Source organism: Qipengyuania pelagi, assembly GCF_009827295.1.
Classification (GTDB): domain Bacteria; phylum Pseudomonadota; class Alphaproteobacteria; order Sphingomonadales; family Sphingomonadaceae; genus Qipengyuania; species Qipengyuania pelagi.
In genome coordinates this window covers 1-54,282 of record NZ_WTYD01000005.1, presented here as the reverse complement: position 1 = coordinate 54,282, position 54,282 = coordinate 1, and the positions used below count along the sequence as shown (strand labels likewise).

The window sequence follows — 54,282 nt, the reverse complement described above, 5'->3', positions numbered from 1 at the left end:
TGGGCCGGAGCACGAACCCGCTGCGCGGGAGGGGTGCTGGCGGAGGGGGTGAAGTAGAACGACAGGCGTAGCGCGGGGACTGATCAAGGCCGAACATTCCGGCTCCTTCAACTGAGGAGTCGAGCGATGAACGATCTTGTACCGGTTATTCCAGCCACTCCGGTCAGCCCGCTGCGTCAGCGGCTGATCGACGATATGACCATGCGGCACTTCAGCCGCGAGACGCAGCGTAATTATGTCCGCGACGTGGGGCGGTTCGCCGCCTTCCTTGGGCGTCCTCCCGATACGGCGACATCGGAAGATCTGCGCCGCTTCCAGGTCGAGCAGCGTGAAGCAGGCATGCCCATACCAACCATGAACAGCGTGGTTTCGGCACTGCGCTTCTTCTTCACCCATACACTCGACCGGCCTGACCTTGCCCGGCGGCTCGTTCGCATGAAGCAGATGCGCAAGCTGCCGGTGGTGCTGAGCAGGGATGAAGTTGTCCGGCTGCTGGGCGCGACCACCTGCCTCAAGCACCAAGCCGCATTGTCGGTCGCCTATGGCGCCGGTCTGCGCGTGGGCGAAGTGGCGATGCTCAAGGTGCGCGACGTGGACAGCGAGCGGATGCTGCTCCGGGTCGAACGCGGCAAAGGCGGCCAGTATCGCAATGCCATGCTGCCTGCCGATCTGCTCACCCTGCTGCGGCAATGGTGGAAGCTGGGCCGTGAGCAAGGCGTGATGCACCATGATGGCTGGCTGTTCCCTGGCCTGCATGCCATGAAGCCGATCAGCACAAGGCAACTGCACCGCATTGTCGTCGAGGCGGCACAGGCTGCAGGGATCGCCAAGCGCGTCAGCCCGCACACGCTGCGCCACAGCTTTGCTACCCACCTGCTCGAAGACGGCATCGATATCCGCATCATCCAGGCATTGCTCGGCCATGCCAAGCTGGAGAACACCGCCTTCTACACCAGGGTCGCAACCAGAACAATGCATGCGGTGACCAGTCCGCTCGACAAGCTAGGCATGTTCCTGCCCAGTGAGGGGACACCACCGGGCTGAACTGGTGCGCACCTCGTTCGAGGTCGCTGACATCTTCTGCGCTACTGGTCCAGCATACCGGGCCACCCATGCAGGACATCTGAGCCTGCAGCAGCTCAAGGTCATGTCAGCGATCGAGCATTGCCGGACCGCTGCGCTGGGCGGCCATGTCGAGGCCTGCGCCTGTTGCGGGCACTGGCGGATCGCCTACAACTCGTGTCGTAACCGGCACTGCCCCAGGTGCCAGGGCGGTGCGGCGCGCACATGGCTGGCAGCGCGCGAAGCCGATCTGCTGCCGGTCGGATACTTCCACGTCGTGTTTACCCTGCCGGCCGAGGTTGCCGCCATTGCCTTTACCAACAAGGCGCTGGTCTATGATCTGCTGTTCAAGGCTGCGGCAGAGACCATGATGACGATTGCGTCCGACCCGAAGCACCTCGGCGCAAAGATCGGCATCACCGCCGTGCTTCACACATGGGGATCGGCCATGACGCATCATCCGCATGTCCACATGATCGTCCCGGGTGGCGGTATTACGCCCGATGGCAAGCGATGGATATCGTCACGCCCGGCCTTCCTGCTGCCGGTGCGGGTGCTGGGTGCCTTGTTCCGCCGCCTGTTCCTCACCCGACTGATGGCGCTGCATAATGCGGGCAGGCTCGCTTTCTTCGGCAAGTTGACCGGGCTGACTGATCGGCGGACGTTTCTCAAGCACCTCTCACCAGTGCGCAAGAAGCGCTGGGTGGTCTACACCAAGCCGCCCTTCGCCGGACCCGAAGCGGTGCTCGCCTATCTCTCGCGCTACACTCACCGCGTCGCCATATCGAACAGTCGCCTGATCCGGTTCGATGGCCAAGATGTCATCTTCCGCTACAAAGACTATCGTCGAGACGGCACCGACCGCCAGCAGGTCATGACGCTGCCCGCCGACGAGTTCATCCGCCGGTTCCTGCTCCATGTCCTGCCAACCGGCTTCCACCGTATCCGCCATTACGGCCTGCTCGCTGGTGCCACGCACAAGGCCAATATCGCGCTCGCCCGCAAACTGCTGGAGGTCGCGCCACCTCCAGAAGATGAGATCACCGATGAGCCAGAAGATTACCGCCCGCCGTGCCCACATTGCGGCGGGCACATGATCGTCATCGAGACCTTTGCGCGCTGGCAGCAACCACGCGCGCCGCCATCCTCCATACCGCCCATCCGGAAATTTGCGCCATGACCCGGCATGGCTCGATCTCACCGAACCGGGCACGTGATAGGCTTCCGGCAATGCCGCCGCTCGTCCTGCAGATCATCAGTCGCATGAAAACCGCCATGACACCATCGCTATTGAGCGATCTGCTGACCAAATCCGGGCCACAGACCTGCCCACCTGACCCATCCGGCACGCTTCCCAGCCAGTGTCATCAAGCCACCTGGATCGACAGAAAACCGAAATCCCCATAGCCCAACGCATGCGGCCCGCGGGTTCGTGCTTCGGGGACTTCCGTACGCCTACGGCGCCCGGAACCCTTCACGTTAGTGGACAGTCCGCTTTTGGCGCGGGACATACGGAAAGTCGCCAGCATTTCCGAGCACAGTCGATCCTGCGTGACAATCGTGCCATGCCACATTAGCGGATCGCGAGTGAGTGTTTCTCGTTCTGTGGCGGCCTCGGCAATCGTCCGCCCCGCCATGCCCGACCCTCGTCAGTTGATGCGCGACCTTCAGGTGTTCCGCGATCCACAACCGGGGCGCAGCCTGTGGGAGCTTGGCATCACGCTGATCCCCTTTCTTGGACTGTTCGCCGCGATTATCGCAGCCGCGGACGCGGGTTACCTGCTCGCTCTCGCGCTTACTCCGCTCGCCGGACTGTTCCTACTGCGCCTCTTCATTATCCAGCACGATTGCGGCCACGGATCCTTCCTGCGGGAGCGGCGGAGTAATGACTGGTTCGGGCGGATGCTGGGCGTCTTCACGCTCACGCCCTATGATTGCTGGAGCCTCAGTCACGCGCGTCATCACGCCATGACCGGCAATCTCGACAAGCGCGGCTTTGGCGATGTCGATACGCTGACGGTGCGCGAGTATTGTGAGAGATCGAGGACCCAGCGGCTCGGATATCGCCTATACCGCCACCCGTTGACCTTGCTTGGCTTCGGCCCCGCCTACCTCTTTCTGCTGCGGCACCGTCTGCCAGTGGGGTTAATGAAAGAGGGCTGGAAGTTCTGGATCAGCGCGCTGGGCACGAACCTTGCCACTCTCGCAATCCTAGCCGTGCCAATATGGTTAGTCGGCTTCGGAGTGACGCTGGCAGTATTTCTGCCGACTCTGCTCTTTGCCGCGAGCATGGGAGTGTGGCTGTTCTACATCCAGCACCAGTTCCCCCACGCATACTGGGAAAGCAAATCCGACTGGTCCTTCGCCGAAGCCGCCCTGATGGGCAGCACACATTTAGATCTGCAGCCGGTTCTGCGCTGGTTTACCGGCAATATCGGCATCCACCACGTGCACCACCTTTCGAGCACGATACCGTTCCACCGCCTGCCCGAAGTCCTGAAGGCGCATCCGGCTCTACGCGATCTCAACCGCTACACGGCATGGGAATCGCTCAGCGCGTTCCGTCTGGCTCTGTGGGATGAGGAACAGCAGCGTATGGTGACGTTTGCTGAAGCCGAGAAGATGATGGGCTAAGCTTGCGCTTTCAAATAGCTAGATCCGGCCCTGAACGCCGCTGAAGAGTGCCTCGGTAGGATTGACCCCAACCCACCAACGCCTCGCCGTAAATGTCCGGAACTGTTTGAGCGGGAATTCGCTGCGTCATCATGTCGCGGAGAAAACCTATGTCTCAAAATTCCAAAATCGGCGCCGGATTGGGCGGCGTCGTTCTAACTGCCGGAGCGATCGCATTCGGAGCGTTCCTGTCCAACAGGCACCAAAATCGTGGATATGACGATGCCGCCAACCATACCAAACGCCAGCCTGAAGGCGACAACGCGCAGGTCGGACGATCGGTAACCATCCGCAAGCCGCGAGCCGAATTGTTCGCATTCTGGTCGGACTTCTCCAACCTGCCGCAATTCATGGAGAATGTGGAAGCGATCGAAGCCGGCGCAGACGGAGCATCGACCTGGCGGATCAAGGCCCCCGCGGGCCAGACGGTAGCGGTGAAAACCGAAATCGCCAGCAAGAAGCAGAACGAGTTGATCGCCTGGCGATCGGTCGAGGATTCCGAGATCGAGACCAGCGGCGAAGTTCGCTTCGAGGATGCACCGGGCGAGCGCGGAACCAGGGTCAGCCTGGTGATGGCCTACGACCCGCCTGCAGGCGCGCTCGGCCGAGCGGTGGCGAAGCTGTTTTTGCGCGAGCCGCAGGTCCAGGCCCGGCATGATCTGAAGCGTTTCAAGATGCTCATGGAAACCGGGGAAATAGCGACATCGGCGCGAACGCGGGACGAAACCCGTGCAGCCAAGCAGGAGAACGGATGATGCGAGCACTTACCTGGCATGGAACCAACGACGTTCGCGTGGACACGGTCAGCGATCCGGAAATCATCAATCCCCGCGATGCGATCATCAAGATCACCAGCACGGCCATCTGCGGGTCCGACCTTCACCTTTATGATGGCGTCATTCCCGGCGTGGCGCCGGGCGATGTGCTGGGCCATGAATTCATGGGCGAAGTCGTCGAGACGGGGTCTGCGAGCGATCTGAAGAAAGGGCAGCGCGTCGTCGTGCCTTTCACGATCAGCTGCGGCGGCTGTTTCCATTGCAAGCAGCAGCAATATTCCGCCTGCGACAATTCCAACCCGGCTGAAAAGCAGGATATGTCGGCGACGCTCTACGGCCAGCCGATGGCCGCGCTGTTCGGCTATTCGCACCTGACCGGCGGCTATTCCGGCGGACAGGCGGAATACGCCCGAGTGCCCTTTTCCGATGTCGGCCCGATCGTCGTTCCCGACCATTTGGAGGACGACAAGGTACTGTTCCTCTCGGACATCCTCCCGACCGGCTGGATGGCGGCGGAAAATGCCGACATCCAGCCTGACGATACCGTCGCGGTGTGGGGCTGCGGCCCGGTCGGATTGTTCGCGATCCAGTCGGCCATCGTGATGGGCGCATCCAGGGTAATCGCGATCGACCACTATCCGAACCGCCTGGCGCTGGCGAAGCAGCTGGGCGCGGAGATCATCGACTTCCGCGAGACCGATGTGCGCGAGGCCCTGATGGAAATGTCCGGCGGGATCGGCGTGGATGCGGTGATCGACGCGGTCGGCATGGAATCGCACGGCTTCGCGATCGACAACATGTTCGACGTCGTGAAGCAGAAGGTCGGCATGGGCGCCGACCGCGCGAGCGCGCTGAAGCAAGCAATTCTCGCGGTCCGGTTCGGCGGCAAGGTCTCGATCCCGGGCGTCTATGGCGGGATGACCGACAAGTGGCCGCTCGGGGCGATGATGGAGAAGGGCCTGCAGGTCCGCGGCGGCCAGACCCATGTCCAGAAATATACCAAGCAGCTGCTCGAGAAGATCGAGGATGGCACGCTCGATACCACGTTCCTGATCAGCCACCGCTTGCCGCTCGAACAGGCAGCCGAGGGCTACAAGAATTTCAAGGAGCAGCAGAATGAATGGACCAAGGTCATTCTGAAGCCCGGGATGGAGAACTGATCATGGCCGGGAAAATCGACAAGCTGTCTGGGCTATGCGTGATCACCGGTGCTTCGAGCGGCATCGGGCTCGAGCTCACGAAGCTGGCGGCCCGCGATGGCTGCGACCTGATCCTCGCCGCCGACCGCGATCTTGGCGCGGCCGAAGCCGGCGCGCGGCAGTGCGGTGCCGCAGGTGTCGAGACGGTCGAAGCCGATCTCGCCACCCGCGATGGCCTCCAGGCCCTCGTGACGGCGCTCGGCGACCGTACGCCCGATGTCCTGCTCGCCAATGCCGGCCACGGACTGGGCGAAGCGTTCCTCGATCAGGAGTGGAAGGACATCGCCCATGTCATCCACACCAATGTCACCGGCACGACCTGGCTGCTGCACCATGTCGGGCAGAAGATGCGGGCGAAGAATGCCGGCCGCATCCTCGTGACCGGTTCGATCGCGGGGCACATCCCGGGCGCTTTCCAGCTCGTCTACAACAGCACCAAGAGCTACATCGATTACTTCTGCTTCGGGCTGCGCAACGAGCTCAAGGATACCGACGTCGTCGTCTCGTGCCTGATGCCGGGGCCAACGGACACCCAGTTCTTCGACCGCGCCGGGCTCCAGAACACCGATGTCGGGAAATCGGACAGCAAGGACGATCCCGCCATGGTCGCCGAGGCGGGCTACAAGGCCCTTCTCGAAGGCGACGCGCACACGGTCAGCGGCTTCATGAACAAGATCCAGGATATGTTCGCCGGCGTGATCCCCGACACGGTGCTGGCACAGATGCACCGCCGCATGGCCGAACCCGACGATAGCTAAGGCCGCACGCCTTCGCCAATCGCAACAACCGAGGAGAACACCTATGCCTCTCACCGCCATCGCCCTGAACTGCTCGCTCAAGAAATCCTCGGGCGAAGCAAGCTCGACCGACGCCATGATCGCCGTGCTGAAAGAGCATCTGGCCGAGCAGGATGTCGAACTGGCCGAAACCATCCGCATCGCCGATTACAATGTCCCCCCGGGCGTGACGTCGGACGAGGGCGAGGGCGACGACTGGCCGGGTATCCGCGCGAAAATCTTGAGCCACGACATCCTCGTTTTCGGCGGGCCGATCTGGATGGGACAGATCGGGTCGGTCGCCAAACGCGTGCTCGAACGCATGGATGCCTTCACCAGCGAAACCGACGTTCAGGGCCGGATGCCGAGCTTCGGCAAGGTGGCGATTGCCGCGATCGTCGGCAATGAGGATGGCGCGCACTGGAGCTCGGCGCAGCTGTTCCAGTCGCTCAACGACACCGGCTGGACGATCCCGGCGGGCGCGGCCTGCTATTGGGTCGGCGAGGCGATGGGCAGCACCGACTTCAAGGAGTTGGCCGAAACCCCCGATGCGGTGACCGAGACCGCACAGATGTGCGCGATCAATGCCGCGCATCTCGCCAAACTTCTCGCAGGCGACACCTACCCCGGGACGAAGTCCTGACGGCCCGGAACGCTCACATTCCGTAATCTCTTGGGAGACCATCATGGGACAAGGAACCACCAACCGGATCGAGCCGCCCCTGCCTGAGCAGCAACAGCGTGTTCCGGGCGCGACCGAGGCAATGCACCCCAAGCCCGATCACGGCGAAGACAGCTACGAGGGCTCCGGCCGTCTCGAAGGAAAAAGGGTCGTCATCACCGGCGGCGACAGCGGGATCGGTCGCGCGGTCGCAATCGCCTTCGCGCGCGAAGGCGCGGATGTGCTGATAGCCTATCTGTGCGAGGATCGCGACGCGCAGGAAACGAAGGAATGGGTCGAAAAAGCCGGGCGCAAATGCGCCTTGATGCGCGGCGATATAAGCGATGCGGCGCATTGCCGGGCGATAATCGACGAGGCTGCCCGCACCTTCGGCGGTATCGATGTGCTGGTGAACAACGCTGCCCACCAGATGACTTTCGAGACATTGGAGGACATTCCCTACGAGGAGTGGGAGCGGACCTTCGCCACCAACATCCACGCGATGTTCTATCTCGCCAAAGCCGCTTTGCCCCACATGGCTGAGGGCAGTTCGATCATCAATTCGGCATCGATCAATTCCGACCAGCCCAATCCTACACTGCTGCCCTATGCGACGACGAAGGGGGCGATCCAGAATTACACGGCAGGCCTCGCGCAACTACTGGCAGACCGGAAAATCCGGGTGAACTGCGTCGCGCCCGGGCCGGTTTGGACACCGCTTATCCCCTCTACGATGCCGGAAGAGGACGTCGCCGAATTCGGGAAGGATTATCCGCTCGGCCGCCCCGCGCAGCCCGCCGAACTCGCGCCGCCATACGTCATGCTGGCGAGCGACGAAGCGAGCTATATCTCGGGAGCCACAATCGCCGTTACCGGCGGCAAACCGATGATATGATCTGTCGGCCCGAGTGACGGGCGACACAGCGCGGCTGACCGCTGCTCCGACGGATACGTGGATATGACGCGGACGCCTATTCGTCGGGCGACCTTCCGATCGAGCGCGCGATGTTGCGGTCCTCCTTGCCGAACTTGTCCTCCGCAACCCGCAAGACCGTGATCATGATCAGGCTGACTACGGTCAGAATTGCCACCAGGGGCCATTGCGCAGCACCGCAGGCAATACCCACCATGGTCGCTAGCCATAGATGGGCCGCCGTCGTCAGATTGTGGAGTTGGCCCTTGCTGAAGACGATCAGGCCGGCCCCGATTATCCCGATGAACGCTCCGGCTGCCTCGAACAGTCGCAAGGGGTCCATCCGCGGACCGTCGAGCTGATGGTACAGGGCCATGATCGACACGACCATGGCCGCAGCCGAGACACAGATCAGGCCATGCGTTCGCATGCCAGCGGCATGGCCGCGCCACTCGCGATCGAGCCCCAGCACCAGACCGAGAATTGCAGCCACGCCAAGCCGGCTGATGATATCCCAATCTAGCCATTCGATGGATGTGACGGGGTTGAGTTCCATGGTTCGCTATTCCGCTTTCTGCCCGGGTCCCCGGGATGAGGTCTTCGCGCTCGTCGCAAGCTGATAGGATAACCAACCCGAGTGCTGCAATTGCCGGGTGGGATGCTCTCTCCTGTAGACAGCCGAGCAGCGCCCCTACGATAACCCGTTGCAAACGTAAGACAATCTCTTCGTGGAACCCTTGCCCCATACGGGGTTGCTCATATATTTTCTTAGCGCGGACGGGTTCTCGACACGACACGAGGAGAAACGTTATGGCGAAGGGAGACAAGGACAAATACACCGACAAGCAGAAGCGCAAGGCCGAGCACATCGAAGTGAGCTACGAGGACCGCAGCGTCTCGCAGGAAGAAGCCGAACGTCGCGCCTGGGCGACCGTCAACAAGGAAAGCGGCGGCGGCAACAAGTCCGGCTCCGGCCGGGGCGGCCAAGGCGGCAAAAAGAGTTCCAGCGAATACGGAGCGGAAAGCAAGTGATGCATAGCTACAAGCTCCGCGCCCGCGATGATCACAATTCCGTGATTGAAGAGATCGACTTCGAATGTCTCTCGATTGCCGGAGCTTTGGACAAGGCCAAGGCCATGGTCGAAGCCGGACACGCCGATCTCTACGAAGATGGCGCTCCGATCTGTTCGATGGAACTGGTGGCGGAAACGGGCGTGTGGCTGGTTGGTAAGCCTCGGCGAGCTGAACGCTTAACGAAATTATAGCCGAGCGACCCTTAAATCGCGGGCAGTTTCCAGCTCTACGTCTGCTTTCGAATTCGCCGCATCGGCAGCTAAAAGGGGATCCGAAAGCAGCCGTGAACGTCCAAAATCAGGACGCCTTATCGACGGCGGCTGCTGGGCCGACTGCGGACATACCGCTTAATTCCCGCTACCGTGGAAAGCGGAAGTTGTGGGCTAAGCGATAAGTGCGCGCGAAAAAAGTTCTAGCCAACGCGAAAAGCAAGCGTGGAAAGATATTTCGGGATCGGCTCTCGGACCAGTTTCCCAACCGTTGGCTACGCAGCGCCCATGAGACTAGCCCGCTAAGACGCGGCTTTCCAGGCCCCCATCGAACCCAGATACACATCGAGATGGTCGAACCCATGCGCATCAAGCCAGCCGGCGGCGACGGTCGCGCGCATGCCGCTCGCGCACATGAGCGTGTAACGCTGGCGGGGGTCGAGGTCTTTCCACTTCTCGTTCAGTTCGCCGACATAGATGTGACGAGACCCTTCAATCGCTTGCGCCTGCCGCTCGTCAGCATCTCGCACGTCGAGCAAGGTCCAGTCGCCGGGCTTTTCCTGCAAGCGGCGTTCGACTTCTTTCGTCCCGATCATCGGGATCGAGCGCATGGTTTTCCCCGAGGCTGCGGCTGGAACCACACCGACATATCCCCCGACGATGTTGTCGAGTGCAATCCTCACCAGATGCTCCATTGCGGTTGATAGCTGGTCCTGCGACGAAGCCACCAGCGCGAGCTTTTCGCCTTCGCTAACGAACCATCCGGCAAAGGCCGGGATCATGCCGACCGGTAGGTTGATGCTGCCCGGAAGATGCCCCGCCGCATAGGCAAGTGGCTCGCGGACATCGATTACCCTGCCGGCATCGCAGGACGATAGTTCGCCAAGGCTCATCGGTTGGGGTCGGAGCACGCGCGGTGCGGCCTCGCCGCCCACCAGGTTGAGATGTTCCATCAGCCGGAAATAGGGTGGTTGGTAATGGTTCTCGTTCACCTTGCGATCGATGAACGCGTCGCGATCCTCGATCTGGAGCATTGGGTTGTTGCGGCGCTCGTGACCGACCGTAGAAAACTCCCTGTCCGCCATACCCGATCCGCACACCGAACCGGCACCGTGTGCGGGATAAATAATTGCCTGGTCGCCAAGATCGCAGATCTTGTGAAGCGAGTCGAAGAGTAAGCTCGCGACCTCGCGCTTGCGATCGGGGTAGAAATCGGTTCGGCCAACATCGCCGACAAACAGCGCGTCGCCGGTGAAAACGCCGACTGCCTTGTCGGGATACTCGCTATCGAAGATGGCATAGGCGACGTGGTCGAAGGTATGGCCCGGAGTTTCGAGGACGCGGATCTCGAGTTGACCGATCGCGTGGCAGTCGCCTTCTCTCGTGGTCTTTGCGTATACCACCTCGCCGTCCGCGTTGGGGCCGTGGAACACTTCCGCCCCGGTCAGCTCTGCGAGTATGGGCGCACCGGAAACCAGGTCTTCGTTGCGATGGGTCTCGAAGATATGGGTGATCCGCAGGCCTTCGTTTCGTGCCTTCTCGACATAGATTTCGCAGTCCCTACGAGGGTCGATAACGGCAGCCTTACCTCCCGCCCCGAGCAAGTAAGAAAGATGGGAAAGTCCGGGGGTTTTGATTTTTTCGAGTAACATGTTAGCCTCCTAATCGATCAATGTCACGATGATCGCCCAAGTTCCGAGGCAATCCGTGCGAATTTCCCGGAGGTGCTGCAACGCCGGGTTAAAGGCCTTGTTATGAAGCTATGAAGGTCATGAATGCTACGAAGCCAAAACAAGCTTCGATGGAACGCTGAACCGGGAGGTCAATCCTTCCGGTCGGTAATCGATCTGAACTTTGCAGCCAAATTGCTGGGCCAGACTGCGCTCTATCAGCATCGATCCAAAACCCTGACGGTCGGGAGCGGTCACTTCTAGGCCACCGAGCTCTTCCCAACGCAAATCAAGAACTCTCTCGCCCTCCTTGTTGACCGTCAGCTCCCAGGAGATGGTTACCGTCCCCGACTCGTTAGCGAGAGCACCATATTTGGCTGCGTTGGTTGCGAGCTCGTGCAAAGTCATTCCGAAAGACTGCGCTGCGCTTGGGAGCATTGTCAAAGCTGGCCCATCAAGATTGATACGATCGCCAATCAAACTTTCGAAATGGCCCAATTGCGAACGCACGAGCTCTTCCAATGGAACTTCTTGCCATGCGTGGTTTACAAGTACGTCGTGGCTGGCTGCTAGAGCGGCAATCCGCACCTCTAGCCGGTTTAAGAAATCCTCCGGCTCGTGTTTGGCAGATTGTCGAGCGAGCACCTGCACGACCGCAAGGATATTCTTCGCGCGATGGTTGACTTCGCGTAGGAGCAACTGTTCGCGCTCTTCCTGTTTCTTTCGTTCGGTCTCATCTGAAATAGAAGCAAAAAATACTGAACCAGCATCGGGGAAGTACTGAAGCTCGACAGCGACAGGATAAGTCGTTCCGTCTTTTCTCAGATGGTTGGTTTCGAAGCGCAATACTGGAACCTGTCCGGTCTTGAGCGGATCGACATAATCGAGAAACTCTCTTTTCGAAAACTCGGGCTTCAGATCCCATGGAGTCAATTTGCGCAGTTCGGGCATTGAGTAACCCAAATTTTCGCGCGCACCTCTATTCACGAGTTCGAATCGATAGGTGCTCCCATCGAAAACGTAAGCTTCGCTGATTGAAGCTTCAATAATTCGACCTAACCGTTCATTCAGTGAAGCCGTCACGATACGTTCGAGTTCGGCAGCGGCCCGGCCCGAACACAATTCTAGAACCTGAATGATCGTGTCAGAGCAGGCGAACGGCTCTGTATCGAGCATGGCGATCAGCCCCAACACACGTCCATCCGCTGCGCGCAAAGGCGCGCCCGCATAGCTTCGCGCACCCATCTCGGCGAGCATGTGGTCCTGCGGAAACAACTGCTGAATGTTATCGGGAAAGCAACAAGCGCGGTTGTCTCTAACATCTGCGCAAGGAGTGTTGGCCAAGTGGTAGGAGAAGTTGACAGCGGGGCCGTCGTCCCAGAATGCGAGCGTCGATGCAGTATCCCATTCTGATGGCTCGAACTGTCCAACGAAGACCCACCGAACACCAAATTCCTGAGCCAGGGCTTGACTGAGGGCGGGGAAGAAACTTCGGCCAATCGCGCTGGAGGTCTTTGCCACAATGTTCGCCGCACGAAGTGTCACGGCTGGCGGCAATTCGGCTATGGGACCCACTTCTCTCATACGACCCCCAATTCCAGCGCAGGTTACAATTAGGTGACAGGCTTGGCAACTGATAGCCGAGATCCCTCAAGTTCGCTCGCGGCCATGCCTCGTCTCTAACTCAAATTCCTAAGTGACACTGAAGTGACGGTCTCTCGAGTCCGTTCGTTTCCCTCTCTGGGTCGAGATGCTCCCGAATCTGGGATAAATCGAACTAAGAAATGCGGCCGCTTTCAATCTGTTCGGGACTGATCATGAACGTCTGGATTTGGGGCGCTGAGCCGACCGACAGGTCCCACGGAGAGCAGCCTGGCGTCTTTGGGCCGGTAGCGGACGGTCGGCTTCAGACGCGATTGTAGCCAAAGCCGACCTTCACCTGGCTCACGGGTATGATCAGAGCGAATGCGGTTCACCGATTATGGCCTACCTACATGCTCTCGGGACCCTAAATTCTGTCCGAGCGTCTTTCATCCTAGGTTGCGATCGCTATCTGCTCATTGCGTCGGTTTGCAGGACACCAAAGACTGTTGTGAGCTTTATTGCTGATCTAACCACACGCTCACGGGAGACGGATGCTGCACGATTGGTTGCCCTATTGCGGAAAAGCTCCAGATCCTGGGGGCTGGTTAACCAATTGGAATTTCGCACCCGAATTGGTCGCCTGCCTTCTGGTCGTGGTAGGGGGCGCATATTGGCAACGCGAAAGTCTGAGAGCCACGCCGACATACGCACTCCTGATCGTCTTCTGCCTTCTCTACATCAGCCCCTTCTGCGCGCTCGGATCCGCATTGTTCACAGTTCGCATCATCCACGATGTCATACTCGCAGCGGTCTTCGCCCCATTGCTCATTGCGGCCTTTCGGCTCGAGGACAAGAGCTTGCCCGGGACGTTGACCGTATGGACTGCGGTACATGCCATCACCTTCTGGGCCTGGCATGCTCCTCAATTGTACGAACTGGCGATGAGTAGCGACGCGGTTTTCTGGCTCATGCAAATCAGCATTGTCGCCACGGCAGCAGCCTGGTGGGTCAAGGTCATTCGATCGCCGGCTCCAGCTGCCGCGACAGGGCTGTTGGCGACGATGGTCGCAATGGGGGCACTTGGCGCGCTACTTACCTTTGCGCACCGTGCGTATTATGCGCCACATTGGCTAACGACCCGCTTGTGGGGTCTCTCGCCGATCGAGGATCAGCAGATTGCGGGTATCGTTATGTGGGCCCCCGCGAGCCTGGTCTATCTAATCGCTGCATTGACGATACTCTATCGATCGCTTGGTAACAGAGCGGCTGCATGAGGCTTCATGACCTAATCCGAAGATGGGCGGTCAGTTATACCGAGCATGGGAAGTATTCTCCGGTCGGTGTCTGGTTTCACTGGATAATGGCAGGGTTGGTTCTCTTTCAGCTCGGCTCAGGTTGGATGATGTCGCGCTATCCCGTCGGGGCAAGCAAGCTTGCCACCTACGAATTGCATAGCGAGCTGGGGCTGACCATTCTGTTCCTCGCCATCTTGAGGTTTGGCTGGCGGCTTTTTGTCCCCGATCCGGTCAACGACGCCGATGCGCCAAGCTGGCAGAGCACGGCAGCACATATCACACAGTACCTTTTCTATGGCCTGTTCGCGCTACTTCCGCTGAGCGGATGGGCGATGTGGTCGGCGATACAGCCGGTGCAGCCTCTGCGGCTTGCCGGATTGGTCGCTATACCCCCGATGCCCTTTCATACACTCTCCCCAGCGTGGCAGTATCAAGTACTCGACTGGGCGGAGAGCCTTCATGTCCTAGGCGTTATCGGCCTCGCATTGCTGGTGCCGCTGCATGTCATTGCGGCACTGAAACACCATTTCTGGGATCGCGATGATACAGTCAGGGGCATTCTTCCGGAAATCCGAGACGACGAGACGGCTCCGGACCATACGCAATATACGCCGCGAGTGGGCTGATTTCGCTCTCTTGCAGCTTGCTGGCCGCATCGTGCATGACGTTTAGTGCATCGCCGTATCGCTCACCGTTGCGCCAGCGTCGCAATTGTTCGGCGTGGTACTCAGCGCTTTGACCGATCAGGGGTGGGTTGCCGCCACCCGAGCCCAGACCGGTTTCCCCATGGCAAGATGCGCAGGACGATAGAGCGCGTTCGGGTAAGCCTGCATGGTAGATCTCGTATCCTTTTGCGATTTCGCACGAGGGTCCAGTCAAAGTCGTGCTTCCCTCCATGCCCTCCGGAAAGTCCATGGCCGCGTAATAGGCTGACACAGCCAACCGCTCCTCGGAATTTAGACGGCCTGCAAGCCAAGTCATTTGGGGATGGCTACGTTGGCCGTCCGCGTAAAAGCCCAGCTGCCGCACAAGATATCCCGTATCCATGCTCGCTATTCTCGGCACCAACGCTCCGTCGCCGCCGCCGTCCAGCCCATGACAAGTGTGGCAAGCGGCCTGCGGACCCGCGTCCCCGCCTGATAAGGCAATCAATTCGCCGGTGTCGTCGAATGGATCGTCGATCGGGGCAGGAGTGCATGACGCCAGCGCCATAGCAAAGGCGGCGACGGACAGGTTAGAGCGGAAAAGCATCGCCTGGCGGGAACGAAGCGTGCAATTGTCCGGTTCCCATGGGAATGGGGAGTGTGGAGCATCGGAATTGGAAAGCCATCGTGACCGGCGTAGCCTTAGCCGCTTGTGCACCGCTTGCCGCATGCAAGGACCCGGTCGAGACGCGGCGAGAGCCGGCTACCGGACCGAAGGATCGCGGCTTAATAGCAATCAAGCGCGCAGGCTGTGGATCTTGCCACGAAATCCCCGGGCTGGACTGGCCATCCGGGCGCTTGGGACCATCGCTTGATGGCTTCGACGATGTCGGCTTGATAGCTGGCCAATTGCCGAACCGGCCGGACGTATTGGCGGCCTTCATCCGCAACGCACCTTCCGTGAAGGAGGGCTCTTCCATGCCGCCAATGCCAATTAGCGAGACTGAGGCGGCAGATATCGCAGCCTATTTGTATGGTCTCGACCATGATTGACGCACTCTGGGGTTGGCCACCTCCGGTACTCGACCCGGCAGGTCCGTATTCAGGCAAAGTTACAACCCTGGCCTGGTCGCTTTTCGGTTTGGGCGCTTTCGTCACATTGGTCGTGGTGCTTGCTCTTTGGGTCGCCATCAAGGGACCAGACAAGTGGAAGGCGAAGCTAGGAGGCGAACGCGCGATCTGGCTCGGCGGGGTGGCCTTTCCGGGCGTCGTATTGACCGCGCTACTGGTGTGGGGACTCACACTTACGGCCAGCCTGACAGAGCCGATCCACGGGGACGAGATGCGTATTCGCGTTACCGGTGAAATGTGGTGGTTCCGTGTGCAATATCTGGACCCATCGGGCGCGGTTGTGATGGAAGATGCGAATGAGATTCACATTCCCGTCGGACGTCCGGTGGTGCTCGAACTGGAATCCGCCGATGTGATTCACAGCTTTTGGGTGCCGCATCTCTCGGGAAAGAAGGACATGATCCCCGGGCGACGCACACTGCTGCGGATCGAAGCAGATCGCCCAGGAGAATTCGGCGGGGTGTGCGCAGAGTATTGCGGGCGGCAACATGCGCTGATGGGCTTCGTTGCTGTAGCGCATGAGGACGACGATTTTCGAGAATGGTATGCCGAGCGGAATGAGCGCCTCGTTTCAGCGGGGCGCGGCATAGCCACGCCAGAAGAACCACTATCCGCCTCAATGACGGTCGCTTCCGAGCAGTCAGCGGATTCGCGTCCGGATGCAGGCGCTGACGCAAATTCTGATCAGCTGTCCGGGCAGCAACTATTCATGCAGTCTGGGTGTGGTGCGTGCCATCGTGTTGCCGGAACAGAGGCGAACGGTCTCGCTGGACCGGATCTCACCCATATCGGATCGCGCCGGACATTGGGTGCGGGTATCTTGCCCAACAATCGCGGTACGCTCATCGGCTGGATCGGCGACAGCCAATCGCTCAAGCCGGGAAATCGTATGCCGAGCTATGACATGCTCAATGCCGACGAGCTCGAAGCTATCGCCATCTGGCTCGAGCAGCAGAGATGAGATCCGAGACGGGTTTCGATTATTCGCTCTATGAGCGCTTCCCCACCGAGAAGCGTCCCGATAGCGAAGTCGAAGAATTGAACCGCATCTGGCGCGCGCCCAAGGGGTGGGCACGTCTTACCGCGGTCAATAACAACTACGTCGGCTTCTGGTACGTCGTCACTGCTTTCGGCTTCTTCTTAGCAGCAGGAATTCTGGCGCTGGGCATGCGTGTGCAACTCGCCGCTCCGATGCAGGATTTCCTCGGCGTCGATACCTACAACCAGTTCTTCACCATGCACGGAACGGTGATGATGTTCCTGTTTGCCGTGCCAATGGTGGAGGCGATCGGGATCATGCTTTTACCGCAGATGCTGGCGGCACGCGATCTACCGTTTCCCAGGCTGTCAGCATTCGCCTTCTGGGCCTATTTCGTAGGCGGAACGATGTTTTTTCTCTCGCTGTTCGTGGGGCTGGCGCCCGACGGCGGCTGGTTCATGTATCCCCCGCTGACGAGCATCGCCTTCAGTCCCGGTATCAATACAGACTTCTGGTTGCTCGGCATCGGCTTCATCGAGATCTCGGCCATTGCCGGAGCGATCGAGATCATCGTGGGTGTGCTGCGCACCCGCGCGCCGGGAATGACCCTCGACAAGATGCCGATGTTTGCGTGGGCCATGCTGGTGTTCGCGGTAATGATCGTGGTCGCTTTCCCGAGTGTGATCCTGTGCACGATGCTGCTGGAGATCGAACGAGCTTTCAATTGGCCTTTCTTCGATGCGCTACGCGGCGGCGATCCCATGCTGTGGCAACACCTCTTCTGGTTTTTCGGCCATCCAGAAGTCTACATTATCTTCATCCCAGCCGCAGGTCTCATGAGCATGATGGTGACCGCAGTCGCAAAGGTGCCGCTCGTCGGATACCGTCTCAACGTACTGGCACTGGTGGCTACCGGCTTCATCAGCTTCGGCGTCTGGGCGCATCACATGTTCACGACCGATATGCCGCGCGTCTCCGCTGGCTATTTTTCTGCCGCGAGCATGGCCGTCAGCCTACCCGCCGGCATTCAGGTATTTTGCTGGATCGCCACGTTAGCCAGCGGCAAAATCAAATGGGCCACGCCCGCGCTTTTCGTGGTCGGAAGCGTGGTGATTTTCACGATGGGTGGGTTGACCGGCGTGATGGTGGGTATGGTGCCCTTCGACTGGCAAGCGCACGACACCTATTTCATCGTCGCCCACCTCCACTACGTGCTCATGGGCGGCATGGTTTTCCCGATGTTTGCCGCATTCTACCACTGGCACGGCATGACCAGCAGCAGGGCTTTGTCCGAACGGGTGGGCAAATGGGTCTTCGGGCTGATGTTCGCTGGTTTGCACATCACTTTCTTCCCGATGCACCTGACCGGCCTCATGGGCATGCCACGCAGAGTCTATACCTATTTGCCCGGACGTGATCTCGATCTGCTCAATCTGGTGTCCACCATCGGCGCTTTCGTGATGGCCGCTGGGATACTCCTTTTTCTGTTCGATCTCGCGCGCCGCTTTCGTTTCACGGTTCATGACGATGCAGGCAATATCTACGGCGGCGGTACGCTCGAATGGCTTCCAACCGGTTTGTACTCCACTCGCTCGATTCCGCTGGTTACGACTCGCGAGCCTTTATGGGATCGCCCCCAAATCTCGAAGGAAGTCGAGGAAGGGCGCTATTTCCTCCCGAACTCTGCCACTGGTCAGCGCGAGACGTTGATCACCTCGACCGTGATGGCTGAACCACAGTACGTTCAACTCATGCCCGGCCCGTCGCCATGGCCATTGTCAGCAGCTGTGTTCACCGCTCTCTTTTTCCTCTCGCTGACGGTGCAGGGCTACGCCTTTGCAGTGTTTTGCGGGATTGTAGCAGTGCTAAGTACGCTTCGATGGCTTTGGGAAACTGACCGTCCCATCAAACAGGAAAGCGCCGACATCGGCGGCGGTATCGAAGTTCCGATCGCAATCACCGGGCCGAAAAGCCACGGCTGGTGGGCGTTGAACACTTTGATGGTCGTAATCGGCATGATCGGCTTCATGGCCGTGTTCGCCTACCTCTACCTCTATGGCATCAATCCCGAAGTCTGGAGTGCGCCTCCGCCGCTCGGCGAAACTGCAATCATTGTCGGGATAGAAGCGGCGGCGCTTCTTGCGGCCTGGGGCGGGCGTCGGTTTCTCGCATCGAAAGAAGGGCGGCTTGCCGAAGACCTGCCCTGGATGCTGGAGGCACTTGCTGCGACCCTGCTGGTCGGAGCCTTATACCTCGATGTGACTGGATGGCTCGCGACGGGTCTTGAACCCACCGCGAATGGGATGGGTGCGACTGTCTTCATGCTTTCGGTGCTTCAGGGACAGGTGGTCGTAGTTGCTGTCATCATGGCCACCTATCTGGCTTTTCGCGAGGCGCGGGGAATCATGACCACTCCGACAAACGTCACCATGGACATCGTCGCACGTTTCATAATGTTCTGCGCGCTGCAGGGCATGGTCTTTACTTTCCTGCCGAGGGTGTTCCCCGGTGTCTGAAGCAAAGAACAGCGAGATTGGCGAGCCCATCGACCGTCCTTCGATCTATCGCACGCTTCTGATCGCCTTTGTGATCTGGTCGGCGCATTTCGCTATCAGCTACGCCGGAGTGCTGGTTTTCCCCGATGCCGGGATCGCGCGGATCATCGCGATAGGTGCTGGTCTCATCGCAATCGCCGCATTGCTGGGACAAGTCCTGAGGCTACGGGCTCCACGCTCGCCGCTCGCTCTCGGTTCCCTCGGTCTGGCTGGGGCGGGTGTAATCTTCGGCACCTTCCCCGCGATTGTTGGTTAGTCAGAGTGGCAAAGCCGGAAGAGGAGATTGCCCGCATGGATCGCACAGTCACTAATTCCCGTTCTTTTGCAAATCCCTTGCACGCGATACTGCTTGCCTTTCCCGTGGCGCTTTATCCTGCCGCTTTACTTACCGATATAACCTATCTGAATACGGCGGAGATCCAGTGGACCAACTTCTCGTCCTGGCTCATTGCCGGGGCAGACCTGTTCGCGGGCCTGGTCCTCGCCTCGGCACTGCTCGCCATCTTCTTCGGACGAGCTCGCCACGCGAAAGGTCGCGGTACGCTCTATCTGATTGTCATCGCCGCAATGTTCGGTCTCGGTGTGCTGAATGCATTCCAGCACGCTCGTGACGGCTGGCATTCCGTTGGCACTCTGGGACTTATGCTTTCGATTCTGTGCTCGATCCTTGCCCTGATCGCAGCGTTTATCGCTTACGGCACCCAGACGGTGGAGAAACGCGCATGAACCGCTTAGCCCATCTCGTCTTGCCGCTGACAATCGCGCTTGCCGCCTGCCAGGTCGGCAGCGATCCCGATCTCGATCAGACCGGTGACCAGCCCGAGCTTCCCGAACAGAACGATGCTCTCGTGCCGGAGATGGAAATTCCAACGCCGGAAGGATGGGGGGGCGAACTACCCATCGTACCCGAGGGGTACACTGTTTCCGCCATTGCACAGGATCTGAAGATTCCACGGCAGACGCTCGTGCTGCCCAATGGGGACATTCTGGTCGCCGAGGGTTCTGGCGGCAAGGCGCCAAAGTTGAGGCCCAAGGATGTTATCGCTGGCTGGATAAAGAAGCGCGGCAAAAGCCCGGTCGAAGGCGGGGACCGGCTAACCCTGCTGCGTGATGAGGACGGCGATGGGCAAACCGATCTCCAGACCACTTTTATCGAAGGTCTTGACGCTCCCTATGGCTTGGCCTTGGTCGATGGCACGCTCTACGTAGCCAATCAGGGTAATCTGGTAAGCTTCGAATATACCGAAGGAGCCACCAGAATCGCGGGGTCTGGTACCGAAGTCACAAAGCTTCCCGCGAAAATCAATCACCACTGGACCAAGGCGATGACCGCCAGCCCCGATGGCTCGAAGCTTTATGTGGGCATCGGCTCGAACAGCAATGTCGGCGAACGCGGCATGGATGTCGAAGAGGACCGTGCGGTCATATGGGAGATAGACCGCGAAACGGGTGCCAGTCGGATATTCGCTTCCGGCATCCGCAACCCGACCGCACTCGCCTTCGACCCGTGGAACGAGCAGCTTTGGGCGGTCGTCAACGAGCGCGACGAACTCGGGCCGCAACTCGTCCCCGATTATCTGACTTCCGTACGCGACGGTGCCTTTTATGGCTGGCCCTACAGTTACTACGGCCAGAACGTCGATCCGAGGATCAAGCCGGCGAGGCCCGACCTGGTGAACAAGGCCGTTGTGCCCGACTACGCGCTAGGCTCGCATGTAGCTGCACTAGGTGTCGATTTCACCACCGACGGGGGTTTGGGTGGCCGGTTCGCCGAAGGCGCGTTCGTCGGGATGCACGGAAGCTGGAATCGAGCCGATCCGTCGGGCTATAAAGTCGTCTTCGTCCCTTTCCGCGGCGGGCGCCCGAGCGGCGAACCCATCGATCTGCTCACAGGTTTTTTGAAAGACGGGCACGCGAGGGGGCGCCCCGTGGGCGTGACGTACGATGAGGCGCGTGGTGTACTATATGTCGCGGATGATGTGTCGAACACCGTTTGGCGTATCGCCCCACGCGGTGCAGCACGCCGTAACTCCTCGGGAGACACAACCCAGTTGCCTGGCGACCCACGGCCGCCGTCCACAGCGCCCACCACCAGGAAACTCCGTTTGGTAGCGCCGCCCGAAACCGGGATGGCGCTTGCGTGCATTGGATGCGCGCCCTTGGTTCAAATATCAAATCGTACGCTCAACAGCCTTTTCGGGATTGAGTAGATCGGAACATCCGCGCAGGCAGCCCAGTTAGTCAACCATGCCTGGATTTCTTCTTATTGACCGTATCTTGGTGGTGTTGATCGCCACCGCGCTTCTCTGTGTTCCCTCGGTATCGCCGGCCCAGTCAACAACCGATGCCGAAGCGGGTATCGAGACGACACAAAGCGAAAGTCTTGATCTGAAAATCCCACCCTCGGTGCCGGAAACGGCATTTTCTGGCGCTCGTTCGCGCGTAGTGCTTGCCGCGCAGGTTATGCTCGATCGGAGCCGCCATTCGCCCGGCGTGATCGATGGTCTCATGGGCGGCAACACGATGCGGGCGATCCAGCATTTCCGACGAGCCCGCGGGCTTCCTGCCGAGGGAAGCATCGATCCGCAGCTTATGCGATCACTGATAAACTCGCAGGGCGGTGAGATTTTCCAGACCTACACGATCACGCGCGACGACGTGGACGGACCGTTCTTTCGTGTGCCCGACGCTATGTCGGCAATGGCAGCGCTGGAGCGTGTTGGCTGGACCTCGCCGCAGGAGCTGATCGCAGACCGGTTCCATATGGATCAGGACCTGCTTCGGGCGCTCAATCCCGAGGCCGATTTCAGCCGCGTGGGGACGCGGATCACTATTGTTGCGCATCGAGAGGAAACACTTCCTTCGCAGGTCGCCCGGATTGAGGTCCGCAAGTCGGACAATTCGGTCGTCGCTTTCGACGAGCGGGGCAATATCCTTGCCAGTTATCCCGCGACGGTGGGCAGCGCGCAATTTCCCAGCCCCTCCGGTTCGATGGAGGTGGTCGCGGTAGCGCCCGATGCAAACTATACCTTCGATCCGAGCGGGCGCGAATGGGGTCCCGACGAAACGCTGATCGTCCCGCCCGGGCCGAACAATCCGGTGGGCGGCATTTGGATCGATCTGAGCAAACCCGGATATGGCATCCACGGATCGCCCGACCCGCAACTGATCGGCAAGACCGCCAGCCATGGATGCGTAAGACTTACCAACTGGGATGCGAAGGAACTGGCGGATGCGGTGCGCCAGGGGACGCGCGTGGTGTTCGCTAACCAAGCTGGAGGTGCATCGTGAGCGGCACCGACTATGCTGACCGGCGCCAGTTGATCAACCGCAACCAGATTGCCGCGCGCGGCTTTCGCGACGAGGCGTTTCTGTCCGCCTTTGCCAAAGCCCCGCGCGAAACCTACGTCGATCACCGGATGGATGGGGGGGAAGTCGGGGCAGACGACCGATTGCTCGAGGTCGGGGCGGTAACGGGTTATGCCGCAGCCGTCCTCTCCCGCCCTGCTGGGCAGGTCCATGCGATCAAGTGGCACGAGGCGCTGGCAAGGCAGGCGGCGGCGCGGATTAGGGAGTTGGCCTACGACGATTGCGAGATCATTACGGGAGATGGTCTGAAGGGTCTGCCGAACGAGGCGTCCTTCGACGCGATTTTGGTGGCGGTGCGGTTCGATAGCGTGCCGGACGCGCTCAAGCGGTGATCCGCTGACAGTATGGAGTCTTCTGGCCTTCTTGCGGTACTCGCTCTCGCGCTGCTGCCTTCGCTGGGTAATCTTCTTGGCGTTGCGCTGGCCGAGTGGCGCAAGCCGCCCGAATGGCTGGTCGGCGGCGCGCTCCATGCCGCTGCTGGGATCGCCACCGCGGTTGCCGCAATTGAGCTCATCCCGCGTTCGCAGGAGCGGATCGAGACCTGGCTGTTGGTCGTGGCGCTGATCGTCGGGGCAATCTGCTCCGCAAGTATCGCCAAAGCCACACGAAAGATCCGCGACCGAATGGGTAGCGCCGCAGGCCGTGCGACCACTTGGGGGGCCTATGCCGCAGTGGGCGTTGACTTGCTGACCGATGGACTGATGACCGGCGGCGGGGGAGCGGTGGCGCGCGAACTGGGGCTGCTGCTGGCCCTGTCTCAAGTGGCGGGCAACTTGCCGGGTGGCTTCGCCATCGCTGCGAATTTCCGCTCGGCAAAGATTACGCGCAGGCACCGGCTAAGCGCGCTGGCGATCTATCCGCTGCTTCCGGTGATCGGTGCGTTCGCGGGGTATACCGTGTTGGCCGGAGCGGGGGATGTGCTGACGGGCTTCGTGCTCGCTGTGTTCGCGGGCCTGCTACTGACCGCGACGATCGAGGATATCGTGCCCGAAGCCGACCAGCCCAAGGCTAAGCGCCGTATATCGAGCCCGTCCTTCGCACTGGGCTTCGGAGCACTCCTGTTGACTTCGGCTTATCTTGGACAGTGACATGAGCCTTGCTGGCTTGTCTCTGTTCGCGCTCGTCCCGCTGTTCCTGACCGGAGCCGTGCTCGTCTGGTTCGCCGGAGCACGGCTGGCGGGCTATGCCGACACGATATCGCAGCGGAGTGGCATCGGACAGGCGACTATCGGCGTCATCTTGCTGGGCGCGGTGACTTCGTTGCCCGAAATCACCACCACCAGCGTCGCGGTAATCTCCGACAATCCGCGCATGGCGGTCAATAATCTCGTCGGCGGGGTCGCCTTTCAGGTGGTCGTCATCGCGCTGGCTGATCTGTTCGTGGGCAAAAATGCGCTGACCAGTATGGTGCCGGGGCCGCGCGTTATGCTCAACGCGGCAGTCAGCATCGTGCTTCTGGTGCTCGTGGCGCTGGGCGTGATGGTGGGCGACTGGGAATTATGGGGCATCGGGGTCGGCTTCTTCCCGGTGCTGACCGCCACAACCTATCTTTTGTGCCTCTGGCGGTTAGGGAGGAGCGTCTCTTCGAGAGGCTGGACGCCGGAAGCCTTGCCGGAGGTGGATCGACAAGAAGAAGCCCCTTCTGAGCTTTCCAATGCCCGACTTGTCGGCGTCACCGTAACAGCAGCCGTGCTGATCTGTGCAGGCGGCACACTCGTGACATTGGCGGCGGAGGGGATGGCCGAACAAACGGGTACCGATACCGGAGTGATGGGCCTGACCCTGCTCGCCTTCGCCACGTCACTGCCCGAACTCAGCACGGCAATTGCCGCGGTTCGCATCCGCCGTGTGGAATTGGCTATTGGCGATATACTGGGCGGCAACATGTTCGATGTGACACTGGTCCTGCTGATCGATATCTTGGCGGCGGGGCCGCTCGTACTCAATCAGGTCGATCGCAGCGCGATGGTGGCCGCGCTCCTCGGCATATTACTGACCATGCTGGTCCTGATCGGCCTGCTCGAACGGCGGAACAAGGCCATGCTCCGCATGGGCTACGATTCAATCGCCGTGCTTGTCGCCTATAGTGCGGGATTGGCGGCGATCCTGGGCGGCGCCTTTGCCGAATGACTTTCCGACGATTGTAGAGCCCAGCTGTCCAATCCCGTGGCGGAGAAGGCGATGCCAAAGATGTCGATCGACAGTCACGAGGCCGCTACGGGTGAACTGCATCGCGTCCGGGCCGGTTTTGGAGACCGCTTTTTCCCTCGACGCGATGCCGGAAGAGGATGTTGCTGAATTCGGCAAGGATTATCCGCTTGACCGCCCCGCGCAGCCCGCCGAACTTGCGCCGCCATACGTCATGCTGGCGAGCGATGAAACAAGCTACATTTCGGGAGCTACAATCGCCGTCACCGGCGGAAAACCGATGATGTGATCATTCGTCTCTCTGATATTCGGAATGGGGGCAAGAACTGAGCCCCCGCAACAGGACTGTACCGGCGGTCGCATCTTGGGGAGACAGTTGCAAGGGGGCCCGACAGTCAAGCCGGGCCCCCAATGCTCATAGCGCTAAGCTACCTGCGCTGTTTCATAGTATTTGTGAACGCCAGACCGGAAATTATCGTCGTAGGTCTTGTGTCGTTCCTCGGAAGTGAAGCGCGGCCCTTCGCGAAGGGCATCTTCGTCGATGTTAAGGTGGTAGCCACCAAGGTCGGTATCATAATCGAGCTTCGACCAAGGGACGCAGTGCTTCTCATCACCCATTCCCAGGAAACCGCCGACCGACAAAACTGCTTCTGTTGCCTGTCCACCGCGCTTCTCGATCAATACGTGATCTACGTGGCCGATGTTTTTCCCGCCGCGATCAAAGACGGCTGTACCTTCGACGCGATCACTCGAAATAACAGCGGAATTCTTTTCTGCTTCAGTATGCATTGTGCCACTCCTTTGCTGAAACACACCAGACTACCCGAAAGCACATCGAGAACGGGCCGGTGCTACGGCAAGAAATGCCTTTGATTGAATGTTGATCCGGAACTCGTGGCCCCTGTCAGACAGGACGTTCAACAAGTGGGCTAAGAGGGCCATTGTGCGTTTACTTGCGGCTCGCTCTTGATCGTGTGCGACCAATGGTTCCCGTCATGCGACCGTTTAACAGCCATTGCCTTTGCCGTAGTGAGTGCAAATGATATTTTAAGCTCGGCCGTTGAGGCGGGGAAACGGTGCGCCAAGAGCGTGGATTACGTTTCGTCGCCGGAAAGCGGATATTTAAAAGGCAAGGACGGGGGCCGGAAATCAATTTCAGAAGTGAGGTTGCTGATGAGTCACTACGTTCTGCATTCTTGGGACCAACGTTCTGCGGCGCGCGAAGAGATCGCTTTCGATAGCGTTTCAATTGCTGGAGCGCTGGACAAGGCGAAGAAGGTCGCGAGCGGGACCAAGGCCGACCTTTACGAAAACGGAAGACCTGTCTGCTCTATGGAACTGGTCGGCAAAACGGGGGTCTGGCTGATAGGTAAGCCAAACGAAAGCACGGAAGACTAATCAGGAAGCACTGAGCGCATCGCTGTGATCGGGCTAATATGCGCGTATTTTTCGCCTAGCCGATAAGCGTCGAAAGCGTGCACCCGTAAATTATCTCTTGGCGTCTGTCGGGGCAGGATTCCTTAGACGCTTTGTCGTCATGCGATATCTGCATTTCGATCGGACGCTACGATTGAAGAACGGAAGATAACTCCCGAGTTCACTAAGTTATCCTCCTGACGATCTTGGGCCGCAACGGCAATCCGCCATCATATCGATTTGATTGCCTGGCTTACTTTGTGGTTGCCCGCTCCCATATGTACCTCGAAGGCAATGCGGGGTTAGGGTGTCCTCTGTCCTGATCCGGCGGTGGCGGAGCCAGTAGGAACCCCTATAGCATGGGTCCGTTGGGCACGCATGGAGCAGACATCACTCACCTCGTCGAAGACAACTGCCCCATGGGACGTCGTCACGCAGCCCGGGCCGGTGCTCGTCGCGGCCATTCATGCAGGGCATACAATTCGCGGATCGCTCGCGCCATGGCTTGAGATCGGGGAAACCGATCGACTTAGAGAAGAAGACCCCCTTACCGATTTTTTCCTTACCGCTGGCGACACTATAATCCGCGCCAATAGGTCGCGGTTCGAATTCGACCTGAACCGCCCGTCCGAGACTGCGGTCACTACGAACCCCGAAGACACTTGGGGGCTGCGTATCTGGAAGCCCGACATGCCTGAGAGGGAGAAGGAACTTTCCCTAAGGCTTCACCGGCAATTCTACGATCAGGTCGCTCGGTGCGTGGATGAGATGATCGAGGCTCATGGGCGGATCCTCGTGCTCGACGTGCACAGCTACAACCATCGGCGAGCAGGTCGCGATGCGGAGCCAGATGATCCGCAACTCAGCCCCGATATCGATCTGGGGGCTACTACGTTAGACAAGGATATCTTCGGGGGGCTTCTCGAGAGGTTCGGCGATGCCCTGCGCTCGCATCCGCTAAATGGCCGGACGCTCGAGGTGGGCACGAATATTCGCTGGAAGGATGGCGGGCATTTCCCTGAATGGCTTCACGCCAAATACGGCGATGCCGCTTGTGTGATCACGCTCGAATATAAGAAAGTGTTCATGGATGAATGGGGCCGCTCGGCGGACATACTCGCGCTACAGGATTTGCGTGAAGGCTTCCTCGCGGCGGTGGACGAGGCGCGCGATTGGCTCGCCGAATATCCTGCCCCCGGCCAGGCCCAAAGCAAAGCTCGAATGCCAGCATGACACGCATGGCAAAGGAAAGAAAACACCATAACGGCGCGGACGAACTGCTCTGCGAGGCGGCGATCGCCGTTGATCGCGCTCTCGAGGAGATGGACCGGAAAATCGACTGGCTGGAGCGTCTGACGCCGGTTAATATCGACGAAATCTGGGACGGCTTCCAGGCATCGTCCTTCCGGTCGATGCCCGACAGCCGATATGGCGAGGGGCTCGATCAAGATGCGCCCGTACTTCGTAGCGAACTATTCAGTTTGCCTGTTCGCGAGATCAAGAACCCGATCGTCGAGGCGCTTATGCTTGAGAAGCAGCGTGAGCTCGACCGCCAAATCGAACTGGTTCGTATGCGCGACAAGGATGGCTTCATCCTGGCGAGCATCGACCTTTTTGGACATGTCAGCGAGCGGTTTCTCCAGACGGCAAAAGACTTGCTGGCAACTGTTCCGGTCCTCACGCCGAAACAGGAGGACGTCGGGGCTGCCGAAGTGTGCGAAGCAGCGGAAGCTGCCATTGCCGGTTATCGCAAACGGGCGCCGACCTTTCGGTGCGGTATTGTGGTCGATCCTACGCCGGGGACCTCGATGTACGTGTCCGCAGGTGATTTCCACGTCGCACACGATTACCGTACTTCGCGCCATAGGGTGAAGCCTCTCATCGCCCACGAGATCGGCACCCACGTCTTAACCCGCCATAACGGTCGGCGGCAGCCTTTGCACACCCTAGCAGGCGGGCTGTGCGACTACGATGTTCTGCAGGAGGGCCTCGCGGTGCTCGGAGAGTACCTCACGGGGTATCTCCCGGCCGATCGCTTACGTGTCCTTGCCGCGAGGGTCGTTGCAGCACATATGGCCGCCGAGAAAGAGACGGGCGCCGAAATCTATGCCTGTTTGACAGAGCAACACGCAATTCCCTCGAAAGACGCTTTTGATACCGCTGTGCGTGCCAAGCGGGGGGGCGGGCTGACCAAGGACGCTCTTTATCTTAAGGGATTGGAAGAGCTCCTCGCCTATCTAAGTCGTGGAGACAAATTCGAGATTCTTTTCCTCGGGAAGTTTGCTCTGAAGCAATTGCCAAGCTTGGAAAAGCTGATCGAACTGGGAATTCTACACCCGCCCGAACTCCTGCCCACCTATTGTGATGACGCGGCCGCCCGCCAGCGGCTTGCGCAGGTGCGCAAGCTTCCGCTCTCAGCGCTTTACCAGGAAACACCTCAGTGACGGCTGATAAGATCAAGCTTGCCTTCGTAGTCAACGACGTAGCCACCGAGCAGGACAACTATTCGACCATTCGCCTCGCCCGTCGGGCAGTGGCGCGAGGACATCAGGTCGCGCTTATCGGCCTTGGTGATTTCATCTACGACTGGGAGGAGGGCATCTGTGCCATGGCCACCCTCAGCAAGATCAGCGAGTTCGAGGACGATACCGACTATCTTGCGCACTTGCAGAATACTGGGATGGACCGGACCAGAATTGCGCTTAGCGACTGGGACATCCTCATGCTTCGTAGCGACCCGGCCGAAGAACTCGTCGCGCGCAGTTGGGCCCCGTCATCCAGCTTGCTGTTCGCGCAACTGGCTTCCCTACAGCGAACCATCGTGCTTAACGATCCCCGCCATCTGACCGATGCAGTGAACAAGACCTATTTCCAGGGTTTTCCTGCCAGCGTGCGTCCCGAAACCATGATAACCCGCGAACCGAAAGAGGTCAGGCGTTTCCTAGATGCCCATGGTGGCAAGGGCGTGATTAAGCCCTTGCAGGGATCTGGCGGACAAGGCGTTTTCCTCCTCGACAAGAAAAATCGACAGAATCTCAACCAGATAACCGAAGCGGTCATTCGCGATGGCTATGCTATCGTGCAAGAATACCTTCCCGCAGCCGCGGATGGCGACCTGCGCATCATCACTCTGAACGGGCGCCCGCTCAAGGTAGATGACACCTATGCTAGCCTACGCCGGTTTAGCCAGACCGAGGATCACCGATCGAACATTTCAGCCGGTGGGGGATACGAGATGATGGCTCCCGACGAAAACGCGCTGGCGATCGCTGAAATCGTGGGGCCCAAGTTGATCGACGACGGCATGTATCTAACTGGCCTCGATATCGTGGGGGACAAGATGATCGAGCTGAACGTCGATACGCCTGGCGGGATCAGCTTCATGGAGGATCTCAGTGGGGTGAATTTCAGCGGCGCAATCATAGACGATCTGGAGCGCAAGATACGCCTGCAGCGTCAATATGACGGTACGCTGACCAATCGTCAGCTCGCCGTCATATAGGAATATAAGTGTCTATTGGTTCACTCCCGAGTGGTGCCCCACCGCTCCATACGTACTCAGGGGCATTTGACTCGGCTTTGGTTGCTCGGTCAAACGCGACCTACCCAAGCGCGTAAGGATTGGGACACCTAGTGACGCGTATTCTCCGCATTCTCGGTCGTATCCTCGTCGAGGCATCTGCAGTACCTCACAGGCTGGCAAACGCATTTATCAAATGCCAGAATGACAATCTGAGTGGAAACAACTGTTTTACGAAGTTCTGCCATTTCGAGTATTACTCTGAACCATCCAAATGCCCGAGCGATCGCGCTCAACCAAGGCAACACGCTGTTCCCCTGTCCAAATTTCCACCAGACGCGATGCGGCTTCGTGTTCTAGGACGGAGAAAACACAGGCGACATTCTGGCCTTCAAGCTCAACACGCTTTTCAACGCCGTGACCGTCTTCACGAAATATCAGATTGTAGGTTGGCATAGCCGGACCTCAGACAGGGTCCGGGCTCAGGGAACCAGAGACACTCGCAACAAGGAGCTACCAATCAAGGCGAGTCGCGTTCTACCAGCTACAAGGTATCATTCACGGCGGCATTTGGCTACTTGCGGCTTAGTCGGATGACAAGGCCGCGAGGTCGATATCATTAAGCTTCAAATCCAATTCAAAGCGGCCGCTCTCCACACCGGATTGGACATTGTCGGTGCTCACTACCGGAGCAAAGCTGCCGGTCCGCTTCCGGGCATTTTCCGGGCGAGTCCGAACGACTGAAATTAGGGCGCGAAGCTGCTGTTGCGTGAAATGCAATTGGCGGCTGTGCCATTTTGAGCAGGTTGGATACAGCTACACCGGTCGTGTGGAAGCCTGTGGATAGGCCGATCAAATGGCAGAGATTGGGCCGCTTGCTGCCTGTCCGCTTTAGCGCAAACTTGCGGACATAGCGGACATAGCAATAGGCGATCCGGGTCTACCTCGTTATCGCGCACAGCATGCTCAAGGATATGAACTTCAAAGGGAACTGGCGCGACTATCAGGCGCGGGTCCTTGAAGAGATGGACGAGCATTTTGCTACGCGCTATGTCATCGCCTTTCCCGGCAATGGCGTACTTGAGCGACTCGTGATTGAGGCAAAATCACGCCGGGTCAGCGTAGTTGACCGTCGTGGACCTCTTGGGACAAATCCTCGCGAGAGGTGAAACTCTCTGTCAGCAAATCCATGTACCGGCCACTCCAAACCAAGCGAGTAAATGAGCAATCTTCTCATTCATCTGCAGAAGTCTTGGTCGCTCCGTAGATCGATATCAAGCCAGTGATGGTTTGATATCTCTTGCATTCTGTGATGCTGAGAAATCCAGCTTGTTCCATAAGCGGTACAAGCGCGCCGTCCGCGTTTGGCTGCGTGTCCGAAACACCGTCGAGCTGCTGTATCGTTGCTCTGAACAGGACACGCATGAGGCGTGATTGCTGCTCGCCGTAGTCTGCTATGAACAGGCGTCCACCTGGCTTAAGTGCTTCGTAAATCTCGCAAAGCAAGCGGAGCTTCTCATCATAAGGAACTTGATGGAGAACGAGGCAGAGTGTGGCGATGTTCGGCGCTGGCCATTTGGCAACAGTGGCCACCGAGAATAATCCATGTTTGAATTCAGCATCTATTCCAGCTCGCCCCGCTTTCTTTCGTGCGATCTGGATCGCATCTTCGTCTGGATCGATCCCGAAGTACGTCGTGGCTGGGTTTTTCGTGGCCAGTAGTGGCGCCAGGCTGCCGGTACCCGCCCCAATGTCGAGCAGGACCTCGTTACACTTGGGCTCAATCAGGTCCACAAGGTCTCTACGCCACCTTTTTTCGCGGGTCGAAAGTCGGACCCCGATATCGTAGAGTGGCGTGAGAATAGGATAACCGGCTGGCGGCGTATAGACTGCATGTTGATCGGTCATGCCTGTCTCTCGCTTTGTGGGCCGAGCTCCGGCAGAGACTGTGCCTGCTTTCTAAATGGTTCGGCCAACTGTGCTAGATAGGCATCCGGATAATCTTCGATGCCAGCGAGGCCAATCGCCCCCGCTCTGATATGCTGGCTCGACCCAAAGCGCGCTGTACCAAGCAGAACATCCCAGAGCGTCAAGAAGAGACCGAAATTGACGTCGCCGTCCGTTTCGGATGCGAGGTGGTGGTGCCGATGGACTGGAGCGACGGCCCAGATATATGCCAACGGCCCGACCCGCATGTCGACGTTCGAGTGCTGTAACTGGAGCTGTATCAGCACCGCAAAGGAAGCCACGGCGGCGACATCGAGAGGGATTCCCAGAAGAAGCCAGGGCAACGCACCGGCGGTAACCTCGATGAACTGGTGGACTGGATGCTTCAGTAGCCCGTTGAAGCCGTACATGCGGCGTACCGAATGATGCACGGCGTGAAAACGCCAGAGAAACGAAACCCTGTGACTGGCGAAATGGGCAAGGGTAATCCCCACGTCGAGGAGTACAATAGCCATTGCTACATCGGCCCATAAGGGCAGCGTCTTTGGCCAGGCTGATTCCCAAGGGACAAGGCTTGTGATGAGCGGAAGAAGCAGCACCATAGCCACAAGAGATCCTTCATTCACGAGGGCATGCAAAATGTCTCTACGGCCATCGCCATGGCTCGAGTTCCACTGGTTTTCGAAAGGCGCGATACGCTCGGCGGCGAGCGAGGACCCAATCGCGGCGATGATCAGAACGAACAACCAGGCCGGCGAACTACCCGAGGACACGATCGCCGTAGCGCCCCCGACAAAGCCGAAAAAATAGAGCGGGCCATAGAGATAACGAAAAACGGCCATTGCAGCCTCCCTCAAACGATGGTTCCGTCTACGCTCCCTTAGGGCCCCGGTATTGAACGTTTCGCTGGCGTCTTAACGCACGATGGTAATCTCGATTTTTGCGAGACCCTGTGATGGCGTCACGCCGAACCATTCGACCAAACGACGGGTAAAATGCGCTTGATCGGAAAACCCACCTGCGGCCGCGGCGGCAGCTAGACTATGAGACTGGTGGAAACCTTCGATGGCACGCTGAACTTGCAACCATTGCAGGAGCTTGGTCGTCGGCACTCCAAAATCTCGAATCGCAATTTCCCGCATCCGCGTGGTCGAAACACCGACGGCTTTGGCCAATTCCGAAGGTGACGCCCCGGGTTCGATCCGTTGCAGCGTAGAGCGGAGGCGCGGGTCGATTTGGTTCGAACCCTTCCGGTTCAAAAAGCCTTCCATCCATTTGCGTGCCTCGTTCCCAGATCCAACCAGAGCCAATGCATTCGCTTCAGCGGTCGAAAGCCGTTCCAGTCCAACACTCTTGTTGAGGTCACGGGTTCCCATGAAAAACGGATCGACATACAGATTTCGCAGGATGGCACCGGATGGCGTCAAGCGGTGAACCGTGGTGGCAGGGATGAGAACAGCTTCACCGGGCGACAAGCGAAGATCTCGGTCAGCGTTAATGCTGCAAGAGTCGACCAGCGAAAGACTGATCTGGTGTGCCAGATGACTGTGCGGACGGTTCTCTCCTGTTTGGGCGTCGAGAAGTGCCCAGCCAAATCCGAGCATCATGTTGCCCTCCCATGAGGCGTCGGTGCTTCTCAAAGAGCGATTTCGTCTTAGCTGCTGTGCAATCGGACGTTCCTTTCTGAGAGATCTCAACGCGTTCCCGGCTCTCCTCAAGTCTCTTTCAAAGACCGCTCACTGCGCCGGATATCCTCGAGAATGATCTTGCTGCCTGGCAGCGCCGGCATCCGGGAACGATCGATGCGCAGATCCTGCGGGGGAAGCCGATATTCCATTTCGCAAAGAAGCATTCGCAACGCGCGCTCCATCACTTCGAGCACGACCGTCTCGCCGGGGCAGCGATGATTTTTCGGGACATCGCCGCCGCCCTGAGGGATCAATGCGAACGCGGAAATGCCTTCCTCGCGAAAGCGCTCCGGATTGAAGGTTTCCGGCTCGTTCCAGAGATGAGGATCAGTGTTGGTTGCGTGCAAGTCGAGCAGGAAACGTCGCCCGGCGGGAAAACGGACATTTCGCCACCGGAAGTCCTTTCGGCTTCTGGCAGCGACCGCAGGAAAGAAGGGATAGAACCGGCGCACTTCCTGGACGAAATAGCCCATCTCAGAGCGATCGGATGCAGGGGTCGGAGCCAAATCGGGAAACGAATGGAGAGCATGCGCCAGGAGAGTGATATAGACAGACGCTGCGACGGTTGGGCGCAGAACGTTCAGCAGTTCGACGGCGGCGATCTTGGGACTTAGCAGCGCGCCATTCTCATCCCGGTGCCCAGCGATCACAGCCAGCGCGGATTCAGCGTGTGGGACCAGACGGCTATCGCGCACATCCTTGATGATGCGAGCGAGCCACGCTTCGGACCGGCTGCGAGCGCGCCGGGCTTGAAAATGGCCCAAGCCGAGCGCGGCCGCGCGGTCGAAGAGTAGAACAAGGTCGCGAGTTCGCTTGATGCGCTCTTCAGCCGGTAGTGGCACTCCGGCCCAGTCGCACACTGCTTCGGCCAATATGGGATGCAGCGCTTCGTAGAAGATTACCTGCGTTTCCCGGGTCCATGCCGGGAGCTGGGCCAACCACATTTTTTCGAATTTCTCTCCCAGAGCCTCGACACGCTCTTGCGTCAGCAACGACACGAACATTTCCTTGCGCCGCAGATGCCGCTCGCCATCCAGACCCTGGACTCCGCCCTTGCCAGTCAAAGTCGCCCGAACCGGTTCCGGCATCGCGCCGTCGCGCGACATTCGCGTTTTATCGTAGAACATCTCGGCCGCAGCTTCGCCGCGCAGGCACACAGTCCGCCGGAGCAACAGGCGGGTTTCGAACATATCGCCACCGGTTCGCGAGCAGACCGTGCTTACGAAGTCATAGGGCCGTCTCAGGAAATGGAGTGTGCTGTCGACGGGCCCTTGCGGTATGAGTTCTTCGCTCTGTTTTATGGAATGATTCATAGACCAATACCGTCCTTTCGATTTGGCATATCGGTGCCGAGCCAGCCACAGCGAAACCAACCGGCTCGCTTTTGACTATGCTCCCGCCGATAAGTCTCGCATTGCCCCTTATGCTGCGATCAATCCTGCGGTTGCGGTGTGACGCGCAGATAAGGTTTTACCGTCTCCCAGCCTTTGGGGAATTTCTCACGCGCTTCTTCATCGCTGAGCGAGGGCACGATGATGACGTCCTCGCCATGCTGCCAGTTAACAGGCGTGGCCACGCTGTGGTCGGCTGTCAGTTGCAGCGAATCGATGACCCGCAGGATCTCTTCGAAATTTCGACCCGTGCTCGCGGGATAGGTCAGCGTAAGTTTCACCTTTTTATCGGATCCGATTACGAAGACCGAGCGTACGGTAAGAGTGTCGTCGGCCTGTGGATGGATCATTCCATAGAGATCGGCGATTTCACGATCCGGGTCCGCGATCAGCGGAAAGTTGAGAGCATGACCCTGGGTTTCGGCTATGTCGCCTGCCCAGGATCGGTGGTCTTCGAGTGGATCAACGCTGAGACCGATCACTTTAACGCCGCGTTTGTCGAATTCCGGTTTCAGGCGGGCAACCTCACCAAGTTCCGTTGTGCAAACAGGAGTGAAATCCGCAGGGTGCGAGAACAGCACCGCCCAGTCGTCACTCATCCATTCATGGAACTTGAGCGTGCCATCGGTTGTGTCGGCCTCGAAATCGGGTGCGGTGTCGCCAAGTTGAAGTGTCATTGAAAATCTCCTGTGGTGAGCGCTAACATAGCGTGTTCCATCAGCAGATGGGTGCTACAGTTACTGTAGGTGCAAGCGAGATCGCGACGGAGCGGCGTTCTGGCGCGACGGACGGCATCAGGAGCGCGCTGGTGTTTCGCTCGCCCGCGCTATGCGGAACCCTAGGCCCTTCCCTGCCTTACGCTATTTTTAACTCAGTTCATGTCGGGGCGGTTTTCAGGCTGCTCTTCGCCCACCAGGACCAAAAGCCCCAGTCCCACTACGATCGCGACGTCGGCCAGATTGAATGATGGCCAATGAAGAGTATCCCAGTATAAATCGATGAAGTCTCTGACAGCACCGAACATCAGCCTGTCCGCAACGTTGCCGAGCGCTCCGCCAATCGCGAGGCTCAAGCCGAGCGCATGGATGGCCGATCTGGTTCTCATCAGCCAAATCCCGAGTAGTCCCGAAAGCAAAACGCCGATCGCGATAAGGATAACCGGTGCTGCTTCACCAGCCAATCCGAATGCCACGCCGCTATTGGTGATGGCGACTAGATTGAAGCCCGGGAACACTGCGATCACGTTACCCGAACCAACGAAAGAATGCGCCCAGGTTTTCGACAATTGGTCGAGGCCGAAGCTGGCCAGAATCAAAACGGGCGCAAGCCGTTTCGCCGCGCTCAAGGTCATCGGACGCTGGATGGTGAATTCACGACCACCATCTTTTCTTCGCTCATATCGGCCATCGTGTAACCGATACCGCCTGTTCCGAGACCCGACTGACGGCGTCCTGCGAACGGCATCCAGTCGACGCGAAATGCGGTATGATCGTTGACCATTACGGCTGACGCGGCCAGCGCTTCGACGCAGTAATCGGCCCAGGACATTCGGTCGGTAAACACAGCCGCCTGGAAGGCGTAGGGAAGCGCGTTCGCCTGCGTGATCGCAGCATCGACGTCGTCGTATCCGTAAATGCAGACCACAGGGCCGAACACTTCCTTCCGCGATACATCGGCGTCGTCGGGCGGATCGACAAGGACCGTGGGCTGGTAAAGGGTGGAACCCGTGCGCTTACCCCCTGCGGCGAGCCTGCCGCCGCCCTGAACGGCTGCATCGACCCAGGATTCGACGCGGTCGACTTCGGCAGGACGAATGAGCGGACCGCATTGGGTTTCCGCATTGGTCGGATCGCCCACCGTCAGCGCTTCTGCTCCCGCAGCGAGCTCGGCAGCGAAGTCCGGCAATTCGGCGCGCGGAACGAACACGCGCTGCACCGAGACGCAGACCTGACCAGAATGATAAAAGCCCCCTTTCAGGAGCGGAGGAATTACCTTGGCGTGCGCAACGCTGTCATCGACGATGACCGGGGCCGCGCCCCCATGTTCCAGCGCCAAGCGGGTGCCAGGGGCCAGTTTGGAGCGGAGCATCCAGCCAACTCTGGCCGAACCGATGAAGGAGAAGAACGCAGTTCGTGGATCGGTGACCATTTTTTCGGCGACCTCGTCCGAGCACGGCACGAAACGGCACCAATTTTCATTGAGTCCGGCTTCATAAAGGATTTCGACGAAGCTCTTGCAGGAAAGGGGCGTGTCCTTGGCCGGTTTCACCAGTACGGGGCATCCGCTTGCAACCGCCGGTCCCACCTGATGGGCGATCAGGTTCAGAGGATGATTGAAAGCGGAGATCGCCACGACCGGCCCGATCGGCTCACGGAAAGTATAGGCTTTGCGTCCTGCCCCCGCCTGCGTCAGGTCCATCGGGATTTCGCGCCCGCCGCTGGCGAATAATTCGTGTATGCACAGTTCGACGCTCTGAATGGCGCGACTGGTTTCCACGCGCGCGTCGATGATGGGTTTGCCGCCCTCGCGCGCAATCTGCATTGCCAGCGTCTCCGCGCGCTCGCGCATCAGCACGCTGGCGCGCTGCAGGATGGCGATGCGTTCATGGGCGGGGAGCCGCGCTTGCCGGTCTTCGTGCAGCGCGCGCGCCTCGTCGAGCCAACGATCGATTTGTGGCCAGTCGACCAGCTCCACGCTGCCAATGCATTCCTGGTCGTAGGGATTGAGGACCTGCCACGTCATTGAGGACACTCCATCGCCTTCAGTTCATCGATCAGAACCTTGCGGTTCTCGGAATAATCCACCGGTAAGTCGATGAGGTGAACGCCGCCGCTTTCGAACGCTTCATTCAACGTCGGTACCAGTGCTTCGCTGCTCTCGATCCGGTGGCCCGTCGCACCATAACTCTTCGCATAGGCAACGAAGTCGGGGTTGGCGAAGCTCAGACCGTATTCGGGAAAGCCAAGTTCTTCCTGCTTCCATCGGATCATACCGTAAGCGGAATCATTGAGAATGAGTACGACAAGGTTGAGGCCGAGCCTGACCGCGGTTTCCACCTCCTGCGAATTCATCATGAACCCGCCATCGCCGCATACGGCGAGCACGCGGCGCTCGGGCGACAGCATCGCTGCCATCATCGCCGAGGGGAGACCCGCTCCCATCGTCGCCAGCGCGTTGTCGAGCAGAATCGTGTTCGGCTCATGCGCGATATAGTTGCGGGCGAACCAGATCTTGTAGATGCCGTTGTCGAGTGCGACGATGTCGTCCCGGCCCATGACCGCCCGTACATCTGCAACGATGCGCTGGGGCACCATCGGAAAGCGGCCATCGTCGCTGCCTTGGCGGATGTGCGCCGCGATGTCCTCATGGACATTGGCGTAGGCTGCCGGGTCACTAGGGTGTTTGCCGCGCAGCCGGTTTCCTAGTCGCTCGACAGATCCGGCAATATCGCCAATGACTTCCAGCGGCGGAAAATAGACCTGGTCGACCTCTGCGGCCTTGTAATTCACATGGATAACGGTGCGTCCGTCAGGCTCCATGTAAAAGGGCGGTTTCTCGACCACGTCATGGCCGATATTGACGATCAGGTCTGCGCGATCGATGGCACAATGAACATAGTCATCCGACGATAGAGCCGCCGTTCCCAGATACAGGGGGCTTGCCTCATCGAGCACTCCCTTGCCCATTTGCGTATTAAAAAACGGAAATTGGGTATCGTCGACGAACTTTCGGAGCGCCTTGCAGGCGCTACGTCGGTTGGCCCCGGCACCAACCAAAAGCAGCGGGCGATCGGCGGCGAGAATCCGCTCGGCAGCTTCGTCTAGCGCGGCATCTCCGGCCACCGCATATTGGCGGGGGTGGGGCGCAACGACCGGTTCGGAGGTTTCTTCCTCGGCAATATCTTCAGGCAGTTCCAGCAGAACTGCACCGGGTCGCTCTTCCTGAGCTCTTCTGAAACCTTCGCGCACGAGCGAAGGAATGCGCTCCCCATTCACGATCTGCTTCGCCATCTTACATAGTGGGGTGAAAAGCGAGACGACATCGACGATCTGGAACTGCGCCTGCTTCGAGACCTTGATAGGTTTTTGGCCGGTTATCATGACCAGAGGGAAAGCGCCCAGAGCGGCATAAGCTGCGGGCGTCGTGAGGTTTGTCGCCCCTGGTCCCAGCGTGGCAAGGCATACGCCGGCTTTACCGGTAAGACGTCCATAGGTTGCCGCCATGAACCCTGCCCCTTGCTCGTGCCGGGTAACGATCAGACGGATCGACGAGGTCCGCAGTGACTCCAGAAGATCGAGGTTTTCCTCGCCCGGAACCGCGAAGATATACTCGACGCCTTCGGCTTCCAACGCGGCGACAAGAAGATCGGATGCTTTCATGGAATGGTTCTCGCATTGGTGAGGGCCTGGAGGCTGTCGGTGGCAGGTCTTCTGCTCGGCTACTGATTCAGGCTGTGACGGTGAATTGCCCCATCATGCCGGCATCTTCGTGCTCGAGGATGTGGCAGTGGTACATGTAAGGCAAATCCGGGTCGGTGTAGTCCTCGAACCGCAAAAGGAGCCGCACGGCTTCGCCCGGATAGACGACAACCGTGTCCTTTAGCCCCTGTTCCGTCGCATCAGGGGCCCTGCCGTTCCGGTCGAGGATACGGAACTGCACATCGTGGATGTGGAACGGATGCGCCATCATCGAGGCATTCTCGACCTGCCAGATTTCGGTGGTATCGACCCGCACTGTCTCGTCGATACGCTGCATGTCCATCGATTTGCCGTTGATGGTAAAACCGCCTCCACGCATCATGCGCATTCCCATGCCCATATCGAGAACGAAACGGCGCGTCCGGACCGCGTCGCCTGGATCGATCTGAGGCAAGGTAGCGAGCTGGCGCGGCATAGCGATCGCCCGCCTGCGGCTCGCGGCCGGCCGGATGTCCAGCACGGTAAAGCGACGCCTTTCATCCATCATACCGCCCATCATCCCATCGCGACGCTCCCGTTCGCCCATCATCCAATTGTCCGTCGGCCGGTCGGAATCGCGCGTGGGTCCGGGCCCTCTCATTCCCCGGCCCCTATTTCCCATGCCCATGATTTCGAGCCCGTCCGCAAGCAGCGAAACCGGCCTTCCATCGCTGACATCGACGATTACCTGCGCGCGTTCGCCGGGAGCGAGAACAACATTGTCGGTTGGCAGCGGCGCGGCGAGCAAACCGCCGTCGGTTCCGATCTGATGGAAGCTGCGGCCATCGTCGAACCCGAAACGGTAAAAGCGTGCGTTCGAGCCATTGACTAGTCGCAGCCTCAAACGATCGGACTTTGCCTCGAAGACGGGCTCGACGACGCCGTTGACCAGCATCGTGTCACCCATCATTCCCATCATGATATTATGCATGCGTGTGGAATAAACGAGGCTTCCATCGCGCGCGAAAGCGCGATCCTGTACGACCAGCGGTATATCATCGATGCCATAGTCGTTTGGAAGGTCGAGCGCCTCGCTCGCGCTGTCGCGGACGTAGATCATTCCGGCCAGACCCTGATAGACCTGTGGCCCCGAGCGGCGGTGCGCATGCGAATGATACCAGAACATCGCTGCGCGCTGTCGGACATCGAAACGCGCGGTCCAGCTCCCTCCTGGCTCGATCGGCTGATGCGGTCCGCCATCGGCTCGCGCCGGAAGATGAAAACCGTGCCAGTGGACGGTCGCCGTTTCGGACAGATCGCTCGTGACATTCATCCGCACCGTATCGCCGGCGTGCATCTCAAGTGTGGGGCCTAGATAGGACTGGTTGATACCGATGGCCTCCGTGCTCGATTTGCTCATTTCGGCGAGAGCTCGCTGGATATCGAGATCTGGTCCTACATCATGGTTGCCGATTACGCGGAAAGCCGACTGATCCGGCAGGAACTGCTGCTGGCCATTTTCGAGAGGTTGAAGGCAGCCGGTCTCGCTATCGCCTACCCGACGCGGACGGTCCATTTGGTGACCCAGGAGAATGACGTCGGCGCGTAGGTCGCCGCGCCCAGATGGTATTCACAGCAGCCAATCGATCGGCGTTTTGCTGAGAAGGCGAGTGAGCACTCGCGACCACCATGTGGTTCCAGGCTCGGCCAGTTCACATTGACGGACATCGTCGCGCATGTCCATCCAGTTCAGTCGGCCTTTGTCATCCACGACGATTTTGTAGGAGCCGGACGCGATCATGGTATCGAAGGCGTGGTGCATCTGTGCCGCCAGATTCTCACTCTGGATGACGATCCCGAGCTCAGTATTGAGAGCGAAAGAGCGCGGATCGAAATTGAAAGAACCGACAAAGACCCGACGGCCGTCTACAGCGAACATCTTGGCATGCAGGGTGGCATTCTCGTTTGTGTTGCGCGGCGAAGGTCGACGCAGAGATTTGCGGGTGGTCTTGGGCCGGTCTCCAGGGGCAGGCATCTCATACAGACGCACCCCCGACTTCACGAGAAAATGCCGATGCTTTGCATATCCGGCATGAACCATAGCGACATCGGTCGAAGCAAAGGAATTGGTCAGGACGCGCACATCGACCCCGTTGCGTGCCATTTGCGCAAAGGCCCTGGCACCTGATGAGGTCGGCACGAAATAGCCCGAAACGACGAGCAATTCCCTTTCCGGTTGACCGATGAGACCCCTGAGGACGCTAGCCATGAGATCGCCTTGACGCGATTGTCCGAGAACCTTGGCGGGCCGATCGCTGACCAGCTCGACGGGCACCCATTCGAATTCAATCCGTCCGGCCCGCGCACGCTCAAGCAAAACAGATCCGGCGGCACGGCTTAGATAATCGGTCGCGGAGGGGCCGGAAACTGACCGCGTGAAATCAGTTGCCCCGCTTGCCGCGTACTGCTTCGGATCTTCCTTCACGATGCAGTCGATTTCGACTGCAGCGGGAAAATTCCAGAACGCATCGAAACATTCGGAGACTTCTTGCACCACCGCGCCTACGCAAAGCGCATCCACATCGGCAAAAATCCCCTGCTCTCGGTTGGCGAAGTACTCGTCTCCGACATTACGCCCGCCGACACAGGTTATCTGATTGTCGACTGTAAAGCTTTTCGAATGCATCCTGCGATTGACGCGGTGGAAATCCAGCAGGAAATCGAGCGGCTTGAAGTGTCGGTTTCGAAACGGATTGAAAATGCGGATTTCGAAATTGCGGTGGCTGGCCAGCCAGCGCAATTTGCGGTCGAGGCCGGGAATGCCGTTATCGTCAACCAGCAGACGGACCCGTACACCCCGCGCTGCCGCTCTGCGCAAGTCTTCCAGCAGGAGATTACCGGTCAGATCGTCGCGCCAGATGTAATATTGCAGGTCGATCGATCTTTCGGCCGCGGCGATGAGTCGAGAGCGGATGGCAAACGCGTCTATGCCGTCCTCGACAAGTGCAACGCCCGTCAGGCCGGGATGGCCCACCGCGTGCTTAGCGACACTCAAGCCGATTGCGGAAAGTGCCGTATTTCCGAACGCATGAGAAGCTGCGCGCTGTATCATGAACGGAGGGTGCCGGTCGCGCATCCGCGTTACGGTGCGCTGTCGGGAGGCGTTGTCTGCGACGGAACAGCAGGGCCAATGTCCGGTTCTGTTCCGGTTAGTGCAACCGACCTGTTGCACAGCTTTCTCGTCATCTCTCGGTCGCGAGTCGGGTCTGTCACGACCGCGCGACCCGAAGTCTGGCCACGCATCCCCATGAGACCGCAAGGACCGGGATGGTCGCCGCCTTCCGCTTGCGGATCGGTCACGGCCTGTAAGACACGCAAAGTGCCGTGCTCGGCGATGCGGAACGCCAGCAGCACGCGCACGCCTTTCATCGCCAGGTGCGGGGCGATCTCGTAGCCGGTGCCGCTATTGGCGCCGTTAACGACGGCCGGCCGTCCGGATTGATGGGGAATATCGGAAAAGGCGAAGCTCATGCGGTATGTTCGTCCCGGTGCCATGACGGCCGCTAATCCTCGGAACTCGTCGTTTCGGGCACGGCTGATGCGACAGTGTCCGGATCCGACGATGGCGGACTATCCTGCCATGCCTGTGCCCGACCGCGCTCCACGCCATAGTCGAACAGCGTGCGCATATAATCCTGCTCGAAAAGATCGTGCTCGTCCGCGTCGAAGTCCTGCTCGATAAAGGTCAAGTGATATCCGGCGCCGGTCGATCTCGCCCAGACATAGGCCGAGGCCACACGGTCCTGGAGGCTGGAGAAGAGCATCACCTCAAGCGTCCGCTTGGCGATGCTGGAGAGACCTGCTTCGATCAGCTCGAACTCGCCTGCCATCTTGCCGTTGACCAGCAGATACAGCTCCGTTGGGGACTGGCTGTCCCGCAGGATCTGGTCGTTCGCGACCGGCGGAGCGGCCATCAGGGTCGCAATGGTGCCGCCATCGACATGGAGTTCGCTGATTCGCTCTCCCTGCGCTTCCATCTCGATCAGCACCGGGGGGAACTGCACCGGGACGGAGCTGCTGGCGAGCAGGATGCGCCGGAAAAGGGCATAGCGACCGGGCGCATCACCGGCCGCGATCGCTCCCATGTCCCAGATCGCATTGCCGGGGCGGTCGAGGCTGACGGTGCCGACGAACAGGCGCCGGCCCTTGCGGTGCTCTTCGCCGATGGCATCGATCACCGCATCAGTGGCGAAGCGGGCGATTAGAGCCTCGAGCGGCCCGGTCGTCGCGACGCTGGTCGAGAACGGGATCGCCAACGCGAAGCGGTCCTTGTAAATGTCGTCGGGCGTGATCTCGGTATAGGCGCGTTTCAGCTCGTCGTCGTAGTCCGGCCCGAGCAGCGCGAAGGGGGCGATGAGAGCCCCGGTGCTGACTCCAGTGACCACGGCAAATTCAGGTCGCTTGCCGGTTTGCGACCATCCGTTGAGAAAACCCGCACCATAGGCCCCGTCATCCCCACCGCCCGACAGCGCGAGCACGCGCAGTGGCTCGCCCGGCGGTGGCGGGGCGATCGAGATCTGTGTCAACAGGTCGGGGGAATTGGCCCAATGGCGGATTTTCGGCGAATCCGGCGCGTGCGCGGCTTCGATCTGCGCGGCCTCGAACGGTTGCCGGTCGAAGCTGGCACAACCGCCAAGCAGCAATGCGGGGCCGAGCACTCCCAGGACGAGCGTTCGCACCAGGTCGATGGCCTGTCCCGGCATCATGGTCAGGCGGAGTTCTTTACGGGTTCGCATCGCCATCCTTCTCGGAAATCTCTGGGGGATCAGCCTCCGGCGCGTTCCAGCTTCCGCCGAGCGCCAGATTGAGCGTGACGAACTGCTCGCGTTCCATGCGCTCGATCGTCGCCAGATCGCTGCGCGCAGTGATCGCCTGCTGCCGGATCTGCAACACGTCAAGCAGGCTGCTTTCGCCGACCCTGTACCGCAGATCCTCGATCCTGAGCGCTTCCTCTATCTCGCGCACGCGGATGACGGCCGCGTCCCGGCGGCGGCGAAGCACCACGCCGCTGTCGAGCGCGGTTTCCACCTCCTCGAAAGCGGCCAGCGCGGCGCCGGCATATTGCGCGATCGCCGCGCGCAGTTCGGCATCGGCAATGTTTTCGCCGGCAGCCAGCGCGCCGCCCTGGTAGATCGGCGCCGCGACATTGCCGCCAATGCTGAACAGGGTCGCGGTAGGATCGAAGATATTTTCAAGGGCGTCCGACACCGCGCCCGCCAGCCCCGTGAGCGACAGGCGCGGCAGGCGCGCCTTGCTGGCCTGGTCCTCGGCATGCAGTGCGGCGGCGACGCGCCGCTCGGCCGCGACCAGATCGGGCCGCCGCTCGAGCAGCGTCGAAGGCAGCCCGGCAGGCGGCGGCGTTGGCATGGGCGGCAAGTCAATTCCCGAGGCGAACTCGGCCGCGGGATAGCGCCCGACCAGTAGTTCGAGAGCACGGATCGCCTCGCGCCGCGCGCCCTGTGCCCGTGCGAGAGCCTCGCGCGCCTGTTCGAGATTGGCGCGGATCAGTGCCAGATCGCCATCCATCGCGACGCCCTCGCGGACCTGCAGACCCACCAGGCGATGCAGATGTTCGAGCGTATCAACCGCTTCCTCGGCCAGCCCCACCTGCCGCGAAGCCTCGATCGAGACCAGATAGGCGCGCGCCACGCCCGCGGCAATCGATTGCCGGGCCGCGAAATAGTCGGCGCGGGCAGCCGCCTCGTTCTCGAGCGCGGCATACCAGCCATCGCTGATCCTGCCCCACAGGTCGATTTCCCAACTCGCCTGCGCCAGTCCCAGAAAGCTGGTGCTGTCATATTCGATGCTGGACGGCACCGGCAGTCCGGCCTGCCCGCCGATTTCGATATCATCGATCTCGATATGGCTGCGCGAACCCAGGCCGACCGCCTGAACGGCCGGACGCAGCCCGGAACGCGCCTGACGGGCAAGTGCTGCGGCGCGCTGGACCTGCGCCGCGGCGGCCTGAAGATCACTGTTCTTCTCCTGCGCTTCGGCCACGAGCGCGGCGAGGCGCGGGTCGCCGAAGGCGGCGACCCATCCGTCCGCGACCGGCCCTGCGGCATCGGCGACTGCCCGCCAGCGTTCCGGCAAAGGCGGCAGGGCCGCGCGGGCGGGTGCGACCGGACCATCGCCGACCCTGTCGGGATGCGAGCAGCCTGACACCAGCATCAGGCCGAGCAACATGGCGGTGAGAGGGACGATGCGCATGGTTCAACTTGCCCCCTGTGGCTCGGCTGCGGTCTCGTCAGGGCCGATCTTGAAGAAGATTGCATAGAGGACCGGCACCACGAACAGGGTCAGTACCGTCCCGAAGGCCAGCCCGAAGGCCAGGACCACGGCCATCGCCTTGAAGAAGGCGTCGAACAGCAGTGGGATGACGCCGAGTACCGTCGTCAGCGAACTCAGGATGACCGGGCGGGCGCGATCATAGGCTGCCTCAATGATGGCATCGAAACGCGGTTTGCCCTCGCCGATCTCGATATCCATCTGATCGACCAGCACGATCGCGTTCTTGATCAGCAGGCCCGAGAGCGAGAGCACACCGAGAATGGCGATGAACTCCATCGCTATGCCGGTGATGAGCAGGCCGATGGTTACGCCGATGATCGCCAGCGGCACGATCATGAAAATGATCACCGGCTGGCGCACTGCGTTGAACAGCACGATTACCACCAGCACCATGCCGATGACACCGAGCGGGACCACGCCAATCAGCGAATCGATCGCCTCGGTGCTCGTTCCTTCCTGGCCGTCCCATTCGAAATGGTAGCTGGAAGGCAGTTCGATCGCCTCGATGTCTCCGCGCACGCGATCGAGCAGACGGTTGGCGGTTTCGCCCGGCGCGGGATCGGCCTGGGCGTTGATTGCCCAGCGCTGATCGATCCGCTGAATCTGCGAATGACGCCAGCGGGTCTCGAAACCGTCGATCACTTCCTGCAGCGGAAGCGAGGCGCCGCTGGCGCTGAACACCTGGATTGCTTCCATGTTCTGCGCGTCGCGCGTTTCGCTTTCGGGCGAGCGGGCGATGATCGGGATCAGGTCGTCGCCCTCGCGGAAGACGCCTATCGGACGGCCCGCGAACGTGCCCTGCAAGGCCTCGGCCACGTCCTCGCGGCTGACGCCAAGGCGACGCGCGCGCGTTTCGGAATAGAGCGGGTGGATGACCGGCACCTGCTCGCGCCAGTCATCCTTCACGAGGATGGCCGCTTCGTCCTCGGCGAAGACATCCTTGGCCTGCTGCGCCAGGCTCTGCAGAACCGCCGGATCGGGCCCCGAAAACTGCGCCTCGATCTTCGAGCCGCCACCCGGCCCCAGTTCGAACAGCCAGACCTTGGCGCGCGCTTCGGGGGCGTTCTTTTGCAAATAGGCATGCACATCTGCCTGCAGCCGCTCGAGCGTCGAGGCGTCCTCAACCCGCAGGATCATCTGGCCGAAGGAGGATGTCGGCGCCTCGGGCTGATAGACCAGCTTGTAACGCAAGGTACCCATGCCGACCACGGTCTGAACGTCAGTAACGCCGTCCATCGTCGCCAGATCCTCCTCAATCTCCTCCAGGTCGGCATTGGTCCGCTCGATATCGGTGCCCGCAGGCAGCCAGTAATCGACCATCAAATGCGGCGTGGTGGAGGCGGGAAAGAAACCCTGTTCCACGAACGCGAAGCCCACAAGGGAGACGGCGAACAACCCCCCGGTCAGGCCCATGGTACGCCAGCGATGGCGCAGCGCGCGCGCGAGCCATTCGCGATAGGCGGTGCCGATCCGGCCGGCTTCGCGCTGCGGGGCGGCCTCGTCCTCGAGACCGTCGTGGCCTGCATCGAATCCTGTCTCCCGATCAGTGCCGGAAGCGGCAGCATCCTCCTCCTTCTCGAACAGCCAGTTGGCGAGAAAAGGCGCTACGGTGACCGCGAAGAACCACGAGAACAAGAGCGAGATCATCATCACCCAGAACAGGTGATTGGTGTATTCGGCGACCTGCCCGGGGGCGAGGCCGATCGGGGCGAAGGCGATGATGCCGACCAGCGTGCCTCCTAGTAGCGGCCACAGCATCTGGCCCACGATCGCGCGCGCCGCCTCCAGCCTGTTTTTTCCCTGCTTGAGGCCGACGAGCATCCCCTCGACCACGACGATGGCGTTGTCCACCATCATTCCCAGCGCGATGATCAGCGCGCCCAGCGAGATGCGGTGCATCGGTATCCCGCCGGCATTCATCCCAGCCAGCGTCGCCGCGACGGTGAGCATGAGCACGGCGCCGATGACCACGGCCGAGCGCCAGCCCATGAAGATCAGCAGCGTGACCACCACGATGACGAGCGCCGTCGCGACATTGATCACGAAATCGCCGATCGCGTCCGACACCACCTTGCCCTGGTGGTAGAATTCGTGGATCTCGATGCCGATCGGGCGGTCGCTCTCGCTCGCGCGCAGCTTGGCTTCGATCGCCTCGCCGACCTCGACCACATTTGTGCCGGTCGCATTCGAGATGCCCATGCCCACCGCCGGCCTGCCATTGTAGCGCAGGATCTGCATCGGCGGATCGACATAGCCGCGCGTCACGCGGGCCAGATCGCCCAGTCTCACGACCGCGCCTTCCTGGCCGGTCATCACCGGCAGATCGCGCAATTCCTCGACCGAATCGATCTCGCCGGTGGGAACGATCTCCAGACGCTGGTCGCCGACGCGCACGCTGCCCGCTGCGACGACGGAATTCTGCTGTGCTAGATCCTGATAGACGCTCTGCACCGACAGCCCCAGCGCCGCGACCCGCTCGCGCATGATCTCGACATAGAAGGCCTCGCGTTGCTCGCCCGACAGCACCACCTTGCCCACACCCTCCACACCGCTCAGGTCGGTGCGCAGCTTTTCGGCATAGTCGTACAGCTCGGCCGGCGAATAACCATCGGCGGTTAGCATGTAGAAGATGCCGAAGACGTCGCCGAAATCGTCGTTGACGATCGAGGGACCTGCCCCGGGCGGAAGCAGCCGGGCGGCATCGGCCACGCGGTTGCGCAGCTTGGTCCAGACGATCTGGAGCTGTTCCTTGTTGCGCCCGAACTCGTACTTGATCTCCACCTCGATGCGCGACTGGCCCGCCTCGGAGGTCGAAACAATCTCCTTCACCTCCTGCATCTGCCCGATCTCCCGCTCGAGACGCTGGGTGACCTCGGTGGCGACCTCCATCGGCGATCCGCCAGGATAGGGTGTTACCACGACAGCGCGGCGGATGGTGAACTCGGGATCCTCGAAGCGCGGCAGCGACCCATAGGCCGCCATCCCGGCAACGATCGTCCCGATGATGACGAGCAGGATGAGCAGGCGATTCCTGATCGAGAAGACGGCGGGATTAAACGACATGGCTCAGTCCCGCTCGTAGGGGCGGACTTTCATCCCCTCTTCGAGATTGGCGAGCCCGGCGGCTACGATCAGGTCTCCGCGGCCGATGCCGGCAGTTACAGGCAGCATTCCGCCTGCTCCCTTGCCTACGGTGACGCGGCGCAGCGCGATGGCTCCGGTCCTGCGGTCCACGCGCCAGACGAATGTCTTTTCGTCACGCCCAACGATCGCTTCCAGTGGCACAGCCGGCATCTCGGCATCATCGGTATCGAGCTCGACATGCAGTGTTCCCGTCATGCCCGGCAGGATCAGCGCGCCGGAAGGCGGATCGAACAGGAACGTCGCCTCGTAGGTGAGCGACTGACGCGTGGCGTCGGTGGCGAACGAGCCGAACCGGGCCGCGAACCGCCTGTCGGGGAGACTGTCGAGCGCGATCGCCGCGTTGATCGGGGCCCGCTGCTCGGCATTGGCAACGATGGACGAGGGAACCTGGACCACCGCCTTGGCGGAACCGGCGGTCTGTAAGGTCACGACCGGCTGCTGCGGCGAAACATATTCGAACGGCTCGGTCAGTCGCCTGGCCACGCGGCCCGAAAAGGGCGCCCGCAAGACGGTCTTCTCCAACTGCTCGCGCGCATTGTCAAGTTCGGCTCGCGCAGTGTCGCGCTGCGTTTCGCGCTGAACGTGCACTGCCCGCGGAATCGCGCCTTCGCCGACCAGCGCGTCGGCGCGGCGGAATGCATCCTGTGCCGCCTCGTACTGTTCGCGTGCCTGGACGAGCTGGTTGCGCGCGATGGTCTGGTCGAGCTGCGCGATCACCGTGCCGGCCCTGACGAAATCGCCCTGATCCACCGTTAGCCGGACGATCTTGCCCGGAACATCGAAGGTTAGATCCGAAGATGTGCTTGCCTCGATAATCGCGGGAAATTCATAAGTCCTGGCTTGGCCGCCTGTCACCACGGTGTAGAGTTTGACGGGACGCCGATCGGCCTCCTCCGGAACGGGGGCGTTGTCACAACCTGCGATCAGACATGTGAAAATGAGCGAAACGAATATGCGCAGCATGAAGGGTTTGGGCCCAAAAACGGTTCGGCGCGAATCAGACTTTGGCATGCGCCCAAAATGAAACGAATAAGTTTACATATCATCGCTCGTCGCAATAGGAAGACCCAATTGCAAGGCCAAACGCTTTCGCTGAACCTGTCTCATCCCGAATCGACGAACCGCCCCCGGGTCGTCATCGTCGGCGCCGGTTTCGGCGGCATGGCTGCGGCGCGCGCTCTTCGCGGCAATGCCGCGGAAGTGACGCTGATCGACCAAACCAATCATCACCTGTTTCAACCGCTGCTATACCAGGTCGCGACTGCGGCGCTTTCCCCGTCCGATATCGCTACGGCCACCCGTGTGCTGATGCGCGGCGGGTCAAACCTAAGTGTGTTGATGGCGGAGGTTACAGGCGTCGATATCAGGGCGCGCTCGGTGCTGCTGCGCGATGGGCATCGGTTGCCATACGATTATCTCGTACTCGCCACGGGATCGGCCTCGAGCTTTTTTGGACAGGACAACTGGCGCGAACACACGCTGGTTCTCAAGACGATTGAGGATGCGCTTGCCATCCGCGCGCGGTTGCTGGAAGCGTTCGAGCGGGCCGAGCAGTCGACCGACGACGCAGAGATACGACGCCTCCTGACCTTTGCTATTGTTGGGGGCGGCCCAACTGGCGTGGAACTGGCTGGGACCATCTCCGAACTCGCACGCGCGACTTTGGCGCGCGATTTCTCTCGCATCGATCCGCGCGACACGCGTGTGGTCCTATGCGAGGCGGGCGGCCGTTTGCTGTCGGGTTTCGATCCCGCGCTTTCGACCTATGCGACCGAAGCTCTAACCTCGATGGGGGTGGAGGTGCGGATTGGCACGGCCGTCGAGGCAATCGATCCCACCGGCGTGGTGCTCGGTAGCGAGCGGATAGATACCGGAGCCGTGCTGTGGTGTGCCGGCACTGAGGCCCGTCCGGCTGCTGAATGGCTTGGAATCGATGGGGTCCGCAACGGGGCTGTAACGGTCCGGTCCGATTGTTCGGTGCCGGGTCATCCAAACATCTTTGCGATCGGGGACGTCGCAAGTTTCGAAGCAGGCGGCGACGAGCGCTTGCCGGCTCTTGCACCAGTTGCCAAGCAGCAGGGCACATATGTCGGGAAGCTGCTCGCGGCCCGTATCGCCGGTCGGCGCGAGCCCGGCGCCTTCCGCTACCGCGACTATGGTACCATGGCGGTGATCGAGCGCTCGCGTGCGGCGGCGCAATTCGGCAGGCTCCGGCTCACGGGATTTCTCGCCTGGCTGGTCTGGTCACTTATACATTTGATGCTGCTTGTGGACTTTCGCAGCCGCCTGGTCGTCTATGTCAACTGGGCTTGGGCATGGTTTACTTACGGACGCGGGGCGCGGTTGTTGACGGGATCAACCACAAGCGATGCCCGGCAGCCGCCGCTCAGCGACCCAGAAAGCGGGCGGCCCGATGACAAGTAGCGGTCTCAGCCAATATTCAAATAGTTGACCATGATGAAAGCATGCTCCCGCACCGCCATCTAGGACCATTCGAAGGCTCGCCTGGCCTCGCTATCCATCACCTGCAAGTTGTCGCGACCTAGCTTGCACTTGATCGCAGGAAGCGCTCGAAGCCAAACCGCATCTAAGATCAGCGTATCTGTCTTTGGCGTCGATCTACCTCAGTTGACTAAGAAGCGGTAGGCATGGCGGTCGCATGAAGACCGAACGGCTTCGGCGACACTACGTCATAGCTCTCATCTTCCCTGGAAACCCGGCTAGCGGCGAAGATATCGCGTTTCAGCTCACCATGCCGGGTTTGGAGGAGGAGCTCTTCTATCGTGGCATCCTGCTGTTCGCGCTGGATCAGGCTTTCACCGGAAGGAGACGGTTCCTCGGGTCGATTGGGGATGGGGCGCGGTCCTGTCGTGCTTCCTGTTCGGATTGGCACATGCCTGTGGCTTCTCGGACGACAGCTTTGCCTTCGATCCCATCACGATGGCGCTGACGGCAATCCCAGCCTTTATCGCGGTCTGGCTGCGTTTGCGCACCGGATGCCTGCTCCTGCCGGTTCTGCTTCACAATTTCGGCAATTCGCTCTCGTTCATCGTGTGAAGATGTCTTCCCGGAATGCCCGCTTCCGGGATCAGCATTCTGCCCGTAAAATGACCGAATTTAGGGCGCTTTGCGGACCGGCAGCTGTCGCTGGTAGCGGTCTAGCCGCTTGTGGGCCGGAGCACGAACCCGCTGCGCGGGAGGGGTGCTGGCGGAGGGGGTGAAGTAGAACGACAGGCGTAGCGCGGGGACTGATCAAGGCCGAACATTCCGGCTCCTTCAACTGAGGAGTCGAGCGATGAACGATCTTGTACCGGTTATTCCAGCCACTCCGGTCAGCCCGCTGCGTCAGCGGCTGATCGACGATATGACCATGCGGCACTTCAGCCGCGAGACGCAGCGTAATTATGTCCGCGACGTGGGGCGGTTCGCCGCCTTCCTTGGGCGTCCTCCCGATACGGCGACATCGGAAGATCTGCGCCGCTTCCAGGTCGAGCAGCGTGAAGCAGGCATGCCCATACCAACCATGAACAGCGTGGTTTCGGCACTGCGCTTCTTCTTCACCCATACACTCGACCGGCCTGACCTTGCCCGGCGGCTCGTTCGCATGAAGCAGATGCGCAAGCTGCCGGTGGTGCTGAGCAGGGATGAAGTTGTCCGGCTGCTGGGCGCGACCACCTGCCTCAAGCACCAAGCCGCATTGTCGGTCGCCTATGGCGCCGGTCTGCGCGTGGGCGAAGTGGCGATGCTCAAGGTGCGCGACGTGGACAGCGAGCGGATGCTGCTCCGGGTCGAACGCGGCAAAGGCGGCCAGTATCGCAATGCCATGCTGCCTGCCGATCTGCTCACCCTGCTGCGGCAATGGTGGAAGCTGGGCCGTGAGCAAGGCGTGATGCACCATGATGGCTGGCTGTTCCCTGGCCTGCATGCCATGAAGCCGATCAGCACAAGGCAACTGCACCGCATTGTCGTCGAGGCGGCACAGGCTGCAGGGATCGCCAAGCGCGTCAGCCCGCACACGCTGCGCCACAGCTTTGCTACCCACCTGCTCGAAGACGGCATCGATATCCGCATCATCCAGGCATTGCTCGGCCATGCCAAGCTGGAGAACACCGCCTTCTACACCAGGGTCGCAACCAGAACAATGCATGCGGTGACCAGTCCGCTCGACAAGCTAGGCATGTTCCTGCCCAGTGAGGGGACACCACCGGGCTGAACTGGTGCGCACCTCGTTCGAGGTCGCTGACATCTTCTGCGCTACTGGTCCAGCATACCGGGCCACCCATGCAGGACATCTGAGCCTGCAGCAGCTCAAGGTCATGTCAGCGATCGAGCATTGCCGGACCGCTGCGCTGGGCGGCCATGTCGAGGCCTGCGCCTGTTGCGGGCACTGGCGGATCGCCTACAACTCGTGTCGTAACCGGCACTGCCCCAGGTGCCAGGGCGGTGCGGCGCGCACATGGCTGGCAGCGCGCGAAGCCGATCTGCTGCCGGTCGGATACTTCCACGTCGTGTTTACCCTGCCGGCCGAGGTTGCCGCCATTGCCTTTACCAACAAGGCGCTGGTCTATGATCTGCTGTTCAAGGCTGCGGCAGAGACCATGATGACGATTGCGTCCGACCCGAAGCACCTCGGCGCAAAGATCGGCATCACCGCCGTGCTTCACACATGGGGATCGGCCATGACGCATCATCCGCATGTCCACATGATCGTCCCGGGTGGCGGTATTACGCCCGATGGCAAGCGATGGATATCGTCACGCCCGGCCTTCCTGCTGCCGGTGCGGGTGCTGGGTGCCTTGTTCCGCCGCCTGTTCCTCACCCGACTGATGGCGCTGCATAATGCGGGCAGGCTCGCTTTCTTCGGCAAGTTGACCGGGCTGACTGATCGGCGGACGTTTCTCAAGCACCTCTCACCAGTGCGCAAGAAGCGCTGGGTGGTCTACACCAAGCCGCCCTTCGCCGGACCCGAAGCGGTGCTCGCCTATCTCTCGCGCTACACTCACCGCGTCGCCATATCGAACAGTCGCCTGATCCGGTTCGATGGCCAAGATGTCATCTTCCGCTACAAAGACTATCGTCGAGACGGCACCGACCGCCAGCAGGTCATGACGCTGCCCGCCGACGAGTTCATCCGCCGGTTCCTGCTCCATGTCCTGCCAACCGGCTTCCACCGTATCCGCCATTACGGCCTGCTCGCTGGTGCCACGCACAAGGCCAATATCGCGCTCGCCCGCAAACTGCTGGAGGTCGCGCCACCTCCAGAAGATGAGATCACCGATGAGCCAGAAGATTACCGCCCGCCGTGCCCACATTGCGGCGGGCACATGATCGTCATCGAGACCTTTGCGCGCTGGCAGCAACCACGCGCGCCGCCATCCTCCATACCGCCCATCCGGAAATTTGCGCCATGACCCGGCATGGCTCGATCTCACCGAACCGGGCACGTGATAGGCTTCCGGCAATGCCGCCGCTCGTCCTGCAGATCATCAGTCGCATGAAAACCGCCATGACACCATCGCTATTGAGCGATCTGCTGACCAAATCCGGGCCACAGACCTGCCCACCTGACCCATCCGGCACGCTTCCCAGCCAGTGTCATCAAGCCACCTGGATCGACAGAAAACCGAAATCCCCATAGCCCAACGCATGCGGCCCGCGGGTTCGTGCTTCGGGGACTTCCGTACGCCTACGGCGCCCGGAACCCTTCACG

Annotated in this window: 51 protein-coding genes and 2 pseudogenes; 32 read left to right on the top strand and 21 right to left on the bottom strand. The window is 60.2% G+C overall.

What is annotated here, in order from left to right:
* The first annotated feature begins 126 nt into the window (after nucleotides 1-126).
* From GRI47_RS14555 to GRI47_RS14520, 8 genes are all read left to right on the top strand, one after another.
* On the top strand, nucleotides 127-1,044 hold the full coding sequence (locus GRI47_RS14555) for a tyrosine-type recombinase/integrase (protein ID WP_160661972.1): 918 nt from the start codon (nucleotides 127-129) through the stop codon (nucleotides 1,042-1,044).
* A gap of 1 nt (nucleotide 1,045) precedes the next feature.
* The gene (locus GRI47_RS14550; RefSeq protein ID WP_160661981.1) at nucleotides 1,046-2,242 is read left to right on the top strand and encodes an IS91 family transposase; all 1,197 of its coding nucleotides are present in this window, start codon (nucleotides 1,046-1,048) and stop codon (nucleotides 2,240-2,242) included.
* Between the two features lie 407 nt (nucleotides 2,243-2,649).
* Nucleotides 2,650-3,696: a fatty acid desaturase gene (locus GRI47_RS14545; RefSeq protein WP_337190715.1), complete on the top strand. Its 1,047-nt coding sequence runs from the start codon at nucleotides 2,650-2,652 to the stop codon at nucleotides 3,694-3,696.
* Between the two features lie 149 nt (nucleotides 3,697-3,845).
* Nucleotides 3,846-4,490 carry an SRPBCC family protein gene (locus GRI47_RS14540; RefSeq protein ID WP_082835782.1) on the top strand — a complete coding sequence of 215 codons (645 nt, stop codon included), beginning with the start codon at nucleotides 3,846-3,848 and terminating at the stop codon, nucleotides 4,488-4,490.
* Nucleotides 4,490-5,671, top strand: coding sequence for a zinc-dependent alcohol dehydrogenase (locus GRI47_RS14535; RefSeq protein ID WP_151886458.1), 1,182 nt, complete (start codon nucleotides 4,490-4,492; stop codon nucleotides 5,669-5,671). Before GRI47_RS14540 ends, GRI47_RS14535 begins: the two co-directional genes overlap by 1 nt.
* 2 nt (nucleotides 5,672-5,673) lie before the next feature.
* Complete coding sequence (locus tag GRI47_RS14530) at nucleotides 5,674-6,468, top strand: SDR family NAD(P)-dependent oxidoreductase (RefSeq protein WP_151885159.1); 795 nt, start codon at nucleotides 5,674-5,676, stop codon at nucleotides 6,466-6,468.
* A 43-nt stretch (nucleotides 6,469-6,511) separates the two neighbouring features.
* On the top strand, nucleotides 6,512-7,129 hold the full coding sequence (locus GRI47_RS14525) for a flavodoxin family protein (protein WP_151885158.1): 618 nt from the start codon (nucleotides 6,512-6,514) through the stop codon (nucleotides 7,127-7,129).
* A 43-nt stretch (nucleotides 7,130-7,172) separates the two neighbouring features.
* Nucleotides 7,173-8,042 carry an SDR family oxidoreductase gene (locus GRI47_RS14520; protein WP_160662064.1) on the top strand — a complete coding sequence of 290 codons (870 nt, stop codon included), beginning with the start codon at nucleotides 7,173-7,175 and terminating at the stop codon, nucleotides 8,040-8,042.
* Nucleotides 8,043-8,118: 76 nt separating this feature from the next.
* On the opposite strand, the gene GRI47_RS14515 is transcribed toward GRI47_RS14520, so the two are convergent.
* On the bottom strand, nucleotides 8,119-8,616 hold the full coding sequence (locus GRI47_RS14515; RefSeq protein ID WP_151885156.1) for an MgtC/SapB family protein: 498 nt from the start codon (nucleotides 8,614-8,616) through the stop codon (nucleotides 8,119-8,121).
* A 254-nt stretch (nucleotides 8,617-8,870) separates the two neighbouring features.
* On the opposite strand from GRI47_RS14515, the gene GRI47_RS14510 reads away from it, so the two are divergent.
* Nucleotides 8,871-9,092: a plasmid stabilization protein gene (locus GRI47_RS14510; protein WP_160662063.1), complete on the top strand. Its 222-nt coding sequence runs from the start codon at nucleotides 8,871-8,873 to the stop codon at nucleotides 9,090-9,092.
* The gene (locus GRI47_RS14505; protein WP_151885154.1) at nucleotides 9,092-9,325 is read left to right on the top strand and encodes a hypothetical protein; all 234 of its coding nucleotides are present in this window, start codon (nucleotides 9,092-9,094) and stop codon (nucleotides 9,323-9,325) included. The genes GRI47_RS14510 and GRI47_RS14505 overlap by 1 nt, the downstream gene beginning before the upstream one ends.
* 320 nt (nucleotides 9,326-9,645) lie before the next feature.
* Here the strand turns inward: GRI47_RS14505 and GRI47_RS14500 are convergent, their stop codons facing one another.
* Both GRI47_RS14500 and GRI47_RS14495 read right to left on the bottom strand, forming a co-directional pair.
* The gene (locus GRI47_RS14500) at nucleotides 9,646-10,995 is read right to left on the bottom strand and encodes an MBL fold metallo-hydrolase (RefSeq protein ID WP_160662062.1); all 1,350 of its coding nucleotides are present in this window, start codon (nucleotides 10,993-10,995) and stop codon (nucleotides 9,646-9,648) included.
* Nucleotides 10,996-11,121: 126 nt separating this feature from the next.
* Nucleotides 11,122-12,534: an HWE histidine kinase domain-containing protein gene (locus GRI47_RS14495; protein ID WP_160662061.1), complete on the bottom strand. Its 1,413-nt coding sequence runs from the start codon at nucleotides 12,532-12,534 to the stop codon at nucleotides 11,122-11,124.
* Between the two features lie 614 nt (nucleotides 12,535-13,148).
* Here GRI47_RS14495 and GRI47_RS14490 point away from each other — a divergent pair.
* The gene (locus GRI47_RS14490; RefSeq protein ID WP_063512715.1) at nucleotides 13,149-13,871 is read left to right on the top strand and encodes a cytochrome c oxidase assembly protein; all 723 of its coding nucleotides are present in this window, start codon (nucleotides 13,149-13,151) and stop codon (nucleotides 13,869-13,871) included.
* Nucleotides 13,868-14,518, top strand: coding sequence for a cytochrome b (locus GRI47_RS14485; protein ID WP_063513120.1), 651 nt, complete (start codon nucleotides 13,868-13,870; stop codon nucleotides 14,516-14,518). The genes GRI47_RS14490 and GRI47_RS14485 overlap by 4 nt, the downstream gene beginning before the upstream one ends.
* Here GRI47_RS14485 and GRI47_RS15365 read toward each other — a convergent pair.
* Nucleotides 14,442-14,789 carry a c-type cytochrome gene (locus GRI47_RS15365; RefSeq protein ID WP_225982287.1) on the bottom strand — a complete coding sequence of 116 codons (348 nt, stop codon included), beginning with the start codon at nucleotides 14,787-14,789 and terminating at the stop codon, nucleotides 14,442-14,444. The genes GRI47_RS14485 and GRI47_RS15365 overlap by 77 nt on opposite strands.
* Nucleotides 14,790-15,581: 792 nt before the next feature.
* Between GRI47_RS15365 and GRI47_RS14475 the strand changes: the two genes are divergently transcribed.
* From GRI47_RS14475 to GRI47_RS15220, 10 genes are all read left to right on the top strand, one after another.
* The gene (locus tag GRI47_RS14475; RefSeq protein WP_234001032.1) at nucleotides 15,582-16,628 is read left to right on the top strand and encodes a cytochrome c oxidase subunit II; all 1,047 of its coding nucleotides are present in this window, start codon (nucleotides 15,582-15,584) and stop codon (nucleotides 16,626-16,628) included.
* On the top strand, nucleotides 16,625-19,162 hold the full coding sequence (locus GRI47_RS14470; protein ID WP_151885152.1) for a cbb3-type cytochrome c oxidase subunit I: 2,538 nt from the start codon (nucleotides 16,625-16,627) through the stop codon (nucleotides 19,160-19,162). Before GRI47_RS14475 ends, GRI47_RS14470 begins: the two co-directional genes overlap by 4 nt.
* On the top strand, nucleotides 19,155-19,457 hold the full coding sequence (locus GRI47_RS14465; RefSeq protein ID WP_151885151.1) for a hypothetical protein: 303 nt from the start codon (nucleotides 19,155-19,157) through the stop codon (nucleotides 19,455-19,457). Before GRI47_RS14470 ends, GRI47_RS14465 begins: the two co-directional genes overlap by 8 nt.
* 35 nt (nucleotides 19,458-19,492) lie before the next feature.
* On the top strand, nucleotides 19,493-19,927 hold the full coding sequence (locus GRI47_RS14460; RefSeq protein WP_151885150.1) for a DUF2231 domain-containing protein: 435 nt from the start codon (nucleotides 19,493-19,495) through the stop codon (nucleotides 19,925-19,927).
* Nucleotides 19,924-21,411, top strand: a complete 1,488-nt coding sequence (locus GRI47_RS14455; RefSeq protein WP_237452849.1) for a PQQ-dependent sugar dehydrogenase — start codon at nucleotides 19,924-19,926, stop codon at nucleotides 21,409-21,411. The genes GRI47_RS14460 and GRI47_RS14455 overlap by 4 nt, the downstream gene beginning before the upstream one ends.
* A 73-nt stretch (nucleotides 21,412-21,484) precedes the next feature.
* Nucleotides 21,485-22,492, top strand: a complete 1,008-nt coding sequence (locus GRI47_RS14450) for a L,D-transpeptidase family protein (protein WP_307020317.1) — start codon at nucleotides 21,485-21,487, stop codon at nucleotides 22,490-22,492.
* A complete protein-coding gene (locus GRI47_RS14445) occupies nucleotides 22,489-22,902 on the top strand; it encodes a protein-L-isoaspartate O-methyltransferase family protein (RefSeq protein WP_067468534.1) in 414 nt (137 codons plus the stop codon). The genes GRI47_RS14450 and GRI47_RS14445 overlap by 4 nt, the downstream gene beginning before the upstream one ends.
* 12 nt (nucleotides 22,903-22,914) lie before the next feature.
* Nucleotides 22,915-23,658 (top strand): ZIP family metal transporter, encoded by a 744-nt coding sequence (locus GRI47_RS14440; protein WP_063512442.1) that lies wholly within the window; start codon nucleotides 22,915-22,917, stop codon nucleotides 23,656-23,658.
* A gap of 1 nt (nucleotide 23,659) precedes the next feature.
* A complete protein-coding gene (locus GRI47_RS14435; RefSeq protein ID WP_063511751.1) occupies nucleotides 23,660-24,700 on the top strand; it encodes a sodium:calcium antiporter in 1,041 nt (346 codons plus the stop codon).
* Between the two features lie 91 nt (nucleotides 24,701-24,791).
* Entirely contained in the window at nucleotides 24,792-25,007 is a 216-nt protein-coding gene (locus tag GRI47_RS15220) for an SDR family oxidoreductase (protein ID WP_264155433.1), read from the top strand.
* Nucleotides 25,008-25,141: 134 nt separating this feature from the next.
* On the opposite strand, the gene GRI47_RS14425 is transcribed toward GRI47_RS15220, so the two are convergent.
* Nucleotides 25,142-25,507, bottom strand: coding sequence for a PRC-barrel domain-containing protein (locus GRI47_RS14425; protein WP_151885147.1), 366 nt, complete (start codon nucleotides 25,505-25,507; stop codon nucleotides 25,142-25,144).
* A 177-nt stretch (nucleotides 25,508-25,684) separates the two neighbouring features.
* On the opposite strand from GRI47_RS14425, the gene GRI47_RS14420 reads away from it, so the two are divergent.
* The 5 genes and pseudogenes from GRI47_RS14420 to GRI47_RS14400 form a co-directional block, all read left to right on the top strand.
* The gene (locus tag GRI47_RS14420; protein ID WP_160662059.1) at nucleotides 25,685-26,116 is read left to right on the top strand and encodes a hypothetical protein; all 432 of its coding nucleotides are present in this window, start codon (nucleotides 25,685-25,687) and stop codon (nucleotides 26,114-26,116) included.
* A gap of 396 nt (nucleotides 26,117-26,512) precedes the next feature.
* Entirely contained in the window at nucleotides 26,513-27,367 is an 855-nt protein-coding gene (locus tag GRI47_RS14415; RefSeq protein WP_151885145.1) for an N-formylglutamate amidohydrolase, read from the top strand.
* A gap of 5 nt (nucleotides 27,368-27,372) precedes the next feature.
* Nucleotides 27,373-28,578 (top strand): tyrosine/phenylalanine carboxypeptidase domain-containing protein, encoded by a 1,206-nt coding sequence (locus GRI47_RS14410; RefSeq protein WP_160662058.1) that lies wholly within the window; start codon nucleotides 27,373-27,375, stop codon nucleotides 28,576-28,578.
* Nucleotides 28,575-29,636, top strand: a complete 1,062-nt coding sequence (locus GRI47_RS15300; RefSeq protein WP_225982250.1) for an ATP-grasp domain-containing protein — start codon at nucleotides 28,575-28,577, stop codon at nucleotides 29,634-29,636. The genes GRI47_RS14410 and GRI47_RS15300 overlap by 4 nt, the downstream gene beginning before the upstream one ends.
* 1,064 nt (nucleotides 29,637-30,700) lie before the next feature.
* Nucleotides 30,701-30,823, top strand: a pseudogene (locus tag GRI47_RS14400) (chromosome segregation ATPase); the annotation flags it as partial.
* Nucleotides 30,824-30,887: 64 nt separating this feature from the next.
* Here the strand turns inward: GRI47_RS14400 and GRI47_RS14395 are convergent.
* From GRI47_RS14395 to GRI47_RS15100, 10 genes and pseudogenes are all read right to left on the bottom strand, one after another.
* Nucleotides 30,888-31,562, bottom strand: coding sequence for a class I SAM-dependent methyltransferase (locus GRI47_RS14395; RefSeq protein ID WP_063506147.1), 675 nt, complete (start codon nucleotides 31,560-31,562; stop codon nucleotides 30,888-30,890).
* Entirely contained in the window at nucleotides 31,559-32,443 is an 885-nt protein-coding gene (locus GRI47_RS14390) for a sterol desaturase family protein (RefSeq protein ID WP_067468557.1), read from the bottom strand. The genes GRI47_RS14395 and GRI47_RS14390 overlap by 4 nt, the downstream gene beginning before the upstream one ends.
* Nucleotides 32,444-32,515: 72 nt before the next feature.
* Nucleotides 32,516-33,208 carry an AraC family transcriptional regulator gene (locus tag GRI47_RS14385; protein ID WP_082892412.1) on the bottom strand — a complete coding sequence of 231 codons (693 nt, stop codon included), beginning with the start codon at nucleotides 33,206-33,208 and terminating at the stop codon, nucleotides 32,516-32,518.
* Nucleotides 33,209-33,315: 107 nt separating this feature from the next.
* Nucleotides 33,316-34,602, bottom strand: coding sequence for a cytochrome P450 (locus GRI47_RS14380; RefSeq protein ID WP_082892413.1), 1,287 nt, complete (start codon nucleotides 34,600-34,602; stop codon nucleotides 33,316-33,318).
* A 119-nt stretch (nucleotides 34,603-34,721) separates the two neighbouring features.
* Nucleotides 34,722-35,357 (bottom strand): peroxiredoxin, encoded by a 636-nt coding sequence (locus GRI47_RS14375; protein ID WP_160662057.1) that lies wholly within the window; start codon nucleotides 35,355-35,357, stop codon nucleotides 34,722-34,724.
* A gap of 194 nt (nucleotides 35,358-35,551) precedes the next feature.
* On the bottom strand, nucleotides 35,552-36,031 hold the full coding sequence (lspA, locus tag GRI47_RS14370) for a signal peptidase II (protein ID WP_119587750.1): 480 nt from the start codon (nucleotides 36,029-36,031) through the stop codon (nucleotides 35,552-35,554).
* Nucleotides 36,028-37,422 (bottom strand): aldehyde dehydrogenase family protein, encoded by a 1,395-nt coding sequence (locus tag GRI47_RS14365; RefSeq protein WP_063612678.1) that lies wholly within the window; start codon nucleotides 37,420-37,422, stop codon nucleotides 36,028-36,030. Before GRI47_RS14365 ends, lspA begins: the two co-directional genes overlap by 4 nt.
* Nucleotides 37,419-39,059, bottom strand: a complete 1,641-nt coding sequence (locus GRI47_RS14360) for an acetolactate synthase large subunit (RefSeq protein WP_067468569.1) — start codon at nucleotides 39,057-39,059, stop codon at nucleotides 37,419-37,421. Before GRI47_RS14360 ends, GRI47_RS14365 begins: the two co-directional genes overlap by 4 nt.
* Before the next feature lie 67 nt (nucleotides 39,060-39,126).
* Nucleotides 39,127-40,197 carry a multicopper oxidase family protein gene (locus GRI47_RS14355; RefSeq protein ID WP_237452852.1) on the bottom strand — a complete coding sequence of 357 codons (1,071 nt, stop codon included), beginning with the start codon at nucleotides 40,195-40,197 and terminating at the stop codon, nucleotides 39,127-39,129.
* 36 nt (nucleotides 40,198-40,233) lie between these two features.
* Nucleotides 40,234-40,497: pseudogene (locus GRI47_RS15100) on the bottom strand (multicopper oxidase domain-containing protein); the annotation flags it as partial.
* 42 nt (nucleotides 40,498-40,539) lie between these two features.
* Between GRI47_RS15100 and GRI47_RS14860 the strand changes: the two are divergent.
* Nucleotides 40,540-40,686 (top strand): hypothetical protein, encoded by a 147-nt coding sequence (locus GRI47_RS14860; RefSeq protein WP_202387614.1) that lies wholly within the window; start codon nucleotides 40,540-40,542, stop codon nucleotides 40,684-40,686.
* A gap of 21 nt (nucleotides 40,687-40,707) precedes the next feature.
* Here GRI47_RS14860 and GRI47_RS14350 read toward each other — a convergent pair whose 3' ends face one another.
* From GRI47_RS14350 to GRI47_RS14325, 6 genes are read right to left on the bottom strand one after another with little or no spacing between them, the layout of a single operon-like run.
* Complete coding sequence (locus GRI47_RS14350; RefSeq protein WP_160662055.1) at nucleotides 40,708-42,189, bottom strand: phospholipase D-like domain-containing protein; 1,482 nt, start codon at nucleotides 42,187-42,189, stop codon at nucleotides 40,708-40,710.
* Between the two features lie 29 nt (nucleotides 42,190-42,218).
* Nucleotides 42,219-42,608, bottom strand: a complete 390-nt coding sequence (locus GRI47_RS14345; RefSeq protein WP_160662054.1) for a hypothetical protein — start codon at nucleotides 42,606-42,608, stop codon at nucleotides 42,219-42,221.
* A gap of 32 nt (nucleotides 42,609-42,640) precedes the next feature.
* Nucleotides 42,641-43,873, bottom strand: a complete 1,233-nt coding sequence (locus tag GRI47_RS14340; RefSeq protein WP_158246558.1) for a patatin-like phospholipase family protein — start codon at nucleotides 43,871-43,873, stop codon at nucleotides 42,641-42,643.
* A complete protein-coding gene (locus GRI47_RS14335) occupies nucleotides 43,860-45,347 on the bottom strand; it encodes an efflux transporter outer membrane subunit (RefSeq protein WP_053833465.1) in 1,488 nt (495 codons plus the stop codon). Before GRI47_RS14335 ends, GRI47_RS14340 begins: the two co-directional genes overlap by 14 nt.
* Before the next feature lie 3 nt (nucleotides 45,348-45,350).
* Nucleotides 45,351-48,491 carry an efflux RND transporter permease subunit gene (locus tag GRI47_RS14330; RefSeq protein ID WP_160662053.1) on the bottom strand — a complete coding sequence of 1,047 codons (3,141 nt, stop codon included), beginning with the start codon at nucleotides 48,489-48,491 and terminating at the stop codon, nucleotides 45,351-45,353.
* A gap of 3 nt (nucleotides 48,492-48,494) precedes the next feature.
* A complete protein-coding gene (locus GRI47_RS14325; protein WP_237452848.1) occupies nucleotides 48,495-49,535 on the bottom strand; it encodes an efflux RND transporter periplasmic adaptor subunit in 1,041 nt (346 codons plus the stop codon).
* A gap of 57 nt (nucleotides 49,536-49,592) precedes the next feature.
* Here GRI47_RS14325 and GRI47_RS14320 point away from each other — a divergent pair, with 57 nt between their 5' ends.
* The 4 genes from GRI47_RS14320 to GRI47_RS14305 all read left to right on the top strand — a co-directional run bounded on the left by GRI47_RS14320 (nucleotide 49,593) and on the right by GRI47_RS14305 (nucleotide 53,983).
* Nucleotides 49,593-50,996, top strand: a complete 1,404-nt coding sequence (locus tag GRI47_RS14320) for an NAD(P)/FAD-dependent oxidoreductase (protein ID WP_160662051.1) — start codon at nucleotides 49,593-49,595, stop codon at nucleotides 50,994-50,996.
* Between the two features lie 462 nt (nucleotides 50,997-51,458).
* Nucleotides 51,459-51,629, top strand: coding sequence for a hypothetical protein (locus GRI47_RS15095; protein ID WP_233457399.1), 171 nt, complete (start codon nucleotides 51,459-51,461; stop codon nucleotides 51,627-51,629).
* Nucleotides 51,630-51,867: 238 nt separating this feature from the next.
* Nucleotides 51,868-52,785, top strand: coding sequence for a tyrosine-type recombinase/integrase (locus tag GRI47_RS14310; protein ID WP_160661972.1), 918 nt, complete (start codon nucleotides 51,868-51,870; stop codon nucleotides 52,783-52,785).
* 1 nt (nucleotide 52,786) lies between these two features.
* On the top strand, nucleotides 52,787-53,983 hold the full coding sequence (locus GRI47_RS14305; protein WP_160661981.1) for an IS91 family transposase: 1,197 nt from the start codon (nucleotides 52,787-52,789) through the stop codon (nucleotides 53,981-53,983).
* The last annotated feature ends 299 nt before the right edge of the window (nucleotides 53,984-54,282 follow it).

Excerpts from the sequence above, each read along its gene's own strand:
- GRI47_RS14555 (WP_160661972.1), top strand. The coding sequence starts at position 127 with ATGAACGATCTTGTACCGGTTATTCCAGCCACTCCGGTCAGCCCGCTG.
- GRI47_RS14540 (WP_082835782.1), top strand. The coding sequence starts at position 3,846 with ATGTCTCAAAATTCCAAAATCGGCGCCGGATTGGGCGGCGTCGTTCTA.
- GRI47_RS14535 (WP_151886458.1), top strand. The coding sequence starts at position 4,490 with ATGCGAGCACTTACCTGGCATGGAACCAACGACGTTCGCGTGGACACG.
- GRI47_RS14530 (WP_151885159.1), top strand. The coding sequence starts at position 5,674 with ATGGCCGGGAAAATCGACAAGCTGTCTGGGCTATGCGTGATCACCGGT.
- GRI47_RS14525 (WP_151885158.1), top strand. The coding sequence starts at position 6,512 with ATGCCTCTCACCGCCATCGCCCTGAACTGCTCGCTCAAGAAATCCTCG.
- GRI47_RS14520 (WP_160662064.1), top strand. The coding sequence starts at position 7,173 with ATGGGACAAGGAACCACCAACCGGATCGAGCCGCCCCTGCCTGAGCAG.
- GRI47_RS14515 (WP_151885156.1), bottom strand. The coding sequence starts at position 8,616 with ATGGAACTCAACCCCGTCACATCCATCGAATGGCTAGATTGGGATATC.
- GRI47_RS14510 (WP_160662063.1), top strand. The coding sequence starts at position 8,871 with ATGGCGAAGGGAGACAAGGACAAATACACCGACAAGCAGAAGCGCAAG.
- GRI47_RS14505 (WP_151885154.1), top strand. The coding sequence starts at position 9,092 with ATGCATAGCTACAAGCTCCGCGCCCGCGATGATCACAATTCCGTGATT.
- GRI47_RS14500 (WP_160662062.1), bottom strand. The coding sequence starts at position 10,995 with ATGTTACTCGAAAAAATCAAAACCCCCGGACTTTCCCATCTTTCTTAC.
- GRI47_RS14490 (WP_063512715.1), top strand. The coding sequence starts at position 13,149 with ATGCTGCACGATTGGTTGCCCTATTGCGGAAAAGCTCCAGATCCTGGG.
- GRI47_RS14485 (WP_063513120.1), top strand. The coding sequence starts at position 13,868 with ATGAGGCTTCATGACCTAATCCGAAGATGGGCGGTCAGTTATACCGAG.
- GRI47_RS15365 (WP_225982287.1), bottom strand. The coding sequence starts at position 14,789 with ATGGAGGGAAGCACGACTTTGACTGGACCCTCGTGCGAAATCGCAAAA.
- GRI47_RS14475 (WP_234001032.1), top strand. The coding sequence starts at position 15,582 with ATGATTGACGCACTCTGGGGTTGGCCACCTCCGGTACTCGACCCGGCA.
- GRI47_RS14470 (WP_151885152.1), top strand. The coding sequence starts at position 16,625 with ATGAGATCCGAGACGGGTTTCGATTATTCGCTCTATGAGCGCTTCCCC.
- GRI47_RS14460 (WP_151885150.1), top strand. The coding sequence starts at position 19,493 with ATGGATCGCACAGTCACTAATTCCCGTTCTTTTGCAAATCCCTTGCAC.
- GRI47_RS14455 (WP_237452849.1), top strand. The coding sequence starts at position 19,924 with ATGAACCGCTTAGCCCATCTCGTCTTGCCGCTGACAATCGCGCTTGCC.
- GRI47_RS14440 (WP_063512442.1), top strand. The coding sequence starts at position 22,915 with ATGGAGTCTTCTGGCCTTCTTGCGGTACTCGCTCTCGCGCTGCTGCCT.
- GRI47_RS14435 (WP_063511751.1), top strand. The coding sequence starts at position 23,660 with ATGAGCCTTGCTGGCTTGTCTCTGTTCGCGCTCGTCCCGCTGTTCCTG.
- GRI47_RS14425 (WP_151885147.1), bottom strand. The coding sequence starts at position 25,507 with ATGCATACTGAAGCAGAAAAGAATTCCGCTGTTATTTCGAGTGATCGC.
- GRI47_RS14415 (WP_151885145.1), top strand. The coding sequence starts at position 26,513 with ATGGAGCAGACATCACTCACCTCGTCGAAGACAACTGCCCCATGGGAC.
- GRI47_RS14410 (WP_160662058.1), top strand. The coding sequence starts at position 27,373 with ATGGCAAAGGAAAGAAAACACCATAACGGCGCGGACGAACTGCTCTGC.
- GRI47_RS14395 (WP_063506147.1), bottom strand. The coding sequence starts at position 31,562 with ATGACCGATCAACATGCAGTCTATACGCCGCCAGCCGGTTATCCTATT.
- GRI47_RS14390 (WP_067468557.1), bottom strand. The coding sequence starts at position 32,443 with ATGGCCGTTTTTCGTTATCTCTATGGCCCGCTCTATTTTTTCGGCTTT.
- GRI47_RS14385 (WP_082892412.1), bottom strand. The coding sequence starts at position 33,208 with ATGATGCTCGGATTTGGCTGGGCACTTCTCGACGCCCAAACAGGAGAG.
- GRI47_RS14380 (WP_082892413.1), bottom strand. The coding sequence starts at position 34,602 with ATGAATCATTCCATAAAACAGAGCGAAGAACTCATACCGCAAGGGCCC.
- GRI47_RS14375 (WP_160662057.1), bottom strand. The coding sequence starts at position 35,357 with ATGACACTTCAACTTGGCGACACCGCACCCGATTTCGAGGCCGACACA.
- lspA (WP_119587750.1), bottom strand. The coding sequence starts at position 36,031 with ATGACCTTGAGCGCGGCGAAACGGCTTGCGCCCGTTTTGATTCTGGCC.
- GRI47_RS14365 (WP_063612678.1), bottom strand. The coding sequence starts at position 37,422 with ATGACGTGGCAGGTCCTCAATCCCTACGACCAGGAATGCATTGGCAGC.
- GRI47_RS14360 (WP_067468569.1), bottom strand. The coding sequence starts at position 39,059 with ATGAAAGCATCCGATCTTCTTGTCGCCGCGTTGGAAGCCGAAGGCGTC.
- GRI47_RS14355 (WP_237452852.1), bottom strand. The coding sequence starts at position 40,197 with ATGATCTACGTCCGCGACAGCGCGAGCGAGGCGCTCGACCTTCCAAAC.
- GRI47_RS14860 (WP_202387614.1), top strand. The coding sequence starts at position 40,540 with ATGGTTGCCGATTACGCGGAAAGCCGACTGATCCGGCAGGAACTGCTG.
- GRI47_RS14350 (WP_160662055.1), bottom strand. The coding sequence starts at position 42,189 with ATGATACAGCGCGCAGCTTCTCATGCGTTCGGAAATACGGCACTTTCC.
- GRI47_RS14345 (WP_160662054.1), bottom strand. The coding sequence starts at position 42,608 with ATGAGCTTCGCCTTTTCCGATATTCCCCATCAATCCGGACGGCCGGCC.
- GRI47_RS14340 (WP_158246558.1), bottom strand. The coding sequence starts at position 43,873 with ATGCGAACCCGTAAAGAACTCCGCCTGACCATGATGCCGGGACAGGCC.
- GRI47_RS14335 (WP_053833465.1), bottom strand. The coding sequence starts at position 45,347 with ATGCGCATCGTCCCTCTCACCGCCATGTTGCTCGGCCTGATGCTGGTG.
- GRI47_RS14330 (WP_160662053.1), bottom strand. The coding sequence starts at position 48,491 with ATGTCGTTTAATCCCGCCGTCTTCTCGATCAGGAATCGCCTGCTCATC.
- GRI47_RS14325 (WP_237452848.1), bottom strand. The coding sequence starts at position 49,535 with ATGCTGCGCATATTCGTTTCGCTCATTTTCACATGTCTGATCGCAGGT.
- GRI47_RS14320 (WP_160662051.1), top strand. The coding sequence starts at position 49,593 with ATGAAACGAATAAGTTTACATATCATCGCTCGTCGCAATAGGAAGACC.
- GRI47_RS14310 (WP_160661972.1), top strand. The coding sequence starts at position 51,868 with ATGAACGATCTTGTACCGGTTATTCCAGCCACTCCGGTCAGCCCGCTG.